The sequence below is a fragment of the Draconibacterium halophilum genome (genome assembly GCF_010448835.1).
Lineage (GTDB): Bacteria > Bacteroidota > Bacteroidia > Bacteroidales > Prolixibacteraceae > Draconibacterium > Draconibacterium halophilum.
On sequence record NZ_CP048409.1, the window covers coordinates 3443847 to 3501517 of the forward strand.

The following is a 57671-nucleotide window of genomic DNA, read 5'->3' on the forward strand; positions in this document are numbered from 1 at the left end:
TTATTGGTGGTATCATTCTGGTTGGTCATGCCGACCTTTCAAAATTCTCACTCAACCTGGTACTGGGTATTCTGGCCCTGATTTTTGGTACTTTGAACGTGGTGGGTGGTTTTGCCGTTACCGACAGGATGCTTGAAATGTTTAAAAAGAAAAAAAAGTAGGCAGTTATGGATAAAGTATTAGGAACACTAAACGGAACAGCTTTTACAGTTGGCGATACTTTGCTCGAACTGAGCTATCTGATTGCCGCACTTTTATTTGTATTTGGTCTGAAACTGCTTTCGCACCCCGAAACAGCCCGCCGAGGTAACCTTTGGGCTGCAGGAGGTATGGGACTGGCCATGGTAACCACCTTGCTTTTGCACAAAAACAATGCAGGAGAAGGTATCTCGCTCACCAACATCTGGATCATTTTATGCGCCATTGGCGTTGGTGCTGCCATTGGATGGATGGTTGCCCGCAAAGTAAAAATGACAGCCATGCCACAGTTGGTATCATTGTATAACGCAACGGGTGGTGGTGCATCAATGTTGGTGGCATTGCTGGAATATCCGGCTGCTATGGCCGGCGATGTACAATCAATTGTAGTAACCGTACTTGGTTTAATTATTGGTGCAGTAGCTTTCAGTGGAAGTTTAATTGCATTTGGTAAACTTGATGGTCGCGTTGGCGATGTCATGAAACCATTTATGACTTATATAAACCTGGTTTTAATGCTGACAACCATTGCCTTGGCTGTTTTCATCATCATCTCACCAACTCAACCTTCAGAAATGATGTGGGCTATTTATGTCCTTACCATTTTATCGTTGGTTTATGGAGTAATGTTCGTATTGCCAATTGGTGGTGCCGATATGCCGGTAGTAATTTCGCTGTTAAACTCGTTTACAGGTATTGCTGCTGCTATGGCCGGATTCATCTATAACAACCAGGCAATGATTCTTGGAGGTATTTTGGTAGGTGCTGCCGGAATGATTCTTACCCTGTTGATGTGTAAAGCAATGAACCGCTCGCTGATTAATGTAATTATTGGTGCCTTTGGTGGAGGTGGCGCTGCTGCCAACCGCGAACAGGGAACCATTAAAGAAATTACCCTGAGCGATGCCGCTGTTCTTTTAAGCTACTCGCAAAAAGTAGTTGTGATTCCGGGTTATGGTTTGGCCGTGGCACAGGCGCAGCATATTGCACACGAATTGGATACGCTGCTTGAAAGCAAAGGTGTAGACGTAAAATATGCCATTCATCCGGTAGCGGGTCGTATGCCGGGCCACATGAATGTATTACTGGCCGAAGCCGATGTACCTTATGAACAACTGGTTGAGATGGATGAAATTAATCCGGATATGCCCAATGTTGATGTAGCTATTGTAGTGGGAGCCAACGATGTGGTTAACCCTGCAGCTTACGACGATCCGAGCAGCCCGATTTACGGCATGCCAATCATTGATGCGCATCTGGCCAAAAACATTATTATCATGAAACGTGGTATGGGTAAAGGTTATGCAGGCATTGAGAACTTCCTGTTCTTTAACGACAAAACACGAATGTTGTTTGGCGATGCTAAAAAATCAATTACCAGTTTGGTAAGCGAAATTAAGAGTATGTAGAAACAACAAATACAATACTTAAAAATGCTATCTTTTTAAAGGGGTGGCATTTTTTTTTATTCTATCGAGTAATCTATTTCCGATTAGCAAAATCAATAAAACATTAAACCCTCCCTATTATTGGATGGAACAGATAGTTCTTATGCTTGAACTCCTATTTTCGCAGGCTCAAAAATTCAACTATTTAAACATTCAAGAATGAGTACTCAAAAATTGGGAATCCGGCGGTTGTAGGGCTGGCCGGATTCGGATTAACTACCCTTTTACTGCAAATTCATAACATCGGGCTTTTGGGCATTGGGCCGGTACTGTCGATGGGCCTGGTATTTGGTGGATTGGCACAAATGATCGCCGGTTTTATGGAACAAAAAGTAGGCAATAATTTCGGATTCAGTGCCTTTGTTGCTTACGGTTCGTTTTGGATTGGCCTGGGAATTATATGGTTACTAAACCATTTTAACATTTACTCCGCTTCTCATACCGATGTGGGTTGGTATTTGGTTGCATGGGCTTTATACACCTGTATAATGCTGGCTGCCTCATTTTATGTGCACAAAGCCATGGCTATTACATTTATTTTGCTTGAAATCGGTTTTATATTTCTTATTGTGGGTCATTTTGGTTTCCCAAAAATGAATGTGGTTGCCGGTTACGAACTTATTTTCTGTGCGCTGTCAGCCTGGTATATGATGGCGGCTATTATTATTAACGACCTTGCCGGCAAAACTGTTTTGCCACTTGGCACAGCGTGGGCAAAGACTGCAAACTAGCATTTTATTGTCAATAATATTCAAAGGGCTGATCGTTTACCGATTCAGCCCTTTCTCTTTTTAACATGAGTTTTGGAAGATGCCTTTTGAGAGACCTTGATAACAAAACAGCAATAGTTAACTAATAATCAGCGGCAAAACTTTCATTTATTCAGTACATTTGATATATTTGTTGAGCAAACCATTTATCGAAAGGACGTAATTATGTTTGAAGAGCAAACCTTAACAAGCCATGCCCCGGCTTTACGCTATACAAACGGGCAGCTTGAAAGCCAATTCAAAACAATTCTTGAAAATAAGCAACTGGTAAATTTTGTTGAATCAATTTCACAAATGGTACTTATTTTAAATAAGCACCGCCAGGTAGTTTATGCCAACAAAAGTTACAAAGATTTTTGCCGGCAGTTAAATCATGATCCACTGATTGGAAAACGCCCCGGAGAAACGTTTAATTGCGCCAATGCATTTAAATCGGGTGCAGGATGCGGAACAACCAATGCATGTAAATCATGTGGTGCGGTAAACGCCATTCTGGATTCGCAAAAAGGAAAACGTTCAACAAAAGAATGTCAGATACTCACAACAGAAAACAATGCGCTTGACTTAGAAGTTACAGCAAGTCCTTTAGATATTGAAAGTGAAAAATTAACCATCTTTTCGGTAAATGATATCAGCGCCGAAAAAAGAAGAAAATCACTGGAACGTGTTTTTATTCACGATATATTAAATAGCGCAGGAGCCATTTCCGGTTTATCCTCCATCCTTAAAGAGATTGACGATGCTGAGCAATTAAAAGACATCGCCCAAACGATTGAAGGCGCTTCACAAAGTCTTATTGAGGAAATACAATCACAGCGCGAGTTTGGTGCTGCTGAAAGAGGCGAACTTCAATTACAGGCGAAGCAGGTAAACAGCAAGGATGTTCTTTCTGAGTTACAAAGAACGTATGCCAAACATGAACTAAATGCTGGTAAACCCATTCTCATCAGTACCGAATCAATTGACTGCACAGTTAATACCGACCTTGTTTTGCTAAGGCGTATTCTTGGAAATATGATTAAAAATGCCATTGAGATGAATGTACCACACGATACAATTACTCTTTTGAGCAAAGAAAAACAAGACGTTGTAGAATTTTCAGTTCACAACAATAGCGTAGTTCCGGAAAAAGTTAAATATCAACTCTTTAAACGTTTCTTTTCGACCAAAGGACAAGGCCGGGGTTTGGGTACCTACAGCATGAAATTATTTGGTGAGAAGTACCTGAATGGCAAGGTTGGCTTTACCAGTTCCGAAGAAACCGGAACAACATTTTATATTCAACTTCCTAAATAGTTATTACCACCGCATAACATTACTGCGAAGCTTTTTTATCTTTGGTTGTTTTAAACGAAATGACCAAAGAAAAGCTTTACACAAAAATTATAGCGCTGATTGATGAACGAATCGAATTGGCGCATTTAGCTATTGCCTCAGCCAAAGAGTCGCGCGACAACGAAACCAAAAGCAGCGTGGGCGACAAATACGAAACCAGCCGCACGTTAATGCAACAAGAGGTGGAAAAAAACCGCATTCAGTTGCACAAAGCCGAACGACTGAAAACAGAACTGGGAAATATCAATCTGAAGCAGAAATCATCAACGGTTGAATTTGGCAGCCTGGTAAGCTGTACTACCAACACCTATTTTATTTCAACAGCATTGGGTAAGATTGTAGTGGACGGAGAAAGCTGTTATTGTATTTCGCTGGCCTCTCCCATTGGCAAAGTACTTCACAACAAACGTGCAGGCGACAAGGTAAGTTTTATGGGAAAACGTATTGAAATAGTTGCAATTGATTAAAACAATTAGCCAACAAAACAATATTCAACAATCCAAAATTTCCTTTACCTTTAAACTTCCAAAATCATAAAAACCAATTGCCATGCAAACAAATAAATCAAATCGGTTTCAAGCCATATTTTTTTTGGCTCTATTCCTTATTTTTAGTTCATTTTCCGGAAAATCGCAGGACTACGCGGTTGGAGCCGATCTTTCGTTTTTGAAACAGGCTGAAGACAATGGTTTCGAATTTAAAGAAAACGGAGCCGTAAAACCTGGCATTGAAATATTTAAAAATCACGGCTACAATTGGGTAAGGTTGCGATTATTCCATACCCCTACCCGTTTGCCTAACAACCTACAATACACCATTGCCACGGCGCAAATGGCAAAAGAAAATGGCTTTAAGTTTCTGCTCGACTACCATTATTCCGATACCTGGGCCGACCCTGCCAAACAATACCTCCCTAAAGCATGGGAAGGACTCTCGCACGAAGTGCTGGTTGACTCGGTCTACGAATACACCAAAAATACAATGATTGCTTTTCGCAAAGCCGGTGTTTTCCCCGATATGGTGCAGGTGGGTAACGAAATTAGTAACGGCATGCTTTGGCCCGATGGCAAACTGCCCGACAACTGGGACAACCTGGCCGAATTGATTCAGGCAGGAATTAATGGTGTTTACGCCAGTTGTGGCAATAATCCGTGTCCGCAAGTTATGATCCACATTGATAAAGGCGGAGACAAAGAATTTACAAAATACTGGTTTGACAAGCTGCTTTCTTACGAAGTGGATTTTGATATAATGGGACAGTCGTTTTATCCGTGGTGGCACGGTTCAATTCTCGATTTGCGTGAAACCCTCAACTTTATGGCACGCGAATACAAAAAATTCATTATGGTGGTGGAAGCTGCCTACAACTTTGCTCCGGCCGAATACATCGACAAACCGGCACCTTTCCCTGAATCACCGGAAGGACAACGTCAATTTTTAGAGGAAGTGAACCGCGTGGTATTGGATGTTCCCAATGGTTTGGGCGTTGGCATTTTTTGGTGGGAACCAGCTGTTGAAAACAAAGGATTTGGTTATCGCACTTACTTTGATGCCGAGGGAAATGTACAACCCGTAATTGAAGTATTCGACCGATTTACACGACACTAAAATGAAGCCAAGCAGAAAAGAACACGAACTGCCAGAGGCACTTGTTGAGTGGGGTTGGAAATATCACCATCTGGGCATTCCAACCAACGAGAAAATGCCCGGTGAAAAATATCTGCCGCAGTTTAAGTTTTATCACTCAGGATTTCCAACAAGCCCATTTGGTGTGGAATGGATGCGTTTTGAAAAAGACAGCCCCATTCATTCGCTTATTCAAAAAGTTCCTCACCTGGCTTTTGAAGTGGAAGACTTGGATCACGAGCTCAACACCCGAAACTTAAAAGTTATTACTCCACCTAATCCGCCAACGAAAGGAATACGTGTAGCCATGATTGAACACAATGGAGCACCAATTGAATTAATTGAATTTGAAAAATAAAATGAACTACATTACCGATAAGAAATTTAAAAGTAAAGACTTTTCAAGTAAGGGCTTGGAACAGGGCGAATATGAAAATTGTATTTTTACCGACTGTATTTTCGCCGGCGCCAACCTAAGCAATTATACTTTTGAAGACTGTAAATTTGAAAACTGCGATTTCAGCAACTCCAAAATTACCAATGCCGCTTTTAAAAATGCGAGTTTTAAAAACTGCAAACTAATAGGCCTTCAATTTGATGAATGCAATCCTTTTTTGCTCGAATTTGGTTTTAATGGCTGTATGCTGAATTACGCTTCGTTTTACCAATTAAAGATCAAAGGAACTCAGTTTACCCGCTGCTCCATGCATGAAGTTGATTTTAACCAGACCGACCTTACAAAAGCCATAGTTGCAGAATGCGACCTGGCCGGAGCCGTATTTAGCCAAACCAAATTACAAAAAGCCGACCTGCGTAACTCCATCAACCTGACATTAGATCCAGAGCAAAACCAACTGACCGGAGCTCACTTTTCTCTCGATATGTTACCCGGTTTACTTGGTAAGTATAAAATCAAGGTCGATTAATCTTTTTTTTGTTGTTTTGCAAAATGGATCTTTTACTTTGGTTTGAGTACATCGGTACATTTGTTTTTGCCATAAGCGGTACGCTGACAGCGGCCGACAAGCGCCTCGACTTTTTTGGCGCCACAGTAGCCGGTTTTGTTACAGCCATTGGTGGCGGTACCATGCGCGACCTTTTGCTGGGCGACACCCCCGTTGCCTGGATGCGCACTAACAATTATTTTTGGGTAATTATAGCAGCCGTTGTGGTAACCATCATTTTCCGCAAGCATGTAATGAAACTAAAACGCACCCTCTTTCTTTTCGATACCATTGGAATTGCCACTTTTACCCTGCTTGGGTTAAAAAAAGCGTTGCTTTTTAATATCGATCCGGCCATGGCGGTACTTATGGGAATGTCGTCGGCAGTAGTTGGAGGCGTTATCCGCGATATACTCTGTAACGAAGTACCGTTGATCTTCCACCGCGAGATTTATGCCACCGCCTGTATTGCCGGAGCACTGATTTATCTCGTATTAAACCGACTGGGTGTCTCCGAGTTAATTTGCGAAACAGCCACAGTATTATCTATTGTGGCCATTCGTATTGTGGCCATTCGTTTTAACATTGCCCTGCCACGGCTGATTAATCAGAAAGAATAGTCCGCAATTACCTCCCTGTACTTTTCCATTTTTGAGAGACCAAAAGATTGATTTGAGGCTGAGGGAAGACCGAAGTATGGTGTTCGTTGCTTGTAGCTTTTCCAGCTTTTGCTCCCGACGCTTCGGGCGAGATTTCGATCAGCTGTGCTGATCGAAACTTTTGCCTTCATAATCCATTGTATTTAAGTAAACAAATACTACTTTTATGTTTCCCTACCCGGTCACAGAGAGAAGATTCATTGCGTTGGTTGAGCCCCCGGGAAGTTTTATTAACAGAAATGAAAATTCAAGTAATACTGAATAAAAATTTATAAAATAGAAAGACACCGCTGACACGCGAATCTTTTCGCGTGGTTGATTACGTGGCATAATTAAACAACAGCAAAAATTAAATAACTTTTAAAAACTCATAAGATGAGAACAAACATTACTATTTACATTTTAAGCCTTGCATTGCTAATTGCAGGCATAAGTATAGTAGCTGTAAATCCTTCTTCAGAAAGAATGCAGGTAATAGCTGGCGGGTTAGCCTTTCTGGGATTGGCACTGAATATTTTAAGTTTTGTAAAAACGTACTTGCAAACAAATACCCAACTCAACAAAAAACAGTAACTCGCAACCTATCAAATCGTGGAAATAATAATCACCGTATTTTTAATGGCTAAACCCTTTTTTAGTTATTGAAATTTTAATCACCGGGCTAAAGCCGGGATGCAAACCTATTCGTAGTCCAACTCCTATTCAATATTCCATCATGGAAATACGACGAAGAAGGCAAAACATTCTCTACCCCAAATCATCACTACTAGTAGTTACCCATTCAAAAAATCACCACTTTTTGGGATTTCACACCTCATGCCTTCATGTTAGTTTTGCAAAGTGAATTTGTAACAACTTTAATCAAAAATAATGAAGAAACTATTGATCTTTTTAATGCTGGTAAGCGGAAGCTTGTTTACTTTCGCTCAGGATACCGAAAACAATCCCAATCAATACACAAACTCTGCTGATAATCTTTTATCAAATAACAGCAAATTGCTAGTGGGAGGTTATGGCGAGGTACATTACAATCAACCGTTATCGGGTTCAACATACAACAACGGCAAACTCGATGTTCACCGTGTGGTAATGTTATTGGGTTATAATTTCAACGAAAAAACACAGTTTATCAGCGAAATTGAGTACGAACATGTAAAAGAAGTTTATGTAGAGCAGGCTTTTCTGCAATACAAGCTGAATAACTCCATTAATTTCAGAGGTGGTTTAATGTTGGTTCCAATGGGAATTATTAACGAGTACCACGAGCCCACAACTTTTCATGGTGTTGAACGTCCCTTGATAGACAACACCATTACGCCAACCACCTGGCGCGAAATTGGTTTTGGAGTTACCGGAACTATTCTGCCGGCTTCGTTGAAATACCAAGCCTACGTAATGAACGGTTTTAACGGTTACGACGGCTCGGCTAAATTGAACGGCGCAAAGGGACTGCGCAGCGGACGCCAAAAAGGAGCTGAAGCGTTTTCAAGTTCGCCAAACTTTGCAGGAAAGATTGAATATTTTGGGATACGTGGATTAAACCTGGGCTTATCGACCTACCTCGGAAAAACGCAAAGCAGATTATACAACGGAATTGACAAGGATGATGACGCCGCCATTGCAATGGCCGATTCTTCGGTAGTAGGTATTTCAATGCTGGGGCTTGATGCCCGTTACTCCATAAGTGGACTTCAACTGCGTGGGCAACTTTATTATGCCAGTTTATCGAATACCGATAATTACAACGTATTTACGGGCACCGATGGCGACCTTAACGATGTGGGAAGCGCGATGATTGGTTATTATGCTGAGGCTGCTTACAATGTATTTCGTACGATTGATACCGAATTGCAACTGACACCGTTTGTGCGTTACGAGTTTCTGAATACACACAGTTCGGTAGAAAACAACATTACAAAAAATACAGCTTACGAAAAAACAGCCATTACCACAGGTCTTACGCTGGCTTTAACCAAAGGTGCCGTTGTAAAAACCGATATCCAGTTTGTTAAAAATGCAGCTACCGATACTTACGCAAAAACGTTTAGCGCCGGAATTGGTGTAATGTTTTAAACCAACAGGAAATGAAGATTAAATCAGGAATAATATTGCTTGCCCTATTATTTATTGCGTGTTTGGTTTTTGCCCAAAACGAAGTGGATTTTCAACCAAGAGCCCTTGAAAAAACCCTCAAAAAATCGGGTATTGAAGAGCTAACGGGCATTAAAGAAATGAAGATGACCGAACAAACTTCAACCGGAATAAACGGCAAATACTTCCTGGTAACAGAAAATAACGACAACCAGTACCGGTACATTTATATCGGACGCGTGAACAGCTGCCGCGCCGGAGGCTGCTCTCTCTCCAATGAACCAATGATTGGAGGAGAATCGGAATATTTTGATTATTATATTTTATTCGACAAGCACAAAACTGTTCAGACTGTAAAGGTTTTTAACTACCAGGCGACCCACGGATACGAAATTACGGCTAAAGGTTGGTTAAAGCAGTTTATCGGCTTTAACGGCTCCAACGCGTTAAAAGTGGATAAAAACATTGATGCGATTTCAGGGGCAACCATTTCGGTGTATGCAATTACCGCAGATGTGCAAAACAAAACAGCATTGCTGAAAAAACTGCATCTGTAAAAAAGAAAAAGTTAAACATTACATACATTTTTTAAGTCCCGGTTGGTATGCAACAATACTTTCCGGGACTTTTTGTTATTATCCCAAAATACTCATACCTCCGACTCCTGCGCAGCCACCTCCTTGAAGTGGCGTCCATCTTGGCCAAGGGAGAACAAAAAAAGGCACGGAAAACTCCATGCCTCATATAAATGGTTTTAATTGAAATCTATTTTTTAACCGAATGTAGACCACACTCTTTTCCTGAGCCCTGCTCCCACCACCAGCGGCCGGCACGGAAATCTTCGCCCGGTTGGATGGCTCGTGTACATGGTTGGCATCCAATGCTAACAAATCCTTTGTCGTGAAGCACGTTGTATGGCACATTGTATTTTTTCACCCAGTCGATGGTTTCTTCCAGGCTCCATTTCATTAGCGGATTGAATTTTATGATGTCGTTTCCGGCATCGTATTCAAAAAACTTCATATCGCTGCGGTTATCCGACTGCGAAGCACGCAGCCCGGTAATCCAGATATCGTTTCCCTCCAGTGCACGTTTTAAAGGAATCACCTTGCGGATGTAACAACACTCTTTGCGATTTTCCAGCGACTCGTAAAAACTAAAAGGTCCTTTTTTATCCAATAGTTTCTCCACTTCTTCGGTTGGCGGGAAATACGCTTTTATAGGTTTGTTGTATTTTTCAAGTGTACTGCGATACACTTTATACGTTTCAGGAAACAAACGGCCCGTATCCAAAGTAACCACTTTTATGGGCAGGTCGTTCTTAAAAATGATATCGGTGATCACCTGATCCTCGTAACCAAAACTGGTGGTAAAAACTACTTTGTCGGGATGCTGTTCTACCAGGTATTGCAATTTTTCTACAATCGATTTTTCTTGTAATTGGGTGTTATACTTGTCTGTTAGTTCTTGCATATTTCTAGCTACTTTTAAAATGTTATTTCCACGAATAGGTGAGGAGAAATCTCTTTCTCGAAGCTACAGATTTAACTTCGTTGATTTTCAATTCTCGTTCATCCTTCACTCGAAATGACAGCTTTTTTTATTTGAACTTTTACCTTTTGCCTTTCCTCACTCCTACTCCACATACAATACCAGTCCCTTCAAATATTCACCTTCGGGGTGGTAAATATTCACCGGATGATCTACCGGCTGGCTCATTTGGTGCAAAATACGCACCTTACGTCCGGCAATAGCTGCTGCCGAAAAAACGGCCTCCCGAAACTTTTCTTTCGACACCACCTGAGAACATGAAAATGTAAACAGAATTCCGCCTTTACGAATCTGCTCGAAAGCACGGGTGTTTATTCGTTTATAGCCTTTTAACGCCTGCGGCAGTGTTTTGCGGTGTTTGGCAAAAGCGGGCGGATCAAGGATGATCAGGTCATATTTATCCTGTATATCTTTCAGGTACTCAAACCCGTCAACAACAGTCGATTTATGGCGCTCATCGCCGGGAAAATTTAGTTCCACGTTCTCATCAGTCAGGTCGATGGCTTTTGCTGATGCATCAACCGAGTGTACTGATTTGGCACCGCCCTGCATGGCATAAAACGAAAATCCACCGGTGTAACAAAACATGTTCAGCACATCGCGGTCTTTTGAATAATCCTGTACCAGCTTACGGTTTTCGCGCTGATCGACAAAAAAACCGGTTTTCTGACCTTTTTCCCAGTCGACTTTAAAACGCAGGCCATATTCCAGCACTTCGTTTCCCGAAGTCTCGGGACTTCCAAAAAGGTAACCGTCTTCCGATTTTACGTCGGCTTTAAACGGCAATGTTTTTTCACTTTTATTGTACACGGCTTTTAGTTGGTCGCCCATCACTTCCTGCATCGCTTTCACCAGCTCTTCGCGAATGAGGTACATGCCAATAGAATGCATTTGCATTACCGCTGTTCCATTGTAGAAATCCACTACTAATCCCGGCATTCCGTCGCCCTCGGCGTGTATCAAACGAAAAACATTGGTTTCGGCATTGTTCTCGAAACCCAGTTTTTTACGCAAGTTCCAGGCGCTTTCTATTTTGCTTTTCCAGAAATCGTAATCCGGTTCAATTTCTTCAAACGATACGATACGAATGGCAATCGATCCTACCTGGAAGTGTCCAATTCCCAGAAATTGGTCTTTGTTGGAATACACTTTTACCAGGTCGCCCTCAGCCGGCGTACCGTACATTTTTTTTATGGCTCCGGAGAATACCCATGGGTGAAAACGCAGTAATGACTGATCTTTACCCGACTTTAATACAACTTTGACAAACTCTTTTGTCATCTTTAATTTTTAGAAAAGTTTTCGAAAATTTCAAGTGCAGCCCACGCATCCGTAGCTGCATAATATTGTTGCGCTTCTGTTAATTCATCAGCTTCCCAATTGGTAAGCTGCTGTCCTTTTGAGATGCGAAACCCACAGGCAATAGCGGCTAATTTTTTCAGGCTGAAATTTTGAATGCCCATTTCCTTTGCTTCATCCTGCAGTTCTATAAATCCTTTTGGATTAAAAGGTACCAGTTCCTGTAAGCCTTTAATATCGTCGCGAATTGCCACCCCCGGTTTTATTACTTTTTCGTCGGCCAGCAATTCCACTATTTCGCGTGGTAAACCAATGCGGTTGATCCGAAACAAAAATGCCTTGTTTTTGGTTGACAACTGCAGCAATGCCACTTTGTTTATCACCCCTTTTTTAAACGATGGTTTTGTTTCCGTATCAAAGCCAATGATCGATGCACCATTAAGCTCCTCAATCGCATATTTTACCTTTTGCAATGAATCAACCAAAAAGATCTTACCATTAAAACGTTTTAATGGCAACCCGGTTAATTCTTCATTTGATATACTTTCTTTAAACATCTATTCTTCTTCTTGATCGGTTCCCCAAAACTTATCCAGCCACTGCGGATTTCCTTTCCCGGGAACCACTTCTTCATTATTACTTTTTACCGAAAAATCGGCGCTACTGTATACAAGCATGTGCACAGCACGCATTACATTTACCAGCTGCTGCCCCCAGAATTCCTCAAAATGATAAATACATTCTGAAAGTGCATCATTCATTACTTCTTCGTTACCAATGCTGTAATTGGTGATACAATTCTTTAGATCCTGGTAAATATCCATCAGGTTTTCAGCAACACTTGCACGTACAGTTTCTTCTCCAAACTGAATACTGGGATCGAAAACCTCGTAAAAACCATCGTGCTCACCCAATAGCTGCAACCATTTCTGATGCAACATATTATAGTCGAGCTCGCTAATAAATTTCTCCAGCTCCTCGTCCATTACCATTTCGATCTTCTCAACAACCGAAGCCTTCAAATAAAGCAATGGCAGCAACTTTTGCAACTTTGCAAGACTCTCTTCTGCAGTGAGATGCGAAACATTTTCGATGGTAGAACAATACTCGTTAGCCACCGTTACAAATTCAACTATATTTTTTGAATATATGATCTGATCCATACTCACATCTCAATTTCCACAATAAAAAAACTGCTGCAAAAGTAGTAAAGATTTTTAAGACAGGAGTATTGAGTTGAAAGTAGGAGAACCGAATACCTAATCCGGCCGAATACTTTGGTTGAGAACTTAGCAATTTTAGGAAAGACTGATAAGATTGAATGCTGAGACGATGCACACTGAGATTAAAGAGAATTGCCAGATCGACAAATTGTGAAATTGTGAAAATTACTTTGCGGCTTTGCAAGAAATAAGACATGTAACAGATCTCTCAACTGCGTTCGAGATGACAGCCACTTTGAAATTTTTCACTTTTGCCTTTTTACTTTTAACTTTTGCCTTAACACTCTCTACTCCTTCCACTCCAGTAAATTATCTACGCGGTAGATTATTTTTTTGTTATCGAGCAACCACTTTACTATTTCGCGCATTTTTTGTTGCTCGCCTTCCAGCTTTAACAAGAGGTTTTCGTAAGTACAAGGATCTTCCAGCAGCTTTTTTACGCGTTTGCTTACTGCACCAAATTCGTAGTCGCTTAATGCCAAAGCCTGTTTTTCTTTACAGATATCGCAGGTGCCACAGGGTGCCGCATCGGTTTCACCAAAGTAGTTCAACAGTATCTGGCTGCGACACGTGGCCGAATCGGTAGCATAATGAATAACTGACTCAATTTTTTTGGTGTAGCCCTTTTTGCGCAAATCGTAGTTTTCTTTCGATATTTTCAGGCGGTTGATATGAACCCGCTCTCTGGTAAAATAAATAAACGGCGTTTGGCTGCTCGGAACATAATCAATCACTTTCGACTGCCGGAGGTGTTTCAGGTAATTATAGACCTGGTCGCGATCGAGCCCCGAACGTTTTGAAAGTAACTCTTCATCAACCGCCACATAACCAGTAAACAACCCCGTGTACGAACGTAACAGCAACTTAACAAACTCATCAAGCCGTGCATTAGCCACCTGAAAACGGTATAACTCGTCACGGGAAATCGGAAAGTAAATTCGGGAAGGGCTGTCCACCTGCTCGGTAAACTCAAGGTATTCCTGGCGTTGCAAAATCTTTAGGCTACTATAAACCATCGCCCGCTGAAATTTGTATGATTGCGCAAATCCCTGCAAACTGAATTCGCGTACCTGCCCTTTTCCGTGGCCAACAGCCAGCTGAAAATAGTTACATAACGAATCGTAAATGCGCTTTATATTATCGATATCCGGAAAAGAGACCGAGATATGCTTTTTAAGTTTTGTGGTATCGGTATTATTATAAAGGAGTACGGCAGCCGATTTTTTCCCATCGCGGCCTGCCCTGCCCGCCTCCTGGTAATAAGCTTCTAATGAATCGGGCGAATCAATATGAACAACAAAACGAACGTTGGCTTTGTCGATTCCCATTCCAAAAGCATTGGTAGCAACAATCACACGTGTTCTTCCGGCCAGCCAGTCGTCTTGCCTTGCACTTCGCACTATATTACCCAAACCCGCATGGTAATAACTGGCAGAAATTCCATTTTGCTTTAGCTCTTCTGCTATTTCGCGAGTAGCTTTTCGGCTACGCACATAAACCACTCCCGAGCCTTTAACCTTTTTGAGTGTATTCAGCAGATAACCGGTTTTATTCTCGACATGACGCACCAGATAGCTCAGGTTTTCGCGATGGAAAGACATTTTTAACAAATTCTTGTCTTTGAAACCGAGTTTGTCCTGAATATCGTCAGCCACCTTAGCAGTTGCTGTTGCTGTTAAGGCCAATATTTTCACTTTTGGCAGCAACTCCCGCGCCTTTACAATGCTTAAATAACTGGGTCTGAAATCGTAGCCCCACTGCGAAATACAGTGTGCCTCGTCAACAGTTAACAGGTTCACATTCATTTGCTCCAAACGCTCCAAAAAACGTTGTGAATTCAGACGCTCCGGCGATACATACAAAAACTTGTAATTGCCCCAAACCGCATTATCAAGGGTAAGTTTTATTTCTCGTGCCGACATGCCACTGTGCACGGCCAATGCTTTTATCCCTTTCTGGTTCAGGTTTTCCACCTGGTCTTTCATCAAAGCAATTAACGGTGTAACCACAACACAAATACCTTCGTGTGCCAACGAATAAACCTGGAAAGTAATGGATTTCCCACCACCGGTTGGCATTAGTCCAAGCGTATCTTTCCCAGCTGCCACAGATTCGATAATTTCGAGCTGCAGCGGTCTGAAATCGGGGTAGCCCCAATAGCGGGTCAGTATCTGCCTGAAGTCTTCCATTAATACAAATTAACCTAATTAATTCAAAAAAATAAACTAATTATTTACTGAGCTGACGAAATAATTGATATACAATTATTTGTCAGGGTTAACCTTGACATTGAAAATCATAAAACAACCTCTAAACAGAGCACGTATCGTGCAGATTTTCAATCGTCAACACTTCGTGTGAAAAATTTTATGAATTTTTCAGGTTAAGAAATCATTTTAACCTTTAACAATTTTTATTCTTCAAAAGTATGTACAGCGTAAATAAATCAGTTCTTGTCTGTTATTTTTTTGTAGTTTTGCGCTTTAATAAAAACATTAAAACAGTTAGGCATGTCGTTTCTAGAAGACAAAATACAGTTTGAAGGTTTCACCTTCGATGATGTTCTTTTAATTCCCTCATATTCAGAGTTATTACCTCGCGAAGTTGATCTGTCGTCAAGGTTCACCAGAAACATTGTAATTAACACGCCAATTTTATCGGCTGCAATGGATACGGTTACCGATAGTAAAATGGCCATTGCCATTGCTCGCGAAGGAGGTATTGGTGTTATCCATAAAAATATGGGGATTGAAGAGCAGGCGCACCAGGTAACAACTGTAAAACGTGCCGAAAATGGTATGATCTACGACCCGATTACCATTACTCCTGAGAAAAAAGTGAAAGATGCACTGGATTTTATGGCAAAATATAAAATCGGTGGTATTCCTGTTGTCGACGGACACGGTCACCTGGTAGGTATTGTTACCAACCGCGACCTCCGTTTTGAACTTAATATGAGTCGTCCGATTTCAGAAGTAATGACCAGCGAAAACCTGGTTTCCACAACCGAATCAACCGACCTTCATAAAGCTGCTGCAATTCTTCAGGAACATAAAATTGAAAAACTACCTGTTGTTGATAAGAACAACAAACTTATTGGCCTGGTAACCTACAAAGATATTACCAAAGCAAAAGATAAACCACTGGCTTGTAAAGATGAAAAAGGCCGTTTACGTGTTGCTGCCGGTGTTGGTATTGCCGGCGATACAATGGATCGTGTAGATGCATTGGTAAAAGCACAGGTTGATGCGCTTGTTATTGATACTGCACACGGACATACCAAAGGGGTAGTTGAAATGCTGAAACGGGTAAAAGCAAAATACCCGGATAAAGACGTTGTTGCCGGAAATATTGGTACTGCCGAAGCTGCAAAACTGCTTGTTAGTGCAGGTGCCGATGCGGTTAAAGTTGGAATTGGCCCGGGCTCGATTTGTACAACACGTGTAATTGCCGGTGTTGGTGTACCACAGCTTTCTGCTATTTATAATGTTGCAAAAGCTATTCAAGGATCAGGTGTTCCGGTAATTGGAGATGGTGGTATTCGCTACTCAGGCGACATTGTGAAAGGTTTGGCAGCAGGTGCCGATTCAATTATGGCAGGTGGACTGTTTGCCGGTGTTGAAGAATCGCCGGGTGAAACCATCCTTTACCAGGGACGAAAATTTAAAGCATACCGTGGAATGGGATCGGTTGAAGCCATGCAAAAAGGTTCGAAAGACCGCTATTTCCAGGATATGGAAGAAGATATTAAGAAACTGGTGCCGGAAGGAATTGCTGCCCGTGTACCTTTTAAAGGATCGCTGTACGAAGTGCTTTACCAGCTACTCGGAGGTATACGTGCCGGGATGGGATATTGTGGAGCTCAAAATATAAAAATTTTGCAACAGTCGAAGTTTACCCGAATTTCAAATGCCGGGGTTCAGGAAAGCCACCCACACGATGTAAGCATTACGCGTGAAGCACCGAATTACAGCAGCCGCCAGTAAGCGCGGCCTGCTTTTACCGAATGCGTGTAAAAACAATCGCAATTTGCACAAACATAGTTGTTCAACTATTAAACAGATGGTGTAAAATGAACAGGATTTTCTTTTCATTGCTTCTTTTTGTTGTCATTACTTTACAAACTGTGGCACAACCTTCCGAGGTGTTGTTAACGGTAGGACACCACGAGATTAGCAAGGATGAATTTGAACACATTTATCGCAAGAATAACAGTAATCTGTATTCTGATTCTGACAGAAAAACGCCCAAAGAATACATGGAACTGTTCATTAATTTTAAGTTGAAAGTTGTTGAAGCCGAAACCTTAAAAATGGACACCAGTCAGGCTTTTATTAATGAACTTGCCGGCTACCGAAAAGAAATTGCAGCACCTTATCTTACCGATATTGAATTTAAAGAGCACCAGATTGAAGAATTTTACCGCCGGATGAAACTGGAGGTAGATGCCAGCCATATTTTATTGCGTGTTGACGAAAATGCTTCCGAAAAACAAGAACAACAAGTACTTGACAAAATAACAAACATTCGCAAGGAAATAATCGCCGGAAAACCTTTTGAGGAGGCCGCGATGGAATATTCTGAAGATCCTTCGGCACAATCAAACAAAGGCCGACTGGGATATTTTTCAGCTTTTACAATGGTGGCAGCCTTTGAAGATGCTGCATTTAATACGCCCGTTGGAGAAGTTTCCGATCCGGTGCGAACAGACTTTGGTTATCACCTGATACAAGTGCACGATACCCGCCCGAACAAAGGAGAAATGCAAGTAGCGCACATCATGAAAAATGTGGCAAAAAATGCTACTGTCCAGGAAAAAGCGAAAGCAAAATCAGCTATCGACTCCATTTACCAGTTATTGATTGATGGAGCTGACTTTGCAACTTTGGCAAAAAACGAATCGCAAGACAGACGCTCGGCCGTTCGTGGTGGAGAAATGCCCTGGTTCTCAGCAGGACGGATTACAAAGGAGTTTTCCGACCCGGCATTTGCACTGAAAAACGATGGCGATATTTCAAAACCTGTTGAAACGCCTTTTGGTTACCACATCATTAAAAGATTAAATGCACGCCCGGTTCCTCCTTTTGAAGAGGCTCGGGCTTCGATTGAAAGCCAGATAAAAAAAGATGCCACACGATTGGCTTTAGGGAAAAAAGTGTTTGTTGAGAAACTAAAAAAAGAATACAATTTTTCGGAAGATGAGGCTGCCAAAGCAAATCTAAACGGATTAATTATTTCTGAAAATCCCGGGTTACCTGAGGATACACTCTTTAGCATCGACAATAAAACTTTTACGACAAAGGAACTTACAGCTTTCATTGAGCGAAGAAATATAAAGACAGGTTCCTATCTTTCGGTTTACAACGATTGGGTGATGGATGAGATCACAAATCTTGAAGATTCAAAACTGGAAGAGAAATACCCGCAGTTCCGCTACCTGATGAACGAATACCACGATGGTATTTTGCTTTTCAATATTTCGCAGGAAAAAATCTGGAACTTCGCAGCACAAGACACTGCCGGGCTGGAAATTTTCTACGAAAAAGACAAGGACAAACACATGTGGGGCGACCGCTTTAAAGGTCAGATTATTACTTGCAAAAATGTTTCGGTTCGCGAAGAGGCTGAGAATCTTTTTGGTGCCGGAATGAATGCCGAAGAAGTATTGGCACATATTAATGCCAACGGCGAAGAACTTATTTCCATTGAGACAGGAGCCTGGGAAGAAGCACAAAATCCGATAGTGGATTACTACGTTTGGAATGGCAAAGACCCGGAAGATTTTGATAGTGCTACCACTTTTATACGTGGCGATAAAATTGAACCGCAACCCAAAACGCTGGATGAAGCCCGCGGACTGTTTATATCAGACTACCAGGATTACCTGGAAGAACAATGGATAAAAGAACTGCGTAGAAAGCACAAGGTTAAGGTGAATAAAAAACTACTAAAAACCATCGAGGGTGTTTAAACGGCAAATTACATATGGTATTATCGTTGCGTTGGTAATTGTTGTTGCCGGATGTTCGTCGGATAATACAGATGAACCGGTTGCCAGCGTTGGGGAGAAAGTACTTTACCGCTCAAATGTGAAAGAAATTTTGCCCAAAGGAATTAGTGCAGAAGATAGTATTTCAATGAGCAACAACTACATCGACAAATGGATTAAGCAGGAGTTACTGATACAAAAAGCGGATGAAAACCTGAATGCTGAGCAAAAAGACCTTCATAAAGAACTGGAAGAATACCGCAATTCGCTTATTATTTACAAATACAAAAATGAGTTGATAAAACAACGCATGGATACCGTTGTTACCAACAGGCAAATCGAAGAATTTTACAACAACAACCCATCAAATTTCAACCTGAATCATAGTATTGTAAAAGCAACTTTTATAATGATACCTGACGACCTGGCCGATCCCACTCTTGTAAAAGAATTGATCGATGACACCTCGCCCGAAGGTATTGATGAGCTGCGCGAATATTGCGGACAATACGCCAAAAAAGTGAACATATCAGCCGATGAATGGATAAGTTTCCAAATGCTGAAAAAAAACTTTCCCAACGAAATGGAGGAAGAGGAAGCCTTCCTGAAGCAGAACAAGCTGTATGAAATGAATGATTCAAATTATTACTATATTGTCAGCATTCATGATTACAAGCTAAGTAACGACCTGGCACCGATTGAATTTGTACGAAACAACATAAAGAACCTGATCCTGAATAAACGAAAGATTGAGTTCTTAAAAGAAATTGAGGAAAATATTTACACCGAAGGTGTAAGAAAAAAGAAATTCAGAAAATATGACACGAAAACAAATTAGCGAAAATAAGATGACTAGAATTTTTGTAACAATGATGCTTATGCTTGCGGTAATTACCGGAGCCAATGCGCAGGATAAAGTTATCGACCAGATAGTAGCCGTGGTTGGTGGTAACGTTATTTTGAAATCAGACATCGAGAACATGAATATCAACCAGCAGGCGCAGGGAATTACCACTGAAGGAGATATGAAATGCGAGATACTGGAAGATTTTTTAATTAACAAACTGCTGGTTGCCGAAGCTGAACTGGATACATTAATTAGTGTAACACCAAGTCAGGTAAATCAACAAATGGATGCGCAATTACAAATGTACATGCAACATTTTGGTACAGAAAGCGCCGTTGAAACTTACTTCAACAAACCAATTGCATCAATTAAATCCGACATGCAGGAAGCTATTCGCGAGCAGTTGTTAAGTCAGCAAATGCGCTCAAAAATTGTTGAGAATGTAACCGTAACACCATCAGAAGTACGTTACCACTACCGCAACCTGAGCAACGAGGAAATACCTACTATTCCTACGCAATACGAATATGCACAGATAACCGTTCAGCCAAAGGTTGAGCTTGACGAAGAAAACCGTGTAAAAGCAAAATTGCGCGAGATAAAAAAACGTATTGAAAATGGTTCGAGCTTTGCCGCAATGGCAGTTATTTACTCTGAAGGTCCATCGGCAAAAGATGGAGGTGTAATTGGCTATTCGGGACGTGCACAGCTTGATCCCGCTTATGCTTCAGCAGCTTTTAACCTGAAAGGCGACAAAGTTTCGAATGTAGTAAAAAGTGCTTTTGGATTTCATATTATTCAAATGGTTGACAAGCAAGGCAATAAAATACAAACCCGCCATATTTTGATGAAGCCAAAAGTTTCTGTTGAAGCACAGGAAGAAGCCTACAACCGCCTCGACAGTTTGGCCAACCTTATTCGCACCGATGAAATTGCTTTCGACCAGGCAGCACAAATGTTCTCGTTCGACAAAAACACCCGTAATAACGGCGGTATTGCCATTAATGCAAATACTATGTCGTCTAAATTTTCGATTGAAGAGGTTGATGCCGACGTAAGTAAGATAATCACCAAAATGAATATCAACGAGATTTCAGAACCATTTGAAACCATTGATATGGAAAGCCAGCAACAGGTGTACAAAATCATCAAGCTGTTGAAGCAAATAGACTCGCATAAGGCCAACCTGCAAAACGATTACCAGACACTTGCGGAGATGTATCTGGCAAAAAAGAAAGAACAGGTTTTACAGGAATGGATTGCCGAGCGTCAGTCGCAAACTTACATCCGCATTGACCCAACTTATGCAAACTGCAACTTTAATTTCGACAACTGGATTAAATAACCCACGAAATATTGTTTATGAATTTTAAAAACGACGTTGAAGCCTTAGATGCACTTCAGGCCAAATTTAAAGACCTGAAAGAAGAAATTACAACCGTAATTTTTGGTCAGGACGAAGTTATCGAACAGGTACTGATCTCGCTGTTTAGCCGGGGGCATGTTTTACTGATCGGTGTTCCCGGACTGGCAAAAACCTTACTGGTTACTACCATCGCAAAAATCCTTGGGCTAAACTATAACCGAATACAGTTTACGCCCGATCTGATGCCATCGGATATTATCGGTACCGAAATTCTAGACAACGAACGTAATTTTAAATTCATTCGCGGGCCGTTGTTTGCCAACATTATTCTGGCCGACGAGATTAACCGTACGCCGCCAAAAACACAATCGGCGCTGTTGGAAGCCATGCAGGAACAATCGGTTACTGCCGCCGGGCAACACTTCGATCTCGACCAGCCGTTTTTTGTGCTGGCAACGCAAAACCCAATCGAGCAGGAAGGAACCTATCCCCTGCCCGAGGCGCAGCTCGACCGTTTTATGTTTTCGGTGTGGCTCGACTATCCAAAGCTGGAAGACGAAATCACCATCGTAAAGAACACAACTACCATACAAAACACGGAGTTGAAGCCCGTTATTTCAGGAAAAGAAATTCTTTATTACCAGAATCTTATTCGGAAAATTCCGGTAAACGACAACGTGTTACGTTATGCAGTTACACTGGCGGCAAAAACCCGTCCGGAGAATGAAAATGCAGCAGAGATATCAAACCAATACCTGAAATGGGGTGCCGGACCACGTGCATCACAGTATTTGGTACTGGGAGCAAAAACTCACGCTGCACTGCGCGGAAAATATTCGCCCGACATTGAAGACGTGAAAGCTGTTGCTCCATCAATACTGAGGCACCGGATTATCAAAAACTACAAAGCCGAAGCTGAAAATATTTCAATCGACGAAATCATCGACAAATTGCTTTAATGCCTTTTTATCGTTTTTATAAAAGCGCCAAAGTGCGCAATTTAATCCCTACCATTCTGTTTTTTGCCCTTTCCCTGGCAAGTGTTACCGGGTTTTCGCAAGAGAAAAAAAGGGTAGAAATAATACAGGCTGAATCGCTGGAACAAAGTGACAACATTTCCAATGCCCAGCGCCTGATCAACAATGTCATTATCCGGCACGAAGGAGTAATGATGTACTGCGACAGTGCCTACACCTACCAAGGCACAAACCGTGTTGATGCTTTTGGAAATGTGCATATCAACGAAGGCGACACACTACACCTGTATGCACGAAAAGTTTATTATGATGGCGACCGAAGTTTTGCACAGGCCATAGACAATGTAAAACTGGTAAATACCGAAATGACACTCTATACCGACACATTGGATTACGACATGAATTTGAATGTTGGCTACTACGATTGTTTCGGGAAAATTGTTGACAGCACCAACACACTTACCAGTAAAGAGGGGAAATACTTCCTTGATGATAATGAGGCACATTTTACCGACAGCGTTGTAGGCTATTCTGACAAGTACACCATTGACAGTGAAGATCTGCGCTATAATACGCAAACAGAAGTGATCTATTTTAAGGGGCCAACTACCATTCGCGATTCGGTGAATACACTTTATGCCGAAGACGGGTGGTATAATACGCAAACCGGAGAGGCCGACCTCAATCTGCATCCAATGGTGTATAACGACACCCAGTCGATACAAGCCAGACAAATTAGCTACAACCAGGAAAATGGCGATGGCTACGCCGAAGGAAATGTAACGATTGAGGATTTTGAAAACCAAAGCATTATTAAGGGAAACAAAGTCACTTATAACGAAGAAAAGGAAACAGCCATTGCCACCGACTCGGCAGTATTTATTTCTTACAATGAAACGGATAGCCTTTTCCTGCATGCCGATACCTTAAAAAGTATTCCCGATACCATTGATGGCGAAAACCTGGTAATGGCATACTACGGCGTACGTTTTTTCCGCAACGATGTGCAGGGCATTTGCGACTCGCTGATGTATTTTACCAAAGACTCACTGGTTCAGCTGCACCGAAATCCGGTGATTTGGAGCGAACAACACCAGCTTAGTGCCGACTACATCGAAATGATCCAACATACCAATGCTCCCAACGAAATGCACCTGACAAAAAATAGTTTTATCATTTCGAAGCAGGACACGGGGCGTTACGACCAAATTAAGGGCAAGGACATGCTTGGCTACATTATTAACGGTAAACTCAATAATATTGATGTTGATGGTAATGGGCAAACACTGTATTACGCCCGCGACAAAGAAGCAGTTATCGGTTTAAACAGAGCCGAAAGTAGCAATATATCCATCCGGTTTAAAGATGGAAAAATCCACGCCATTGCTTTCCAGAAGCAACCTGAAGGACAGTTAAAACCAATTCTAAATCTGGAAGAAAGCGAAAAAACATTGCCCGGATTTGAGTGGAAAATAAAACTTCGCCCGCTATCGAAAGACGATATTTTCTGGCGACCGGAAAAGAAAGAGGTGGTTGAGGAAGAAGAATTAACTGGTCAATAGTGATTGGTTACTGGGCATTGGTCATTAGTTATTCTATATTTGATCATTGGATATTTGATGCTGTAGTAATGCTGTCATTCTGAGCGCAGCGAAGAATCTCTTACAATGAAGCACTGCCTGCCACAAAATTGCGTAAATCTTTATTCGTGTAAAAGTTGTTTGTCGCAGGTTTGCGCGGGGCACTCCTACACAAAAAATTACAAGCCGCAAAGTTGCGGGGGCTTATCCAACCGAAAAAGTTGTTAGCCGCAGAGTTGCAGGAGCCAATCTTTTGCAAAAGTTTAGCTCTCGCTGAGTTGCAAGAGCATTTCTGACGGAAAAAGTTAGCTCTCGCTGAGTTGCGAGAGTAAATCCTACGCGTCGGGTTGGCTCTCGCAGAATTGCGGCTGGCAATCCGACGGAAAAAGTTGTTAGCCGCAGATTTACTAGAGCTTATATTTCAGCGTTTTACGTTTTTTTTCAAAAGAAAGACCTTCAAGGTTTTTGAAACCTTGAAGGTCTGAAAAAAGTAACGATCAAGTCGCCATTATACCGTGCGGTCGATCAGTTCTTTTATTTTTGGAAGAACCACGCCAAGCGTTTCGTTGTTGGTCATTCGGTAAAATCCCGGAAGGATTTCGAGCAGGTCTTTTATGGTTTGTTCCAAATCGCCACGTACGGCTGTCATCGAACTTACTTGTTCCATTTCGGTATTATGGTCGAGCTGCTCCTGGCGCAAAACGTCAAATTCGGTTTGCGAAGTGTTTAGCAAATCAACATATTCAGTCATTCCCAGCAAGGCCACGTGTGCAGCCTGTTTTCCGGTAAGTTCCTTTAAGAGGGTTTTCATCAATGCCGACTGTTCATCATAGCCCTCGCGGTTAAGGTGCCAGCCTACTTTGGCAATTACTTTTTCTACCTCCTGTGCAGCCTCTTGTTTTTTGGCATCGGGGTGTAACAAATAGGCCTGTGTAATGTATTTTACTCCACGAAACACGTTATCGCGTTTCAGGTCGGCAGCCCCCAGGGCTTCGGTTTGTTGCTGCGCCACCTGCTTGGCAATGGCACTGGCCGAAGTTTCGACACATACTACCAGGGCATGTTTAAACGGATCGTAAATAACAGAAATGGTTTCGCCCAGCGGTTCGAGCAGGGCATCGAGGCTTTGTGCAAACGACAGCAATTCGGCATTCGTTAGCCCCGAGAGATTAAAAGTTAAAATCATAATTTATTGTTTTATGTGAGTATTTGTGGGCGTGCTTTGGGCAGCCCGGTTAATTGTTTTTTGTGTTTTGTGTTTTTTGGATAATCCAGACCTTCAAGGTTTTAAAAACCTTGAAGGTCTGAAAACTGTTAACTGAGACTGTAAACTGAATCTTATTTCTTCCACGCTCCCGCGCGATTGTATCGCGTGGTTATTATTATTTTACAACTATTACGTCTTCTAAAATTCCAATCTCTCCTGCATAATCGGCTGCACTGCTGTATAAATAATCTTCCGGTCTGAAAACCAATCCTTCTTCAACAGGATTGTGATGGATATAGTGAATCTTCTCGTCGATTACTTTTGTACTCCATAATTCAACAGGATTATTATCATGCCTCCAAAACTGGTAGTTCTTTACATTGGATGATTTGCTTCCGGCTTTCTGAAAATGTTTCAATAAAAATTCCTGTCTACTTTCTTTAGGGTTATCTACTATCGCCTGAACAATTGTTTTACTTGTATATCGCTTGAAGTCTCCCAGAAGCATCAGGCTTCTGCTCTCCTGAACTCCTAAAAACCAGATGAACATGACTTGACATTATGCACCATGCAAATATTTCCATCCCTTTCTCTTTCTGACAATAATGTAAACTATCGAGAATGATTTTTTTGTATTCATTTCGAGTAAATACATCTAACCATTCAATTATTGCAAAACTCACAAAGTATACACCGTCAGGATTATGAAACTTATAATTACGGCTCATTATGATGTTTAAAATTAATTCAATATCCTCTTTTTAATTGTTCTTAACCACGCGATACAATCGCGCGGGAGCGGGGAAGCATCGTAAGTCGTCGCCGACTTAATTCCATCTTCTTTCTTTGTAAAATTAAATAGTTTTCCAGGCCCTGGCATAGGCTGCATAACCTTTACTTTCAATTCTTCAAGATCAGGCGGCAACGTACCTTCTATCTTTATATATTCACCCGTATTAGAGTTTACAAAAGCATAATAGCAAGGATGTTCCCAACTTTGATTAGGGAATTCATCCACAAAAAAGAACCATGAAATAAAATCTGGGGATTTCAAATTTTAGTATTTATTAATTCTTTTTTTGGACTTAAAGGACTAGGATAGTATAATACATTCTTTTGAGCATGTATATTCTTATCATTATTTAATATTATCTGAAATGCTTGATCTTCACTTATTTTTTGAGCGAATAACATATTCGAGAACAAAAGAAAGATCAAAAAAAGGAAATATTTCTTCATATCATTGCTTTTAATTAGGTGAGATTTCTATTGTGGAATCTAGATTTTTGGAATAATGGAAAGTAAATGTTGTAACCTCACCACTAGCCGAAACTTTCGAAGTATATTTTCGTTGCTCCATTGAATCGATTACACATTCAAGATCAAAATTGCATATACAATTTGCCCATTCATAATCAATAAATGTTACTCTTAATATACCATCATTGATCATAGCATAAGTTGTATCTAATCCAGCACAATTAAGAGTAGCATTAATAAACTTAACCCGAAGTTGGTTTTCTCCTTCGGCCTTAAGTTCAATATACCTTTCAGTATCAGTTGATTTTAGGTGGTCTTTACAGCCCTGCGATTTTATTTCGCTTACTGTGAGCTGTTTGTCTTTTAATGGAGGTAATTCTTCTTCATCCTGACAGCTTGCCCCAATTAAGGCAAACAGTAAGAATACTAAACTTAGTTTTAAAATTTCAAGTTTCATTTTTTTTATTTTAGTAATGAGTAAAAAGTAGAGAGTACTTAAACAGGTTCTTTAGAATTAAGAACCTAAAAATAGCGCATTAAAAAGGTCGGTTTCTGTTGCTTTGGCAACCTGGGGTTTGCGGCAGTGTGGGTGGTTTACTGTACAAACGGTTTGTTTTGTTTTTTTGAGTTTTACGAGGTATTCATTATTGGTTTTATTTTTATGTTTATGGATTAAGATGCTTGAAGGTAAAAAAAGGTTGCGTTACAACAAGTTTTTGGGCTTATGTTTGGTAACAGATTCTATTGTCTTTTGTTATTGAATATTGGAAGCTGGATACAATATACTCGTGGCTCAATGCTCCTAACTCGAAACTTCGGTAAAATAAAAGTTACTCTAATGTTAACACAAAACGGACATTACGGTATTATTCTTCTTTTTTCAACAAAAAAGGGCCGTTTCATTTTCATTTTAAAATAATATTTTCATATTTGCATGAAATCATAAGCAAATGACAAAAAATATCAACATCTCTATTTTTAACCTCATTATTGGTATTCTTCTTCTAGCAAGACGAAAATGAGAATGGTATGTAGATAAAACAATATTGAATATAAGAAAGCCATTCTCAAAATAGAGGATGGCTTTTTTAGTACAAGAAAGCACGAAGCTTGAAGTAAGAAGACAGAAGTAGAAAAATTCTTCCGACTCCGGTCTTCGGACTTCTGACCAAAAGGTTTTGATTTGAAAAAGAGATATTAGTTTAGACAGCAAAATAAGAATTGAAAAACAATAAATCATGAGCGACAGACTTTACATTTTCGACACAACTTTGAGAGACGGAGAACAGGTTCCGGGTTGCCAGTTGAACACAGTAGAAAAGATTGAAGTTGCCAAAGCATTGCAAGAATTGGGAGTTGATGTAATTGAAGCAGGATTCCCCATTTCGAGCCCCGGCGATTTTGAATCGGTAGTAGAGATTTCAAAAGCGGTTACATGGCCAACAATTACAGCTTTAACCCGCGCAGTACAAAAAGACATTGATGTTGCAGCCGAATCACTCAAATACGCCAAAAAAGGTCGTATTCACACCGGAATCGGAACATCCGATTTTCACATTTACCACAAACTCAACTCCAACCCCGATGCTATTATCGAACGTGGTGTTGAGGCAGTAAAATACGCAAAAAAATACGTTGAAGATGTGGAGTTTTACGCCGAAGATGCCGGCCGTACCGAAAACGAGTACCTGGCACGCGTAATTGAGGCAGTGATTAAAGCCGGTGCTACGGTAGTAAATATTCCTGACACCACGGGTTACACCTTACCACACGAATTTGGTGCAAAAATTAAATACCTGATGGATAATGTGCCAAATATTCACAAGGCCATTATTTCAACCCACTGTCATAACGATTTGGGGATGGCTACTGCCAACACTATTTCGGGAATTTTGAATGGTGCCCGTCAGGCCGAGGTTACCATTAACGGTATAGGCGAACGCGCTGGTAACACTTCATTAGAGGAAATTGTAATGACATTAAAAACGCATTACAAAACACTGGGAATTGAAACCGGTGTAAATACTAAGAAGATATATGGAACCAGCCGTTTGGTTTCAACCTTGATGAACATGCCTGTTCAACCTAACAAAGCAATTGTTGGACGTAATGCTTTCGCGCACTCGTCGGGTATCCACCAGGATGGCGTATTGAAAAACCGCGAGAACTACGAGATTATGGATCCTGTTGAGGTAGGAATCAACGAATCGGCAATTTTATTGACTGCCCGCAGTGGCCGCGCCGCGTTAAAACACCGTTTGGAATTGTTAGGCTTCGAGCTGGACAAAGAAAAGCTTGACGAGGTTTACGAAGAATTCCTGAACCTGGCCGATAAGAAAAAAGACATCCGCGACGACGATATCGCTTTGTTGGTTGGCGATGCAACGCGTAAAGAGCACCGCATTAAACTGGAATACCTACAAGTGGTTACCGGCAAAAGCTTAAAACCAATGGCTACCGTTATTTTGAATATTTCGGGAGAGAAATTCGATGCCACTTCTGATGGAAACGGTCCGGTTGACGCAGCAATCAAAGCGGTTAAAAAGATCATTCATCGCCAGATCGTTATCGAAGAATTCCTGGTACAGGCAATCACCCGCGGAAGCGACGATATTGGGAAGGTACACATGCAGGTAGAATACGATGATTCGATCTACCACGGTTTTGGTGCACATACCGACATTATAACCGCTTCGGTTGAAGCCTTTTTGGATGCCATAAACAAATTGCCTGCGGCATTGTAAATTTAGAGTATAACGCTGTTATTTCGACGATGCAGGAGGAGAAATCTGATTCCTTTAAGTGATAGATTTCTCTCCGTCAGCTGACGGATCGAAATGACATCAAAATAAAATCATGACAGCAAAAACATTATTTGATAAGATTTGGGATGCACACGTGGTAAAAAAGGTCGAAGGTGGCCCCAATGTATTGTATATCGACCGTCACTTTATTCATGAAGTAACGAGTCCGGTTGCCTTTTTAGGTTTGAAGAACCGCGGACTGAAAGTGTATCGTCCGGATCAGACCACAGCTACTCCCGACCATAACGTTCCAACCATCAACCAGCACATGTCGATAAAAGACGAGCTTTCGCGCAACCAGGTTGATATGTTGAAAAACAATTGCGATGAGCACGGAATTACTCATCACGGTTTAGGTACTGAAGGACACGGTGTGGTTCACATTATTGGTCCTGAAATGGGTTTAACCCAACCGGGAATGACCATTGTTTGTGGCGACAGCCACACATCTACACACGGTGCTTTTGGAGCCATTGCTTTTGGTATTGGCACCAGCGAGGTGGAAATGGTTTTGGCAAGCCAGTGTATTATGCAGCCCAAACCGAAAAAAATGCGAATCACCATCAATGGAAACCTCGATAAAGGAGTTACAGCAAAAGATATTGCGCTGTACATTATCTCGAAAATATCAACCAGTGGTGGAACCGGTCACTTTATCGAGTATGCAGGCTCGGCAATTACCAGCCTGTCGATGGAAGGACGAATGACTCTTTGTAACCTAAGTATTGAAAGTGGTGCCCGCGGTGGTATGATCGCGCCGGATGAAACAACATTTAACTACATAAAAGGTCGTGAGTTTGCTCCAAAAGGCGAAGATTGGGAAAAGGCCATGACAAAATGGGCGGAATTAAAAACCGACGAAGGTGCAGTTTACGATACTGATTTCACGTTTGATGCTGCGGATATTGAGCCGATGATTACTTACGGTACAAATCCGGGAATGGGAATAGGTGTTTCGCAAACCATCCCTACAACTGGAGGTTTGGAGGGAAGTGATAAAACCACTTATCTAAAATCGCTGCAATACATGGGATACCACGAGGGTGAGGCCATGAAAGGCAAACCGGTTGACTTTGTATTTCTTGGCAGTTGTACCAACGGACGTATCGAAGACTTCCGCGAATTTGCCGCTTTTGTGAAAGGCAAGAAAAAAGCAGATAACATTACTGCCTGGTTGGTGCCGGGATCAAAACAGGTGCAAAACCAGATTGAAGCAGAAGGACTTGTTCCAATTTTAGAGGAAGCAGGTTTTAAATTACGTCAACCCGGATGTTCAGCATGTTTGGCAATGAACGACGATAAAATACCAATGGGTAAATATTCTGTTTCAACTTCAAACCGAAACTTTGAAGGCCGCCAGGGACCGGGTGCTCGCACTTTGCTTGCCAGTCCGCTTACTGCAGCTGCCGCGGCAGTGTCTGGTGTAATTGCTGATCCAAGAGACTTGATGGAATAGGGAATATTGGAATAGGGAATAAAGAATCATATAATTTAACGAAGATGTCGACAAGTAACCTGGCATTATTTAAAGAAAACATGAAGCTTCGAACAAAAATCTTTGCTCACGACTGTGTGAAGTTTTCTTTGGATTTGCCTAAAAATACGCTTGGTAATCATATTCATGGACAATTGATTCGATGTTCTACTTCTGTAGCAGCAAATTACAGAGCATCCTGTGTTGCGCAATCTATTCCAATGATCATTTCTAAACTGAGTATATCAATTGAAGAAGCCGATGAGAGTGAATTCTGGTTAGAATTTGCAGTTGATGAAAAATTAGCGATAAAAGAGCGAACTGAGAAAATGTTTCAGGAAGCTCATGAAATAGCGTCAATACTCATCAAATCACGTCAAACACTTCAAAAAAGATAAACTCCAATATTCAAAATTCGAACATTCTAATATTCGAGATTCTAATATTCAAATATTCAATAAAATGGCATACGATAAATTTTCAGTAATAAATACTTCGGCAGTACCACTGCCCTTTGAAAATGTAGATACCGACCAGATCATTCCTGCTCGTTTCCTGAAAGCTGTGGAACGTAAAGGATTTGGCGATAACCTTTTCCGCGACTGGCGGTACGAAAACGATGGAAGTCCGAAAGCTGATTTCCCGTTGAATAACAGCAAGTATTCAGGGAAAATACTGGTTGGTGGAAAAAACTTTGGTAGCGGATCGAGCCGCGAGCATGCTGCCTGGGCCATCTACGATTATGGATTCCGTGTGGTAGTTTCAAGCTTTTTCGCCGACATCTTTAAAGGAAACGCACTGAACAACGGCCTGTTACCGGTTGTTGTTTCTCCGGAGTTCCTTGAGAAAATCTTTGTTCAGATAGAAAAAGATCCTGATTCAACCTTTGAAGTCGATCTTCCAAATCAAAAATTCACCATCACAGCTACAGGTGAATCATCTGATTTCGAGATCAATCCGTACAAAAAACACTGTTTGCAAAACGGGTTAGATGATATCGACTACCTTGTTGATATGAAAGAACAAATAGCTGAATTTGAACAGGCTTAATCTTCAATTCTGATGTCATTTCGAAGGAGGAACGACTGAGAAATCTCTTACATTGGAAACAGATTTCTCACCTTCATTCTTCAGGTTCGAAATGACAAGTATTTTTGAAACAGAAAGATAAAAAAATGACAGGCAAAGCAATAGAAATTTCAGGTAAACGCCTGACCATAATGGATACAACCCTTCGCGATGGTGAACAAACCTCAGGGGTTTCGTTTAGCGAAGGTGAAAAGCTCAGTGTTGCCAAGGTTTTACTTGAAGACGTAAGAGTCGACCGCATTGAAATTGCCTCAGCACGGGTGTCGGAAGGCGAATTCAAAGGCACGCAGAAGGTAATGCAGTGGGCCGCACAGAAAGGACATCTTGATAAAATTGAGGTGCTTGGATTTGTTGATGGAAAAATTTCGCTTGAATGGATTGCCAAAGCCGGAGGGAAAGTGATCAATCTGTTGTGCAAGGGATCATATAAACACGTTACCGAACAGTTACGAAAAACGCCGGAACAACACGTGGCCGACATCAAACAAGTACTATACTATGCCGACGAAATGGGAATTAAGGTAAACATTTACCTTGAAGACTGGTCGAATGGTATGCGTAGTTCGAAAGACTACGTTCACTTTATGATAGCGAGCCTGAAAGATGAAAAGGTGGAGCGTTTTATGCTCCCCGATACTCTGGGAATACTTGATCCGGATGAAACCTATGATTTCTGCCTGGAAATGATTGAAAACTTTCCAGATGTCGAATTTGATTTTCATGCCCATAACGATTACGATCTGGCCATTGCCAATGTCTTCCATGCACTGAAAGCCGGAATGCGATGCGTTCACACTACAGTAAACGGACTGGGAGAACGGGCAGGTAATGCACCACTATCGAGTGTTATTGCCACCATCAAAGATCACCTGAAAATGAAAACCGGCGTAAACGAAGCTCAGTTGAATAAGGTTTCAAGACTGGTCGAATCATTTTCCGGCATTCGCATTCCAACCAATAAACCGTTAATTGGCGAATATGTATTTACCCAATGTAGCGGAATTCATGCTGATGGCGACAGCAAAAACAACTTGTATTTCAACGACTTGCTCCCTGAACGTTTTGGCCGTACGAGGCAGTATGCTTTGGGAAAAACATCGGGCAAAGCCAATATCAAAAAGAATTTGAAAGATCTTGGTATTGAGTTGGATAAAGAGTCGCTTAAAAAAGTTACGGACAAGGTTATTGAACTGGCCGACCAAAAGGAAACGATTACCAGCGATGAACTTCCATATATTGTTGCCGATGTTCTTGAAAATGAACTCTTTGAGCAGCGTGTAAAAGTGGTAAACTATTCAATAAGTTATACCATGGGATTGCGCCCAATGGCCAATGTTTCGCTTGAAATTGATGGTAAAATTTATGAGGAATACAGCGATGGCGATGGACAGTACGACGCTTTTGTTAAAGCATTACACAAAATCTACAAACGCCTTGATAAGATATTCCCAAAATTGGTGGACTATGTCGTAACCATTCCTCCGGGCGGTAATACCAATGCTCTGGTAGAGACAGTTATTACCTGGCGCAACGATCACGAATTCAAAACAAAAGGCCTGCATCCCGATCAGAATGCGGCTGCAATTCTGGCAACTACCCGGATGTTGAACGTAATCGAGAACGAATTTAACCCCACAAGACTGGAAGAATTAAAAAACGAAAAATAAAAATAACCTCGGACATGCAAATGTGCATATCCGAAATTTCTAAAAAAAATGAAACGACCATGACAAAACTGTTGCCACGTAAGCCAGAATGTGATATCATGGGAGTTCTATTTTATACCTTGAAAAATAAACAACTATAATAAAATGAAACTGAACATTGCATTATTGCCCGGCGACGGGATCGGACCTGAAATAGTTGATCAGGCCATGAAAGCAGTGAAAGCTGTTGCACAAAAATTTAATCACGAATTAGAATACAACGAAGCATTAACGGGTGCAGCTGCCATCGATGCAGTTGGTGACCCATATCCGGAAGAAACGCACGAATTGTGCATGAAATCGGACGCTGTGCTTTTTGGCGCCATTGGTGATCCCAAATTCGACAACAACCCAAAAGCTACGGTTCGTCCTGAGCAGGGTTTGCTTGCCATGCGTAAAAAACTGGGATTGTATGCCAACATTCGTCCGGTTGAAACTTTTGAATCGTTATTGCACAAATCGCCACTTCGACGCGAACTGGTTGAAGGTGCCGATTTTGTTTGCATTCGCGAATTAACCGGGGGTATGTACTTTGGAGAGAAAGGCCGCAAAGATAATGGAAATACAGCATTCGATACCTGTATTTATACCCGCGATGAAGTAGAGCGCATTTTAAAATTGGGTTACGAATTTGCTGCCAAACGCAATAAAAAATTGACGGTGGTTGACAAAGCCAACGTACTGGAGAGCTCGCGTTTGTGGCGCGAAGTGGCACAGGAAATGGCGCCAAATTATCCGGAGATAAAAACAGAATACATGTTTGTGGATAACGCTGCCATGCAAATTATTCAGTGGCCAAAGAATTTTGATGTAATGGTTACTGAAAATATGTTTGGCGATATCCTTACCGACGAGGCCAGTGTAATCACCGGATCGCTTGGATTGTTGCCTTCTGCATCAGTTGGTATTCACACTTCGGTATTCGAACCAATTCACGGTTCATACCCACAGGCTGCAGGTAAAAACATTGCCAACCCAATTGCTACAATCCTTTCGGCTGCAATGTTATTTGAATATGCTTTCGATTTGAAAGAAGAAGGAAAATTGATCCGCGATGCTGTTGCGGCTTCAATGATTGAAGGTTTTGTTACCGAAGACATTGCCGAAGGACCAGCACAAAGTACATCGGCAGTTGGCGACTGGATCGCTCACTGGATTGAAAAGAACTAAGCAGATATACATCTCGATAAAAAACCCTCAGGAGTTTCCTGAGGGTTTTTTATTTTATTATGCCTCATCAGCAATAGTGGGTGGTTCTATCTTTTTCCAAATAACCGAAAAATCCCAATTTAAAATCTGTTTTAAAATTACCAGCAAGACTACCGAAGAAACGACCAAAACCAGCGATTCTTTCACCGGATCTGTTTCCTGCTGAAAAAACAATGAAGGAACTTGTATCGCTGATTCTTTACTGGTAACCAATAGTGCGCCGAGCGTATTATTAATGGCATGTATGCCAATGGCCAATTCAATTCCGTCATCAAGAACTGCTGTAACTGCGAATGCCACACCAAAAACAAAATACGATGGCATCATCACCCACAATCCGTGTTCTTTCACCTCCGGATTAGCCGCATGCATTAACGCAAACAATATCGAAGGAATGAGAATAGCCGCCCACACACGTTTTGTCCATCCGGCAACACCCTGTGCCAGGTAACCCCGGAATATAAATTCTTCGGTACCTGATTGGATTGGAATAAGCAAAACAGCTACAAAAACCAGCGGAATAAAAGAAGCCGGATCAAAACGAAATTCCAGCTCTTCCGGACTGATAATTAACTGCACAAAAAACAGGATCAGCATAATTGCACCCCATACGCCAGTTCCAAGCCAGAAGCGATTCCATCTAAAAGGGGCACCCCCATTAACAACATCTTTGGATGTTCGCTGATGGAAAGACTTTATCAGAACAATGGCCAAAACCAGTGTTACAATAAACGGGATAACCATAAGTGCCAACCCAAGGCTTGGGTTTATTCCATACGCAGCTAAATCCATCGGATTCTCCGGAGTCGCCACCTGCCCACCATTCATAGCTATTGATACTCCCATTACAACAATGAGCGGTATAGCGCCAATTATTTGCCCGACAATGACTGCCACAACCATTACGACTAAAAATTTCCACCATTGATTTTGGCCATCGAACGCGCGCGATAAATGTTTCATTTCTTAAATTACTTTGAAGGTTCTAAGTACCAGCTAAGATAAAACATTTTGTTAAACGAACAAGCAAAAGTTCTCATTCAAAATTTACAGTTCATTGTCAGCCAACACTTCACTCCACGGTAAAAAAATAGTATTAAAATTTCTCGAGCTCTTTTATTTCTGAGAAATAATACTTTACTTTGTATTTCAAAGTACTTTTAAAATGAATGAATCAGAAAAGCTGTTAAGCGAATTAAAAGACATCCGCAACATTATGGAACGCTCAAGTCGTTTCCTGTCACTCAGTGGACTATCAGGAATTTTAGTGGGTTTGTATGCACTTATCGGTGCTTTTTTTGCCCATCGCATTGTAAGTCAGTTTCCCTACTCCATACCAAAGGAAAGTATAAACGATGTCCTCACCTCGATATTTATTATCGGTATTACAGTTTTAATTCTGTCGCTTTTCTCCATTTACATTTTAACAGTCAGGCAGGCTAAAAAAGAGGAAAAACCGATTTGGGGACCGGGTTCAAAACTGTTACTGATCAATCTGCTGATTCCATTGGCAACTGGAGGAATATTAACTGCGGTGCTTGCCTTACGCGGTTACTACGGGGTTGTTAGCCCCTGTTTTCTTATTTTTTATGGACTAGCACTGGTAAATGCTGCCAAATATACACGCCCCGAAATTCTTAGTCTTGGTTTGGTTGAGATCGTACTAGGATTACTGGCGGCAATATTTCCGGGTTTCGGTCTTTATTTCTGGGCCATTGGATTTGGTATCGTTCACATTATTTATGGGTTGATGTTCTTAAATCGTGAAAACAAAAATTCAGAAGCGTGAAGAATCCGATTCAAAATCTGAATAAGGCCTTTGAGAATAAAGTAAGGCTGGGCGTTATGGCTGCTTTAATGGTGAATTCGCGCTTGAGTTTTAACGAACTGAAAGAATTGCTTGAATTGACTGATGGTAACCTGGCCAGCCACATAAAAGCATTGGAAAAGGAGAAATTCATTTCGGTGAATAAAACCTTTGTTGGCAAAAAGCCAAACACAACTTATGCAGTTACAACGAACGGCAGTAACGCTTTTGAGTTGCATTTAAAAGCATTGGAGGATTTAATAAACAATCAAAATATAACAAACAAATAATTTTTTTATTCATTTACTTTGTATTTCAAAGTACTTTTAAATCAATCAAATCATGGAAAAACAAGAAAACATTTTAGATCGCCTCGGAATCAGTTTCCACAGAACATTGTCGTTCAAACTTTTAGTAATCGGTATGCTTATTATCATTTTGCTGATTCCGAAAGTAATGATCCAGGAGTTGGTTGGCGAACGCCAGAACAACTCGGTGCACGTAGTGCACGAAGTGATGAGCAAGTGGTCAAACGAGCAGCTCATCAGTGGTCCTGTACTTTACATTCCCTTCAAAAAGGGAATCTATAACGAAGAGGAAGGCCAGTATAACGAAGTAACCCGGTACGCTACGTTCCTGCCCAAAGAGTTGTCCATTAACGGGAAACTACTGCCCAAACAACTGAAAAGGAGCATTTATAATGTGGATGTGTACGAAGCGGAACTATCGATAGCCGGTTATTTTGAGGATATTGATCTGGAGAAACTGAACATTGAATCTTCAGATATAATTTGGGACGATGCTCACCTGCAATTATCCATAAGCGACTTGAGAGGAATAAACCAAGGACTGACGCTTAAATGGAACGATGTACAATATACGTTCTCGCCCGGAAAAGCAGCCTCGCCGATTGGGCACAGCGGCGTTGCCATGCCTCTTAAACAGCTGTTTGACGAAGACTTGAACGGAACTTTCAACATCAAGCTGCAGTTAAAAGGCAGTCAAAACCTGATGTTCACTCCACTGGGAGAGACTACTACCGTTCATTTAAAATCGGCATGGAACGATCCCGGATTTACTGGCAATTTTCTTCCTACTGACCGCGTTGTGGATGACAAAGGTTTTAAAGCCGACTGGAGCGTTTTACATTTTAACCGAAACTACCCCCAACAATGGATAAGTACCAACAATACCCTTAACCAAAATGATATTGAAAACTCAAAATTCGGTGTTGAAATGGTTAGCCTTGCCGACCATTACCAGAAAAATACGCGCAGTGCCAAATACGCCATCCTCATCATTATTATAACCTTTGTGGTTTTCTTTCTATTTGAAGTGCTTTCGAAACAGCGTATCCATCCGTTTCAGTACATTATGGTTGGTTCGGCAATCACTATTTTCTATTTACTGTTGTTGTCAATATCTGAACACCTCGGTTTTAATATGGCGTATCTGCTTGCAGCATTGGCCGTAATATTACTGGTATTCTTTTACACACGTAGTTTTATGCCCAAGCTAAAAACTCAACTGGGAACCAGTTTCGGATTAGCGGGTTGCTACCTGTTTATTTTTATCCTGTTACAACTTGAATCGTTTGCACTGCTGGCCGGGAGTATTGGATTGTTTGTACTCTTAGCAGCATTAATGTTTTTTACCCGAAAGGTGAATTGGTATAAAGAATAAGCTCAACGCCTCCTTTCGTATCCTTCGGAAGGAGGTTATATAAACAGAAAATATGAAACGAACATGAATTTTCCTCATTCTAGATTCACAAATAAGAATGATTAAAATTTATGTGAGTTCCTGAATGTATTCAAATTTTTTGAACATTCAGAAATCAAAAAATTTTTAACAGATGAAAACGTCCTTAGTACATTCGGTAAATCAAAGACTCAAAAGCTTTCAACATGCATTTCATGGAATTATATCGCTCTGGAAAACAGAAATACATTTTCGAATCCATTTGGTGATTGCCTGTTTCGTACTAATTCTGGGATGGGTTGTAAAGTTGGAACTCACTGAATGGATCTTCATCATTTTTGCCATTGGTTTTGTGTTAGGTGCAGAAGCTTTTAATTCAGGAATTGAACGCATTTGTAACTTTATGTGTGCGCAACAAAATATCAATATCAAGGTTATAAAAGATATTTCAGCAGCTGCTGTTGTAATTGCCACGGTTATGGCAGCAGTAGCAGGGATCTTGATCTTCCTGCCAAAGCTATAAAATAGCACTGCTTAGTTTGCTTTTGGCAGCTTCCAACTTATCTTTGCACAAAAATTGCAAAATGAGCGACTCAAAATATTTTCCCCAATTGCAGGATATTACAACGGCAAAACACAACCTTAGCGAAATAGTGCTTCACACGCCACTTCAGAAAAACCTGAATTTATCGGAAGAATACAAGGCCAACGTATATTTAAAACGCGAAGATCTGCAGATTGTCCGTTCCTATAAAATTCGTGGCGCTTACAATAAAATTGCGCATCTTTCCGATGCCGAACGCAAAAAAGGAGTGGTGTGTGCCAGTGCGGGAAACCATGCCCAGGGAGTTGCCTATTCGTGCCGACTTTTAGGAATTGATGGTAAAATATACATGCCATCAACAACACCTAAACAAAAAATTAAGCAGGTAAAAATGTTTGGCAAAACCCATGTGGAGGTGATTATTACCGGCGACACTTACGACGATGCCCACCGTGCAGCACTTGAAGATTGCCAGAAAACGGGCATGTCGTTCATCCATCCATTCGACGATCCTCAAATTATTGAAGGGCAGGCAACAGTTGGATTGGAAATTTTGCAGGATGCGAAAGAAACGATCGACTATCTGTTTATTCCAATTGGTGGTGGTGGTTTGGCAGCAGGTGTTGGCGCTTGTTTTAAACAAATTAGTCCGAACACAAAAATTGTTGGAGTAGAACCTGCCGGGGCACCATCGATGCAAAAATCGCTGGAGGCAAATAAAGTAATCAAGCTGGAAAAAATAGACAAGTTTGTTGATGGTGCCGCCGTTCAGCGTGTTGGCAATGTTACTTTCGAAATATGCAAACAGGTTATTGACGAATATCGCCCCGTACCTGAAGGGAAAATATGTACGAAGATTCTGGAATTGTACAACCGCGATGCCATTGTTATTGAACCGGCAGGGGCACTGTCGATTGCCGCGCTTGATTTTTATCGCGATCAAATTAAAGGAAAAAACGTAGTTTGTATTGTTAGTGGCAGTAATAACGACATCACCCGCACCGAAGAGATAAAAGAACGATCGTTGCTATACGAAGGCCTAAAACATTATTTTATTGTTCGTTTTCCGCAACGTGCCGGTGCCCTGCGTACTTTTGTTGATGTGGTACTTGGCCCCACCGACGATGTTACCCATTTTGAATACTCGAAAAAAACAAATCGTGAAAAAGGTCCTGCAGTAATCGGAATAGAAATTCAGAAAAAAGAAGATTTTGAAGGGCTTATAAAACGCATGGAAGAAAATGGGTTTATTTACGAGTACCTAAACGAAAAACCTGATCTTTTTCAGTTTTTGATATAATGAATATTTACAAAACCATTTAAAATTTTGGAGTAGTCAAAACAACCATTATAGCTAAAAAGATAAGTATTATTTCAATAATTACATGATTCAGTTTCACAATTGGCAAGCGCAGATAGAAATAGCTTTGCCAGGTCTCTAAAAAAAGATAAATTAGCGACTCTTTATTTGAAATCGAAAAAACCTGTTCATGAAAATCCGAAATATTCCTCTCTACCTCCAAATAGTAATTGCTTTATTTTTAGGTATAATATGGGCTTTGTTATCGAGTTATCTCGGATGGAGTAATTTTACCAACAACTGGATTGCCCCATTTGGAGATATTTTTATTGCCCTGCTTAAACTTATTGCCATTCCTCTTATTTTATTCTCAATTATTGGAGGAATTGTAGGTTTAGGCAATCCTAAAGATTTGGGTAAAATGGGATTAAAAACACTCTCCTTTTACATCGGTACTACTTTTATGGCAGTTGCTTTAGGACTATTGCTGGTCAATACAATCTCTCCCGGAAAAAAATTATCAGAAGAGGTACGTGTTGAAAGTAGAATTGCCTATGAAATTTGGGCAGAGGATAACAATATTGAAAGCATTGCAAATCCTGCATTAAACAATAACAAACTCTACAAGGAAGCATTAAAAAACAGAGATAATATAGCAAGTAGCTCAGAAGTAAATCCTGAAGATATTGTACAACCTCCGCAAAAAGAAAAAGGCCCGTTACAAGCTCTGGTGGATATAATCCCCGAGAATATATTTAATGCTTTATCGGGTAACGGTTCCATGCTTCAAATTATATTCTTTGCTATATTTTTCGGGATAGCACTGTTGTACATTAAGCCCAAAAAGGCTGATCCCATAATTCAGCTCGTAAATGGGATGTCTGATGCTTTCATTAAAATGATAGATATAATAATGATAGCTTCGCCCTATTTTGTTTTTGCTTTAATGGCTGGTGTGGTAAACGACATTGCAGGCGACGACATTCGAAAAGTGCTTGAACTCTTTATGGGATTAACGTGGTATTCGGTTATCGTATTTGGAGGATTGCTGATTATGGCATTTGTTTTATACCCGCTCTTACTTAAAGCATTTGGTGTAAATATTAAATACCGCGACTTTTTCAGAGGGATTAGCCCTGCCCAGGTGCTGGCATTTTCATCCAGTTCGAGTGCTGCAACCCTTCCGGTAACAATGGAATGCGTTGAAGAGAACCTAAAGATTGATAAAAAGACAGTGAGTTTTGTTTTACCAATTGGCGCCACAATAAATATGGACGGAACAAGCTTATATCAAGCGGTGGCTGTTATATTTCTGGCCCAAATGCACATGATTGATTTAAGTTTGGGGCAACAACTTACCGTAGTGCTCACAGCTACTTTAGCAAGCATTGGCTCGGCGGCAATTCCCAGTGCCGGACTGGTAATGCTGATGGTTGTATTGCAATCGGTTGGCTTAAACCCGGCATGGATTGCGATTATTTTACCCGTTGATAGAATTTTAGATATGATGCGTACTGTGGTAAATGTAACAGGCGACGCAACAGTGTGTACTTTGGTAGATAAAACGTCAACAGGAATAAACAAAAAATAGGTTCACTCCATACATTTTTTTCAATTAATCTAAAGAGCTACACTTGTGGAGCTGTTTACCGTAGCTCAGTCGGAAAACGAAGAAACAAGCGTGGCCGTGCAAAAAGATTATACTTTTGCTTTTATTCTTTGGAACGATGCTTTTATTTTGCCAGGCAATAAGTGAATAACACTAAATCATCTGCAAAATGCAATTTCTAATCTGCAAAATTCTGATTCTTTCGAAACACACAGACTAGACGAAATTATCGGCTTATTGGCAGAATATCAGTTATTTATTCAAATAAATCGCGTACCATTGTATTGGAAAAGCATTTAACATTACAATGAAATTTTTTAAGTACCGGGTTCTTAACCACATCCTGTTTTGGATATTTATATTTACTTTTTATACCGTTCCGTACCTTTTGTCGTATGGATTTGAAATAAAAGCATTTATAAACATCATCTATATCCCTATCGACATTGTTGGTGTTTACATTGTTATTGAATACCTCATTCCCCGCTTTGTATTTAAAAAGCGACGTTTTGAGATTTTCATATTAGGCACTGCTATAATCATTGCACTCAACATTGCAATATCGTATTATATAAAGCTGAATATCCAACCCATGCTCGGGTTTAGGGTGGTGCGTCGCCCGTTTAGTGCAGAACTGTTTTCAGCCTTGCTGAATAATTTTATGATCATTGGCACGGCCACGGCTTTTAAGCTGTTCAGCTATTCCTACAATATTCAATTAACCCAGTCGGAACTGGAGCGTAAGACCATTCAATCGGAATTAGGAATTTTACGCTCACAGGTAAATCCTCATTTTCTTTTTAATGTTTTGAATAACATTGATGCACTAATTTTTGAAGACAAAGAAAAAGCTTCAAATGCCATCGTTCTGCTCTCAAAAATCATGCGTTACATGCTGCAGGAATCAACGCACGAAATGGTAAAACTGGATAAAGAACTTAGTTATATTCAAGACTATCTGGAGCTGGCAAAACTAAGCTTTGCTGATCCTGATTTTTTAAAATTTGAACAGAAAGGAGCACTTAACTCGCAATATGTGCCGCCACTTTTGTTTATCCCCATTATCGAAAACGCCGTAAAACATTGTAATAAACAATCAGAATCGCCCGGTATAGTCATCAACTTTTATATAGATGCAAATTGGATTGAACTACGTACCTCGAATTTCGTAAAACGCAACACCTTCAAATTACCAGACAGTGGCACCGGAACAGGATTAATAAATGTTGAAAAGCGATTAAAACTCCTTTATGGCAGCAATTTTACTTTTGATATTAAAAAGGATATGGATAAATTTGATGTGCATATAAAAGTACCGGTTTAATCGAAAATAGGTTTCCTATGAAAATGAATTGTATAGCTGTTGATGACGAACTTCTGGCCTTAAAAAAGATAGAACGTTTTGCCGAAAAAATTGATTATCTGAACCTTATGGGCACCTTCGATAACGCTCTGTCAACCTTTTCATTTCTGCGCGAAAACAAAGTCGACCTTATTTTTCTCGATATTCAGATGGACGAATTCACCGGCATCCAGTTGCTTGAGACTTTAAAAGATCCGCCATACGTTATTTTAACAACAGCTTTTGATGAATATGCCCTGAAAGCTTACGAGTTAGACGTTGTTGATTACCTGCTGAAACCCATACCTTTTGAGCGTTTTGTAAAAGCCACCGAAAAAGTTTATGTACGCTTTTTAAAAGACCAGAATAATCAGGCTCCGATGCCAACCCGGCAACAACCAGTTGAAAATAATGAGCACCCTGAATTTACTTTTATAAAATCGGGGAATAAAACGGTTAAAGTTTATTACGATAAGATTTTATACATTGAAGGACAGCGCGATTACCTGCAAATTCACACCGAGGACAGTCGGATTATGACCCTCCTGAATTTCAAAAAAATGCAGGAATTGCTGGATGATCAGAAATTTATTCGCGTACATAAATCGTATATCATTTCAATTGATAAAATAGACTACATCGAAAACAATACAATCAAAATAAAAGACAAACTTATTCCGGTGAGCAGCACGTATAAAATCGCTTTTCAAAACCTGCTTCAGAAAAAGAATTTTCTTTAAGTAACGAGGACTAATAGACGCCTTTTTAACAAAATTTCACGCACAAACATTTTCATTTTTTTTATTTTTGCAGCTGCTTTTAAAACTAAAACCTGAGTAAAAATGAAGCGAGGAATTCAAGTTTTTATTTTGTTTTTTATTGTTGTAACGCTAACAAACTGTAAAAAAGCAGACACCAGTATTTTGTACGACAAAAAGTACGTTGAAGAAATAAAACAAGTTAGAAAAGAACTTTCTTTTTACATGCGGAATAATTTTATTCCGGGGGCACAAATCGCCATCTCCAAAAACGGAAAAATTATCTATTCGGAAGGTATTGGTCTGGCCTCGAAAGATCTTGAGGTATCAACCACCCGCGATACAAAATTCCGTATCGGCTCCTTATCCGAACTTTATACCACGCTTATTTACCTAAAAATGGTGGAAGATGGCACGCTCATTCCTGACTCTACAATTCAGCATTATCTCCCTGAATTTCCGAAAAAAAGACTTCCCATCACCTTGGATAACCTAAAGAATCATACTTCAGGAATAAGGCAGTTAAATAGCCGCGAAAGCAAGTGGCGGGGCATAAATGTTTCGCTACAAAAAGGACTGGAAATTTTTCAGGATGATGAATTGATGGCACCACCGGGAAACTTTCAACAAGAAAGCCGCTTAAACTTTAACCTACTTGGTGCCATTATGGAAGAAGCATCAGGGAAAAAGTTTAACACTTTACTTAAAGAGTATGTAACCGACACGCTGCATTTTGAAAATACCGCTCCTGATAATCCTTTTGCTACAATAAAAGGACGTACCGATTTTTACGATCACAATATGATTGCACAGGTGACAAATGCATTAACCATTGACATGCGCTGGCGAGCTCCATCCGACGGGCTTTTATCAAGTGCCGAAGATTTGGTAAAACTCACAAATATTTACCTCTCCTCGGATTACCTCAACGACAGCACCCGCGCTCATCTTTTTGAGCCCGTAATGCTGAACAACAATCAGCAATCGCAATTTGCCAACGGGTGGATTATTCTTCACGACCGCGAGGGAAATATTGCCTACGGACGCGAAGGTTTTGTGCATGGAGGTAGTTCTGCAGTGCTTATTTACCCTGATGAAGAACTGATTATTGCGCTTACAACAAACCTAACTCAGGAACGAGCCAATTCTCCGGTATTCAAACTGGCCCATATTTTTCTGCCAAAAACGGAAGAAGCCGAAGAATAGAATCGTCTTTTCCACGAACAATACAGGGGTTTTTATATTAACTGCTTATACAGAAATAAGAAGTGAATAACTAATTGAAATACTGGGCAAAATCTTCCGGCATTTTGTCCAGTTCTTTTATCTCAATATCCTTATAAAACACCTCGGCAGCCTCGCTTTGTAGCTGTATTTTTCCTTTATCTAACGGCAAAGTTTCACCATCTTTAATGTAGCGCGAATTACGCAGTATCATTACCACCTGCCCATTCACAATATGAATGCTATTCCCGTCGTAACAAATCAGTTCCAGGGTATTCCACTCCCCCGGCGCTTTTTCATAATTTCCACTTCGCAGGCAAAATCCTTGTATTTCTTCACTCTGGCCCATCGGCAGGAAGGGTTGACTTTCATCGGCAACCGGATTCATAATATACTCGGGCAGGTATGCTCGGATGTCGATTGCTGAAGTGATTTGGCTCCAGTAATCTCCCAGGTGGCCTTCCATTACCTGAAATTCCTGCGACAACATCCAGGTGCGCCAATACTCGGCTCCCAGCGACCCAATGGAATGATATAAAATACCTGAATCTTTCAGCAGACTTTTACGCGGATCAAACTTTTTATCGCCCCATTTCATTTTCATTCGCAAGTGATAATTAGCGTATTCTTTTTTGCTTATGAGGCAGCCATAAATTTCACCGCTGATCTTAATAACTTCTTCACCATTATCTTCTGTTACCGTAAATACATCGTAGCCCTTTTTATTTAATCCAATGGGTGAAATAAGGTTCCCGTCGGCATCCTTTGGTTGTTCTCCATTGTAGCCCAACTTATGTTTGTAACTTAAATAGGTATCCCATTTTGAAAGATCATTATCCATTAACAGTTCCCATTCGTCAGCCGTATTACAGGATAAGAATAGAAAAGTAAAAAGGAATATTATGATTGAATTTCTCAGCTCCATAGTTTCATTATTATTTGGTTAACGAATTGTCGATTTTTGATTTGAACTCGTTTGCATACCCATAATTACTTGGCAATATCTGTGTTGCCGTAATAATTATTAGCTGGTTGGTAGGATTGATCCAAAAGTTTGTAGAAGCCATCCCTGCCCAACTGTATTCTCCGCTTTCAAAATCAACAGCTCCGGCCAGTCCAAATCCCATGTTGCCATTTTCGTAGCTTGCAGTTTCAGGAAGTTGGTTACTCATAATCATTTTTACGGTTTCCGGTTTCAAAATTCTGGCTCCATTCAGTTCACCACCGTTAAGCAACATCTTACAAAAACGGGCATAATCATCAACAGTTGAAACAAGGCCTCCACCCCCCGAAAATAGTGTTACCGGTTCTTTAAATGCGTCTGCAAAGCCTTTTTGTGCTGGTTGAAGCCTGTTATCATCTCCCTGGTTATATAAATTGCATAAGCGATCGTGTTTTTCTTCCGGCACATAAAATCCGGTATCGTCCATTTTTAGCGGTCCAAAAACGTGCTCCTGAAGGTATTCATCGAAAGGCTGTCCTGAAATTACTTCCACGAGGTAACCGGCTACATCAATCGAAAGTCCGTACATCCATTGGGTGCCGGGTTGAAAGTTTAGCGGCATATCAGCCAATAAAAGCATTTTATCCTCCAGTTTTCCGTCCCAGCCACTAACATTATTTACGCGGTAAAGCGAATCAACATAGGTCGGATTCCAGCCGTAAGAAATTCCGGAAGTGTGAGTAAGTAAATGGCGAATCGTCATTTCGGGTTGCTGTTCCTCCAAGCTAAAACCATTATCGTTGGGCGTGTATACTTTTATACCGGCGTATTTTGGAATGTAATCCGATACTTTATCATCTAAATCAAATCGCCCTTCATCGTACAAAGTCATCAAAGCAACTGCCGTAATCGGTTTACTCATGGAAAAAATTCGAAAAATGGTATTGGGTTCAATAGAAATTTCATTTTCTCTGTCGGCATAGCCTTTGTTCATTCTTAAAACCTCTTCACCGTCTTTAATTACCAGCGCAGAAAAACCTGCTAACTCACCCTCATCAATATACTGCTGAATAAGATTCTCTGCTGATGCCAGTGAATCAGCAAGCATACCTGTATTTGTTTTCTGCTCTTCTTTGGTTGAAGTACACCCTGTAAAACCCAAAACAAGCACTAATAAAAGCGGGAAATAAGCTTTAATTGATTTCATATAATTTTTATTTATTGTTAGTTTATTCCTTAGTACGGTAGATTGAAGCACCCCGGATATCTTCAAAAATATAAAATGCTGCCCGTAATTTGTCATCACTGGCTAAATTTACTTAAATAGTGTTACAAGCAAAGCTTTTTGTTACAGGTTTGCCATGCGCATCGTCTTCCGTTTTAACTCTGGCTTAACAAGCATCAACTATTCACAACAAAGATGTTGCGGAACATAAAAAAGGCAGTACTTTTGCGGCGTCAAAAAATAATGGCATCATGGGATACACAAGCAACACACTGATTATCAGAAGAGATTTATTAAAACAAATCGTCAAACTCTTTGCCGATGGTAAGCTGGTTGAAGAAATCGACCGAATTCCTATCCTGATGGCTCCAAAACGAAGCGAAGCAAAGCACCGCTGCTGCATTCATAAAGAGCGGGCAGTGATAAAATACAAACTATTTCCCTTGCTTGGCTTTACCGTTGACGACGAAAAAGACGAACTAACGCCTTTGAGCCAATATGCCGAAAATGCCCAAAACCGGAACCAATTAAAGAAAGAAACAATGACTGTGGTTGACGAAGCCTGTACCAGCTGTGTAAAAGCGCAGTACGTGGTGAGTAACCTTTGTCGTGGCTGTGTTGCACGGCCGTGTATGATGAACTGCCCAAAAGACGCCGTAAGAATGGTTAATGGGCAGGCTCAAATCGACTCGGGAAAATGTATTAATTGTGGTATTTGCCAGAAACAATGCCAGTACCACGCCATTATCCATGTTCCCATTCCGTGCGAAGCGGCATGTCCTGTTGCCGCGATTTCAAAAGATGAATACGGTGTTGAACGCATTGACGATGATAAATGTATTTACTGCGGAAAATGTATGGTCGCTTGTCCGTTTGGCAGTATTTTCGAGGTTAGTCAGCTTATTGATATTCTGATGTGCATCCGCAAGGAAGAACACACCACAGCGATTTTTGCACCGGCTATTCATGGTCAGTTCAACCTTTCAACCGGACAAATTGAAAGTCTGCTAAAAGAAATTGGTTTTAACGAAGTGGTGGAAGTTGCCGACGGCGCACGCTTAACGGTGGAACACGAATCGGCAGAATTTCTGGAACGCATGGACGAAGGTGCAGCGTTTATGACTACCAGTTGTTGCCCAAGTTATGTGGAGACAGTTGACAAGCACGTGAAAGGCTTAAAACCTTTTGTCTCTGACACACCATCGCCAATGATGTATGCCGCAGATATGGCACGCGAAAAAAACCCGGAAACGAAAGTGGTTTTCATCGGGCCATGTATCGGTAAACGCAAAGAAGCCCGACGCAACGAAAAGGTAGATCATGTAATGTCGTTTGAAGAGTTGAATGCACTTATCGTTGGACTGGATATTGATCTGGGTGGACTGCCCGATAACGAAAACCGCCACAATAAAAAAACACTTGATCGTGGTTTTGCACTCTCGGGAGGTGTGGCAGCAGCCGTTAAAGCTGAACGCCCCGAAGCAAATATTAAAGAACTGATGATAAACGGTGTTGATAAAAAAGCCGTTGGTATGATGAAAGCTTATGCGCGTGGAAAAGCACCGGCAAACTTTATAGAAGTAATGGTTTGTGAGGGTGGTTGTATTAACGGACCGGCATCGCTGGGTGAAATGGCAGGTAACCGCAAATTGTTTAATTCGAACCTTAAATAGCTGTCATTTCGAATCCCGAAGAATGAGGGTGAGAAATCTGCTGTCAATCGAAACAGATTTCTCAGTCGTTCCTCCTTCGAAATGACAAAGAAAGGAAAACATGGATAAACATTTTCAAAATACAATTTTACGATCAACAGGAGCCGAAAGCCTATACGAAATTGAAGTCATTCAAAGTTTGTGGAGTGGCTACGGCGAGATCGTACGTTTTGGATTGCAAGGTTGTGAACTTGAAAGTGTGGTGGTAAAACATGTAAACCTGCCTGAAGGAGGATCACATCCACGCGGTTGGAACACCGATCTTTCGCATCAGCGGAAATTAAAATCGTACAAGGTGGAAACGCAGTGGTACAAGTCGTTTAATGCGAAGTGCGACGATGACTGCAAAACACCACAATGTTTTGCATTGGAAACAAAGGGCAACGAAGTTTTAATGGTTTTTGAAGACCTCGACAGCTCCGGATTCGCTGAACGATTAAGTTCCTCTGTTAACTGGGATAATATTGGAGCCTGTCTGCATTGGCTGGCCAATTTTCATGCAACTTTTATGGAAACAAAGCCACAGGGTTTGTGGGAAACCGGCACCTACTGGCACCTGGAAACCCGCCCCGAAGAGCTGGAAGCAATGGACGACCAGCCCTTAAAAAATGCCGCTTTAACTATTGATGAAAAACTGAGCGCAAGTCCTTTTCAAACGCTGGTGCATGGCGATGCCAAACTGGCCAACTTCTGTTTTTCAAACGATGGAAAGAATGTGGCAGCTGTCGATTTTCAATATGTTGGCGGTGGTTGCGGAATGAAAGACCTGGCTTATTTTATTGGCAGCTGCATGAGCGAAAACGACTGTGAGAAATACGAAGGGAAATTGCTCGACATCTATTTTTCTCATCTGCGTGAAGCACTTCGAAAGAAGAATACCACTATTGATGGCGATGCGCTAGAAGCCGACTGGCGTAATTTATATCATTTCGCCTGGGCCGATTTTCACCGATTTTTAAAAGGCTGGCATCCCGGGCACTGGAAAATCAATTCGTACAGTGAACGTGTTTCGCGCGAAGTAATTGAACAGCTTTCGATATAGTTTTGTGCTTGCTTTGTTTAACTTTAAGGCTCAATAATTAGAGTAAACATTTCAATCAAACTATGCAATTATCAATCACCGACTTAAACACACTTTGTCTACTTGCCATTAAGGCGGCCCAAAAAGCAGGTTTGCTAATCAGCGAGTTTTCCACAAAAGAAGTAAGCGTAAAGAATAAAGAAGCTGCCGACAGCCTGGCCTCGCAAGTGGTTACCGAAGTAGATGTAAAAGCACAAAATATAATACTGGAAGTGCTATCTCCTACCCTTTCGAAGTACGATCTGGCACTACTAACCGAAGAAAGCGTTGACGATAAAAGCCGTCTTCAAAAAGACTATTTCTGGTGTATCGATCCAATGGACGGCACATTGGCTTTTACCGAAAAAACACCCGGTTATGCCGTTTCCATCGCATTGGTTTCAAAATCGGGGAAGCCGGTAATTGGAGTCGTGTTCGATCCTACAACACAAAATCTGTATCATGCAATAAATGGCCAGGGAGCTTTTAAAAACGATGTGGCCTGGCAACCCAACCTTGACCTGGAAGGGAAAAATTCGTTCACCCTTCACATAGATCGGACTTTTCTAGAATTCGATTATTTCAATGAATTTATTTTGGGCCTGGAGGAGAGACTGACTGAGCTAAATATTAACCAACTGAAAATACAAAAACAGGCCGGTGCAGTTTTAAACGCCATTTGGACACTCGAGCAGGCACCGGGTTGTTATTTCAAAATCCCAAAACCAACCGCAGGAGGTGGTAGCCTTTGGGATTTTGCAGCAACAGCTTGTATTTTTAACGAGCTTGGTGCTCCGGCAACAAGTTTCAATGGCAGCGCTCTCGATCTGAATCGGAGCGATTCTACCTTTATGAACCACCGCGGAGTTTTGTACGCCTCAAACCAATTGATTGCTAAAATAATCATGGGAAATCCAATACTAGCTAAAAATACTTAATTGTCTTCTTTTTTGCTTCCGACTTGCCTTACATTGATTTATTGAGTAACTTGTAGCTACCATTAAATCACCATGGACATTGATCTGTACATACAAAAGATTATTTCGACCTATAAATCGTCCATACGCTTTCGGGTTGGTTTTGCTGTTGTTATCATAGCTACAGGTCTGTTAATCATACTGCTAAACGCTCTCAATATCCTCTTCTTTCCCGACGAACTAAAAAGCCTTGTAAGCATCTCCGGCACTTTGGTTTCATCGGTATGTGCTTTTCCGATAAAAGAAATTATCGACAGACGCAACCAGATTAAACTGATTAATGAATTATCTGATCAGTACAATCATTCGAGTGGCAAAGACAAAAAGAAACTTGAAGATCTGATCTGGAAGTTTATCGAAAAAAACGTAGTTGGCTGATCATGGAAAATCAAAGCGACAAAATATTAAATAAATTCCAGGCCGAGGAAAAAAAGGCACGAAAGCGCATGTTTGCTTATTCGTCTATTCCGCTTGCTCTTACAGTAATTCTAATCCTGGTTTCGTATTTGGCCATTCAAAATGCCGGCAAAGAAGTTACAATTCTCAAACAAGAAAAAAGCGCGTTGGAGGAAAATATAACTAATCTTAATACAATTATCAGCGAGAAAGCCGACAGCATTGCTGAAATGCGAAAAGTTATGGAACTGGCTGTTAATTATAAAAATAAGCGTTACGAGTTTAATTTTGCAGTTGACAAAGAACTCTACTCAAGACATCCTAAGCAAGCAGAAATGTTATCTGCAATTCGTCGTATGATTGAGGAAGAGCAGGTAAATTGGAAACTGGGGGGCAATTCGCCGGAAACCGGTTTCGATTCGCCAAGTTTTGCGTCGTTTATGATCAACCGACATTCGAAAACAAAAGTTCAGGCACAAAACCGTTACCAGTTGCGAAACGAACTTCCCACAAGCGCATCGCCTGAAGTGGGAGATGTTGTTTTTTACGAACACGGTTATGCCATGTTTTATTTTGAATACCGCGGCAAACCATTTGTTGTAGGCATGACCCCACTCGGACTTTCATCGCTTCAGTATGATTTTGGTCCCAAACGTTTGGGCTTCGGAAAAGTAAATTATTAATATTAGTTAATTACAGAAACAGCTGCTGCCCAATCGGGAAATACAGACACATCAATATCAAACACCAACACACCCCAGAAATACATTACCAGAGTAGCTACAATTATTCCGGCCAGGTTCAGCAATATCCCGGTTTTAACCATGTCTTTCACCCGGATACGATTGGTGCCAAAAATGATGGCATTGGGAGGTGTCGCAACCGGTAACATAAAAGCCAGTGAAGCCGCTAATGTTGCCGGAATCATTAACAACAACGGATTTACTTCAATGGCAGTTGAAAGCCCTGAAAGAATGGGTAAGATCATTTCGGCAGTTGCCGTGTTTGATGTTAGTTCAGTTAAAAACGACATCATGGTAACATTGGCAAAAGTAAGCACAATGGGTGGTACATTGGCAAGGCCTGCCATTTGCTCACCAAACCATACCGAAAGCCCCGATTCAACAAATCCTTGTGCCAGGGCAAAACCGCCGCCAAATAAAAGTACAATGTTCCAGGGAATTTTACGGGCTGTTTCCCAATTCATTATCCGCTCTCCTTTTTCGGATTTTGAAGGAATGATAAAAAGCAAAAGCGCAATAAATATAGCCACAGTTCCATCGTTAATGTAGGAAGGATTTTCAAACAATTTCGACCACCCGGGAACCACCAGCGATTGGATAGAAAACCCGGAACGGAAGATCCATAAAAAAGCCAGAATAGTAAATAATATCAGCACGATCTTCTCCTCGGGTTTTGCTTTTCCGAGTGCATTGTATTCTTCGCGAAACTGGTTGATGTGAATTTTTTCCAGTCTTTTTTGGGTTTGTACATCACAAAAAGTAAAAGCCAGGCCAATAGAAATAACAGCACCGTAACCGGAAGTGCAAAAATAAACCAGTCGGCAAAAGAAATTTCTGTCATTTCGGGGAAAATGATATTTACAATTCGGGCAAACGACAAGTTGGGAGGCGTGCCCACCAATGTTGCAACACCACCAATCGATGCGGAATAAGCGATTCCCAAAAGCAGCCCAATGGAATACTTTTCTATTTTCTTTTCTCCCAGGCTTTCCTCCAGTTTAAATATTATAGAAAGTGCAATAGGTACCATCATCATTGCAGTAGCGGTATTCGACATCCACATCGATAAAAAAGATGTAGCCAGCATAAATCCCAGTAAAATTCGCCCGGGACTAATACCAACAACAATCAAAATCCGCAATGCTATTCTCCGGTGCAAATTCCAACGCTCCATGGCAAAGGCCATTAAAAACCCACCAATAAACAGGAAAATCAGGTGATTAAAGTACATGGCAGAAATGGTTTTCCCATCAACCACTCCAAACAAAGGGAAAAGCGCCACCGGCAACAAAGCGGTCGCTGCCAGCGGGATAGCCTCTGTAATCCACCAAATCGCCATTAACAAGGCAATGGCAAAACAGTAGGTTACATTTCGGTTCTGAGGATCGAGATCGGTAAAAAGAATAACAAACAAGCTGATCAACGGGGCCAGAACCAAAGCCCACTGCTGTATTCCGGTAGTTTTCGATCTGATTAACTTAGGCATTTTAGCTGAATTAGTTCTCCGAATTTAGTATAACACAACGACTTAAACAAAAAGCATATTTCAGAATCAACTGACTGAATGCTAAGCAAAACAAGCAGCTTTTCCTATTTCAGTAACGAAAATGTATAGAAGAAACTACTTTATTAACTTCCTAATCCGTATCTTGAATGGAACAAAACACATAGATATGTACACATACAAAGCAACAGTTGAACGAGTGGTTGATGGCGACACCATCGACCTGGTAATCGATCTTGGGTTTAAAATCACCACTTTTCAGCGCATTCGCCTTCGTGGCATAAACACCCCGGAAACCTATAATGTAAAAAGGGAATCGGAAGAATACAAAAAGGGCATGAAAGCCAAAGCATTTGTTATTGAACGCATTTCGAACAATAACAACGAAATAATTGTTGAAACCGATAAAGATGTGGGCAAATTTGGCCGTTATATCGGTGTTATCCGGCTGCCAGACAAAGAACAAGCCCTTAACGATGAGCTGGTGGAAAAAGGTTATGCCAAATATGTAGAATACTGATTCAAGTATACACAAATAACAAAAAAACATTCTATCTTTTCAACGCAGATTTGTAAACAATATTTATGACGACACAGAGTAACAAATTTGGAACGGCTCCGGTATTTCTAACGGCCATTTCTACAATTCTAGGTGCTATTTTATTCCTGCGTTTTGGATATGCATTGGGCACTCTGGGCTTTTGGGGAGTTATCCTCATCATCCTTTTGGGACATTTGGTAACCATTCCCACAGCGCTCGCCATTTCAGAAATTGCCACCAACAAACGTGTTGAAGGCGGTGGAGAATATTTTATCATCTCGCGCTCGTTCGGCTTGAATATTGGCGCCACAATCGGCATTGCACTATTCTTTTCGCAGGCCATAAGTGTTGCCTTTTATGTAATTGCTTTTACCGAGGCCTTTGAGTTCTTTTTTAATCTACTGGCGGAAAAATATGACTTCATTTTGCCGCGGCAGGTAATTAGCTTGCCGGTAATGGCGGGATTGGCTGCTCTTATTATTAAAAAAGGAGCAAACCTGGGAGTTAAAGCGCTCTATTTTGTGGTGGCCATTTTGTTTGTTTCCATCATAATGTTCTTTCTTGGATCGACCGAATTTTCACAATCGGCAAGTCAACCTTTTTCCAGAGATCAGTTCAGGAATTTCGAAAGCTTCTTTGTTGTTTTTGCCATTATTTTCCCGGCATTTACGGGGATGACTGCCGGAGTTGGGTTATCAGGCGACCTGAAAAATCCGTCTAAATCAATTCCCCTTGGAACACTTCTGGCAACGGTGTCCGGCATGATTATTTACGTGTTTATTGTTTATAAACTTACCATGTCGGCCTCCATACAAGATTTAACGGAACAACAGCTGATAATGGGCAAAATTGCTATTGCCGGCGCCGTAATCGTACCGCTCGGACTTGCAGCGTCAACAATTTCATCTGCACTTGGCTCGGTAATGGTAGCCCCGCGTACGTTACAGGCACTGGCCCTCGATCATGCTTTTCCTTCGACAAGAGTTAACCGTTGGCTCGCTAAAGGAAATACATCCGATAACGAACCCCGAAATGCATCCATAATTACGGTGGCCATTGCTTTTGTTTTTGTGGCTCTTGGCGATGTAAATGCCGTAGCCTCTATCATCTCCATGTTTTTTATGGTTACCTATGGATCGTTGTGCCTTATCTCTTTTCTGAATCATTTTGGCGCATCGCCATCATATCGGCCCACTTTCCGCTCACGCTGGTACCTTTCGCTGGTTGGCTTCCTGGTTTCTATTTGGGTGATGTTTAAAATAAGTACTTCATACGCCTTGCTATCTGCCGCCGCCATGACATTGATCTATTTGTACATTAACCATTACCACAAACACCGAAAAGACTTTGCATCGCTGTTTGCCAACTCGCTTTTTCAATTAAACCGCAAGCTTCAGGTGCATTTACAAAAGCGTAAAAAAATGGTAAAACAAAACGAGTGGCGCCCCAGTGCCATTTGTATTTCTGATAAAACTACGCATAACAACTTCTCTTTTAAGCTGCTTAGCTGGATTTCGCACAAATACGGGTTTGGCACTTTTCTACACCTCATCGAAGGTTATTATTCTTCCAAAACCGTTGACCGTGCCGAGCAGGTGCTCAACCAAATGATTGAAGAAATTGACGACGACGAGAACTACGTTTACATCGATACTATTATTTCGCCATCGTACACTTCGGCAATTGCACAGGCCATACAAATTCCGGGGATTGCGGGAATGGAAAACAACATGGTTATTTTTGAATACAACAAAGAAAAACCCGATAACCTGGGTAGAATTATAGAGAATTTCCCGCTGGTAAACAGTGGCGATTTTGATATTTGCGTGTTGGCGTCCTCTCCAAAAAAGATGAAAATTCAGAATGGCATCCACATCTGGATTAATTCCTTCGACACAGAGAATGCCAACCTGATGATTCTGCTCAGTTTTATTTTGCTGGGACACCCCGATTTAAAGAAGACGAGCATCGAAATTTTTGTGGTTTGTCATGAAAATGAAGTAAAACAATCAAAAGACGAAATGAAAAAACTGGTGCTGTCGGGAAGAATGCCAATTACCGAAAAAAATATAAAGATCATTCAGCGCACCGACGAGGTGTCTACCCGATCAATTATAAACAAAGGATCGAAAGATGCCGGCTTGATTCTGATTGGACTGCGGGAAGAAATGGTAAAACACGAGAAAGAAAACACTTTTGCCGGTTACGATGATCTGGGAACTATTTTGTTCGTTCACTCGAAAGAGCAGAAAGCGATTGAGTAACACGAACCGAACCGTATAGTTGAACAAAACAAAATATTTTGTAACTTCCGCTAAATGCTAATTTGATTCTTGATGAGGGAAATAAACGAATTTATTACTAACCAAACAGGCTTGAGTGTTAACATTCAGCACAAAATACTCATCTCTCTATTAATCGTGATCCTTCTTTCTGTCATCCGCCTGGTGATATTACGCATTGTTTGGCGGCAAACACGAACCGTTAAAATCCGCTACCAGTGGAGACGCAATCTTTCTTTTATTATTCCTTTTACGGGAATAGTCTTAATCAGTGCGGTTTGGATTCATGCGTTTGAAGAATTCGGAACGTTTCTTGGATTATTCACCGCTGGTATTGCTATTGCATTAAAAGACCCGCTTACGAATCTGGCCGGTTGGTTTTTTATTTTGGTACGAAAACCTTTTACTGTTGGCGACCGCATACAAGTTGGGCCGCATACCGGCGACGTTATCGACATTCGTTCCTTCCAGTTTACCATTCTTGAAATTGGCAACTGGGTAGACGCCGACCAAAGCACCGGCCGGATTATCCACCTACCCAACGGCAAGGTCTTTCTAGAACCGCAGGCCAATTTCAGCACCGGTTTTGAGTACATCTGGAATGAAACAAAAGTGGTTGTTACTTTCGAAAGCAACTGGGAAAAGGCAAAATCATTTTTGGAAAAGATCATTCAGGATTATTCAAAAGATGTTCATTTAAAAGCGAAAAAAGAAATCCACGAGGCCAGCAAAAATTACCTGATCTACTACAAACACCTCACTCCCATTGTGTACATTAAGGTGATTGATTTTGGCGTTTGTTTAACCATTCGTTACCTCTGCAATCCAAGGCAACGGCGGGGATCGGAAAATATAATCTGGCAAGAAATTCTCAAAGCATTTAATAAAGAAGCCGATATACAATTCGCTTATCCTACTACACGATTTTATAAAGCCAGCGAAGAAATGGAAACGCCGCCAAGCAACCATTAACCCGGCAAAACCGTCCTATTATAAAATTGCTGTTATGATCCGGATTATCTTTTCTTTTTTGCTACTCATTTTTGTTACTACTGCCTGCGATAACGATGAAAAAGGCATTGAATTGGATATTGTTGAAACAGGCTGTGCTAATGGCTGGGACGATTTTTACGAAAGCACCGGCGAATATAAACACGCTGTAACAGCATATCTTGAAGACCACAACATTGCTGTGTATTCAGTAAACAGAGTTACTTACGACACAGGCCCGTTTTGCCTGGCCTGCTTTTGTTCTACCGGTAACTTAATTGTTGTTCAAATAAATAATAATGATGTGGATAAAGCAGAACAACTGGGCTTTAATCTTGTGGTGAACGACCAGTTTAACATT

At 41.0% G+C, this 57671-nt stretch carries 57 protein-coding genes (2 of these 57 cut by a window edge); 42 read left to right on the top strand and 15 right to left on the bottom strand.

Going from position 1 to position 57671, the window contains the following annotated elements; all coding sequences use genetic code 11:
• From G0Q07_RS13805 to G0Q07_RS13860, 12 genes are all read left to right on the top strand, one after another.
• Positions 1-161: the 3' portion of an NAD(P) transhydrogenase subunit alpha gene (locus G0Q07_RS13805; protein WP_163347071.1), read on the top strand. 154 nt of this gene lie to the left of the window's left edge; only the last 161 of its 315 coding nucleotides appear in the window; its start codon lies off the left edge, out of view; it ends in the stop codon at positions 159-161.
• A gap of 6 nt (positions 162-167) precedes the next feature.
• Complete coding sequence (locus G0Q07_RS13810; protein ID WP_163347073.1) at positions 168-1607, top strand: NAD(P)(+) transhydrogenase (Re/Si-specific) subunit beta; 1440 nt, start codon at positions 168-170, stop codon at positions 1605-1607.
• A gap of 212 nt (positions 1608-1819) precedes the next feature.
• The gene (locus tag G0Q07_RS13815) at positions 1820-2377 is read left to right on the top strand and encodes an acetate uptake transporter (protein WP_163348964.1); all 558 of its coding nucleotides are present in this window, start codon (positions 1820-1822) and stop codon (positions 2375-2377) included.
• Between the two features lie 204 nt (positions 2378-2581).
• Positions 2582-3712 carry a sensor histidine kinase gene (locus G0Q07_RS13820; protein ID WP_163347075.1) on the top strand — a complete coding sequence of 377 codons (1131 nt, stop codon included), beginning with the start codon at positions 2582-2584 and terminating at the stop codon, positions 3710-3712.
• A 59-nt stretch (positions 3713-3771) separates the two neighbouring features.
• Positions 3772-4218: a GreA/GreB family elongation factor gene (locus tag G0Q07_RS13825; RefSeq protein ID WP_163347078.1), complete on the top strand. Its 447-nt coding sequence runs from the start codon at positions 3772-3774 to the stop codon at positions 4216-4218.
• A gap of 82 nt (positions 4219-4300) precedes the next feature.
• Positions 4301-5359, top strand: coding sequence for a glycoside hydrolase family 53 protein (locus tag G0Q07_RS13830; protein ID WP_163347080.1), 1059 nt, complete (start codon positions 4301-4303; stop codon positions 5357-5359).
• Between the two features lies 1 nt (position 5360).
• Entirely contained in the window at positions 5361-5735 is a 375-nt protein-coding gene (locus tag G0Q07_RS13835) for a VOC family protein (protein ID WP_163347082.1), read from the top strand.
• Position 5736: 1 nt separating this feature from the next.
• The gene (locus G0Q07_RS13840) at positions 5737-6303 is read left to right on the top strand and encodes a pentapeptide repeat-containing protein (RefSeq protein WP_163347084.1); all 567 of its coding nucleotides are present in this window, start codon (positions 5737-5739) and stop codon (positions 6301-6303) included.
• A gap of 23 nt (positions 6304-6326) precedes the next feature.
• On the top strand, positions 6327-6941 hold the full coding sequence (locus tag G0Q07_RS13845) for a trimeric intracellular cation channel family protein (RefSeq protein WP_163347087.1): 615 nt from the start codon (positions 6327-6329) through the stop codon (positions 6939-6941).
• A gap of 414 nt (positions 6942-7355) precedes the next feature.
• On the top strand, positions 7356-7553 hold the full coding sequence (locus G0Q07_RS13850; RefSeq protein ID WP_163347089.1) for a hypothetical protein: 198 nt from the start codon (positions 7356-7358) through the stop codon (positions 7551-7553).
• Positions 7554-7850: 297 nt separating this feature from the next.
• Positions 7851-9053: a hypothetical protein gene (locus tag G0Q07_RS13855; protein ID WP_163347091.1), complete on the top strand. Its 1203-nt coding sequence runs from the start codon at positions 7851-7853 to the stop codon at positions 9051-9053.
• Between the two features lie 11 nt (positions 9054-9064).
• Entirely contained in the window at positions 9065-9628 is a 564-nt protein-coding gene (locus G0Q07_RS13860) for an FMN-binding protein (protein WP_163347094.1), read from the top strand.
• A gap of 208 nt (positions 9629-9836) precedes the next feature.
• Here the strand turns inward: G0Q07_RS13860 and G0Q07_RS13865 are convergent, their stop codons facing one another.
• The 5 genes from G0Q07_RS13865 to G0Q07_RS13885 form a co-directional block, all read right to left on the bottom strand.
• Complete coding sequence (locus tag G0Q07_RS13865) at positions 9837-10544, bottom strand: phosphoadenylyl-sulfate reductase (RefSeq protein WP_163347096.1); 708 nt, start codon at positions 10542-10544, stop codon at positions 9837-9839.
• 162 nt (positions 10545-10706) lie between these two features.
• Complete coding sequence (locus G0Q07_RS13870; RefSeq protein WP_163347099.1) at positions 10707-11903, bottom strand: class I SAM-dependent rRNA methyltransferase; 1197 nt, start codon at positions 11901-11903, stop codon at positions 10707-10709.
• A 2-nt stretch (positions 11904-11905) separates the two neighbouring features.
• Entirely contained in the window at positions 11906-12478 is a 573-nt protein-coding gene (locus tag G0Q07_RS13875) for a 3'-5' exonuclease (protein WP_163347101.1), read from the bottom strand.
• Positions 12479-13084 carry a DUF5063 domain-containing protein gene (locus G0Q07_RS13880; protein WP_163347103.1) on the bottom strand — a complete coding sequence of 202 codons (606 nt, stop codon included), beginning with the start codon at positions 13082-13084 and terminating at the stop codon, positions 12479-12481.
• 347 nt (positions 13085-13431) lie between these two features.
• On the bottom strand, positions 13432-15333 hold the full coding sequence (locus G0Q07_RS13885) for a RecQ family ATP-dependent DNA helicase (RefSeq protein ID WP_163347105.1): 1902 nt from the start codon (positions 15331-15333) through the stop codon (positions 13432-13434).
• A 321-nt stretch (positions 15334-15654) separates the two neighbouring features.
• Between G0Q07_RS13885 and guaB the strand changes: the two genes are divergently transcribed.
• The 6 genes from guaB to G0Q07_RS13915 all read left to right on the top strand — a co-directional run bounded on the left by guaB (position 15655) and on the right by G0Q07_RS13915 (position 23885).
• Positions 15655-17130: an IMP dehydrogenase gene (gene guaB / locus G0Q07_RS13890; protein WP_163347114.1), complete on the top strand. Its 1476-nt coding sequence runs from the start codon at positions 15655-15657 to the stop codon at positions 17128-17130.
• Between the two features lie 86 nt (positions 17131-17216).
• Positions 17217-19115 (top strand): peptidylprolyl isomerase, encoded by a 1899-nt coding sequence (locus tag G0Q07_RS13895; protein WP_163347116.1) that lies wholly within the window; start codon positions 17217-17219, stop codon positions 19113-19115.
• The gene (locus tag G0Q07_RS13900) at positions 19108-19971 is read left to right on the top strand and encodes a hypothetical protein (RefSeq protein ID WP_163347118.1); all 864 of its coding nucleotides are present in this window, start codon (positions 19108-19110) and stop codon (positions 19969-19971) included. Before G0Q07_RS13895 ends, G0Q07_RS13900 begins: the two co-directional genes overlap by 8 nt.
• 10 nt (positions 19972-19981) lie before the next feature.
• Positions 19982-21325, top strand: a complete 1344-nt coding sequence (locus G0Q07_RS13905; RefSeq protein WP_163347120.1) for a peptidylprolyl isomerase — start codon at positions 19982-19984, stop codon at positions 21323-21325.
• A 17-nt stretch (positions 21326-21342) separates the two neighbouring features.
• Positions 21343-22305: an AAA family ATPase gene (locus G0Q07_RS13910; RefSeq protein WP_163347122.1), complete on the top strand. Its 963-nt coding sequence runs from the start codon at positions 21343-21345 to the stop codon at positions 22303-22305.
• Between the two features lie 32 nt (positions 22306-22337).
• Complete coding sequence (locus G0Q07_RS13915; protein ID WP_163347125.1) at positions 22338-23885, top strand: OstA-like protein; 1548 nt, start codon at positions 22338-22340, stop codon at positions 23883-23885.
• 526 nt (positions 23886-24411) lie between these two features.
• Here the strand turns inward: G0Q07_RS13915 and G0Q07_RS13920 are convergent.
• From G0Q07_RS13920 to G0Q07_RS13935, 5 genes are all read right to left on the bottom strand, one after another.
• Positions 24412-25089: a DUF6261 family protein gene (locus G0Q07_RS13920; protein ID WP_163347128.1), complete on the bottom strand. Its 678-nt coding sequence runs from the start codon at positions 25087-25089 to the stop codon at positions 24412-24414.
• 196 nt (positions 25090-25285) lie between these two features.
• Positions 25286-25660: a hypothetical protein gene (locus G0Q07_RS13925; protein WP_203532771.1), complete on the bottom strand. Its 375-nt coding sequence runs from the start codon at positions 25658-25660 to the stop codon at positions 25286-25288.
• A complete protein-coding gene (locus G0Q07_RS21330; RefSeq protein ID WP_203532547.1) occupies positions 25584-25838 on the bottom strand; it encodes a transposase in 255 nt (84 codons plus the stop codon). Before G0Q07_RS21330 ends, G0Q07_RS13925 begins: the two co-directional genes overlap by 77 nt.
• Before the next feature lie 14 nt (positions 25839-25852).
• Complete coding sequence (locus tag G0Q07_RS13930) at positions 25853-26164, bottom strand: hypothetical protein (protein WP_163347130.1); 312 nt, start codon at positions 26162-26164, stop codon at positions 25853-25855.
• A 195-nt stretch (positions 26165-26359) separates the two neighbouring features.
• A complete protein-coding gene (locus tag G0Q07_RS13935; RefSeq protein ID WP_163347132.1) occupies positions 26360-26827 on the bottom strand; it encodes a hypothetical protein in 468 nt (155 codons plus the stop codon).
• 781 nt (positions 26828-27608) lie between these two features.
• Between G0Q07_RS13935 and G0Q07_RS13940 the strand changes: the two genes are divergently transcribed.
• The 6 genes from G0Q07_RS13940 (at position 27609) to leuB (ending at position 34613) form a co-directional block, all read left to right on the top strand.
• Positions 27609-29114 (top strand): 2-isopropylmalate synthase, encoded by a 1506-nt coding sequence (locus G0Q07_RS13940; RefSeq protein WP_163347141.1) that lies wholly within the window; start codon positions 27609-27611, stop codon positions 29112-29114.
• Positions 29115-29226: 112 nt separating this feature from the next.
• Entirely contained in the window at positions 29227-30630 is a 1404-nt protein-coding gene (leuC, locus tag G0Q07_RS13945) for a 3-isopropylmalate dehydratase large subunit (RefSeq protein ID WP_163347148.1), read from the top strand.
• A 44-nt stretch (positions 30631-30674) separates the two neighbouring features.
• Entirely contained in the window at positions 30675-31046 is a 372-nt protein-coding gene (locus tag G0Q07_RS13950; RefSeq protein ID WP_163347150.1) for a four helix bundle protein, read from the top strand.
• A 64-nt stretch (positions 31047-31110) separates the two neighbouring features.
• On the top strand, positions 31111-31698 hold the full coding sequence (leuD, locus tag G0Q07_RS13955; protein WP_163347152.1) for a 3-isopropylmalate dehydratase small subunit: 588 nt from the start codon (positions 31111-31113) through the stop codon (positions 31696-31698).
• Positions 31699-31823: 125 nt separating this feature from the next.
• Positions 31824-33404 (top strand): alpha-isopropylmalate synthase regulatory domain-containing protein, encoded by a 1581-nt coding sequence (locus tag G0Q07_RS13960; protein ID WP_203532548.1) that lies wholly within the window; start codon positions 31824-31826, stop codon positions 33402-33404.
• A gap of 144 nt (positions 33405-33548) precedes the next feature.
• The gene (gene leuB, locus G0Q07_RS13965) at positions 33549-34613 is read left to right on the top strand and encodes a 3-isopropylmalate dehydrogenase (protein WP_163347155.1); all 1065 of its coding nucleotides are present in this window, start codon (positions 33549-33551) and stop codon (positions 34611-34613) included.
• A gap of 57 nt (positions 34614-34670) precedes the next feature.
• On the opposite strand, the gene G0Q07_RS13970 is transcribed toward leuB, so the two are convergent.
• The gene (locus tag G0Q07_RS13970; RefSeq protein WP_163347157.1) at positions 34671-35615 is read right to left on the bottom strand and encodes a CPBP family intramembrane glutamic endopeptidase; all 945 of its coding nucleotides are present in this window, start codon (positions 35613-35615) and stop codon (positions 34671-34673) included.
• A 202-nt stretch (positions 35616-35817) separates the two neighbouring features.
• Between G0Q07_RS13970 and G0Q07_RS13975 the strand changes: the two genes are divergently transcribed.
• The 9 genes from G0Q07_RS13975 (at position 35818) to G0Q07_RS14015 (ending at position 44919) form a co-directional block, all read left to right on the top strand.
• Complete coding sequence (locus G0Q07_RS13975) at positions 35818-36441, top strand: hypothetical protein (protein ID WP_163347159.1); 624 nt, start codon at positions 35818-35820, stop codon at positions 36439-36441.
• Complete coding sequence (locus tag G0Q07_RS13980) at positions 36438-36749, top strand: winged helix-turn-helix domain-containing protein (protein ID WP_163347161.1); 312 nt, start codon at positions 36438-36440, stop codon at positions 36747-36749. The genes G0Q07_RS13975 and G0Q07_RS13980 overlap by 4 nt, the downstream gene beginning before the upstream one ends.
• Before the next feature lie 52 nt (positions 36750-36801).
• A complete protein-coding gene (gene creD / locus G0Q07_RS13985; protein ID WP_163347163.1) occupies positions 36802-38142 on the top strand; it encodes a cell envelope integrity protein CreD in 1341 nt (446 codons plus the stop codon).
• 172 nt (positions 38143-38314) lie between these two features.
• Positions 38315-38683, top strand: a complete 369-nt coding sequence (locus tag G0Q07_RS13990) for a diacylglycerol kinase family protein (RefSeq protein WP_163347165.1) — start codon at positions 38315-38317, stop codon at positions 38681-38683.
• A 61-nt stretch (positions 38684-38744) separates the two neighbouring features.
• Positions 38745-40004, top strand: a complete 1260-nt coding sequence (gene ilvA / locus G0Q07_RS13995; protein ID WP_163347173.1) for a threonine ammonia-lyase — start codon at positions 38745-38747, stop codon at positions 40002-40004.
• A 190-nt stretch (positions 40005-40194) separates the two neighbouring features.
• Positions 40195-41595: a dicarboxylate/amino acid:cation symporter gene (locus G0Q07_RS14000; RefSeq protein ID WP_203532549.1), complete on the top strand. Its 1401-nt coding sequence runs from the start codon at positions 40195-40197 to the stop codon at positions 41593-41595.
• A 325-nt stretch (positions 41596-41920) separates the two neighbouring features.
• Positions 41921-42937, top strand: coding sequence for a sensor histidine kinase (locus G0Q07_RS14005; RefSeq protein WP_163347175.1), 1017 nt, complete (start codon positions 41921-41923; stop codon positions 42935-42937).
• A gap of 17 nt (positions 42938-42954) precedes the next feature.
• Positions 42955-43695 (top strand): LytR/AlgR family response regulator transcription factor, encoded by a 741-nt coding sequence (locus G0Q07_RS14010; RefSeq protein WP_163347177.1) that lies wholly within the window; start codon positions 42955-42957, stop codon positions 43693-43695.
• Between the two features lie 102 nt (positions 43696-43797).
• Positions 43798-44919: a serine hydrolase domain-containing protein gene (locus tag G0Q07_RS14015; protein ID WP_163347179.1), complete on the top strand. Its 1122-nt coding sequence runs from the start codon at positions 43798-43800 to the stop codon at positions 44917-44919.
• Positions 44920-44989: 70 nt separating this feature from the next.
• On the opposite strand, the gene G0Q07_RS14020 is transcribed toward G0Q07_RS14015, so the two are convergent.
• The gene (locus G0Q07_RS14020) at positions 44990-45862 is read right to left on the bottom strand and encodes a 3-keto-disaccharide hydrolase (protein ID WP_163347181.1); all 873 of its coding nucleotides are present in this window, start codon (positions 45860-45862) and stop codon (positions 44990-44992) included.
• Positions 45863-45872: 10 nt separating this feature from the next.
• Entirely contained in the window at positions 45873-47087 is a 1215-nt protein-coding gene (locus G0Q07_RS14025; protein WP_163347183.1) for a serine hydrolase domain-containing protein, read from the bottom strand.
• Positions 47088-47356: 269 nt separating this feature from the next.
• On the opposite strand from G0Q07_RS14025, the gene G0Q07_RS14030 reads away from it, so the two are divergent.
• The 5 genes from G0Q07_RS14030 to G0Q07_RS14050 all read left to right on the top strand — a co-directional run bounded on the left by G0Q07_RS14030 (position 47357) and on the right by G0Q07_RS14050 (position 51933).
• Positions 47357-48778 (top strand): monomeric [FeFe] hydrogenase, encoded by a 1422-nt coding sequence (locus G0Q07_RS14030; protein WP_163347185.1) that lies wholly within the window; start codon positions 47357-47359, stop codon positions 48776-48778.
• Between the two features lie 100 nt (positions 48779-48878).
• Positions 48879-49859, top strand: coding sequence for an oxidoreductase family protein (locus G0Q07_RS14035; protein WP_163347187.1), 981 nt, complete (start codon positions 48879-48881; stop codon positions 49857-49859).
• A gap of 62 nt (positions 49860-49921) precedes the next feature.
• Entirely contained in the window at positions 49922-50815 is an 894-nt protein-coding gene (locus G0Q07_RS14040; RefSeq protein ID WP_163347189.1) for a 3'(2'),5'-bisphosphate nucleotidase CysQ family protein, read from the top strand.
• 72 nt (positions 50816-50887) lie between these two features.
• Positions 50888-51232 carry a hypothetical protein gene (locus G0Q07_RS14045; RefSeq protein WP_163347191.1) on the top strand — a complete coding sequence of 115 codons (345 nt, stop codon included), beginning with the start codon at positions 50888-50890 and terminating at the stop codon, positions 51230-51232.
• 2 nt (positions 51233-51234) lie between these two features.
• The gene (locus G0Q07_RS14050) at positions 51235-51933 is read left to right on the top strand and encodes a hypothetical protein (protein ID WP_163347193.1); all 699 of its coding nucleotides are present in this window, start codon (positions 51235-51237) and stop codon (positions 51931-51933) included.
• Positions 51934-51935: 2 nt separating this feature from the next.
• Here the strand turns inward: G0Q07_RS14050 and G0Q07_RS20380 are convergent, their stop codons facing one another.
• Together G0Q07_RS20380 and G0Q07_RS20815 are read right to left on the bottom strand one after the other, a co-directional pair.
• Entirely contained in the window at positions 51936-52649 is a 714-nt protein-coding gene (locus G0Q07_RS20380) for an SLC13 family permease (RefSeq protein ID WP_203532550.1), read from the bottom strand.
• Positions 52643-53479, bottom strand: a complete 837-nt coding sequence (locus tag G0Q07_RS20815) for an SLC13 family permease (RefSeq protein ID WP_203532551.1) — start codon at positions 53477-53479, stop codon at positions 52643-52645. The genes G0Q07_RS20380 and G0Q07_RS20815 overlap by 7 nt, the downstream gene beginning before the upstream one ends.
• 187 nt (positions 53480-53666) lie before the next feature.
• On the opposite strand from G0Q07_RS20815, the gene G0Q07_RS14060 reads away from it, so the two are divergent.
• The 4 genes from G0Q07_RS14060 to G0Q07_RS14075 all read left to right on the top strand — a co-directional run.
• Positions 53667-54017 carry a thermonuclease family protein gene (locus tag G0Q07_RS14060; protein WP_163347195.1) on the top strand — a complete coding sequence of 117 codons (351 nt, stop codon included), beginning with the start codon at positions 53667-53669 and terminating at the stop codon, positions 54015-54017.
• 65 nt (positions 54018-54082) lie between these two features.
• Entirely contained in the window at positions 54083-56302 is a 2220-nt protein-coding gene (locus tag G0Q07_RS14065) for an amino acid permease (RefSeq protein WP_163347203.1), read from the top strand.
• A 72-nt stretch (positions 56303-56374) separates the two neighbouring features.
• Positions 56375-57292, top strand: a complete 918-nt coding sequence (locus G0Q07_RS14070; RefSeq protein ID WP_163347205.1) for a mechanosensitive ion channel family protein — start codon at positions 56375-56377, stop codon at positions 57290-57292.
• 34 nt (positions 57293-57326) lie between these two features.
• Positions 57327-57671: the 5' portion of a hypothetical protein gene (locus G0Q07_RS14075; RefSeq protein ID WP_163347207.1), read on the top strand. Its footprint extends 15 nt past the window's final position; only the first 345 of its 360 coding nucleotides appear in the window; its start codon is at positions 57327-57329; its stop codon lies off the right edge, out of view.

Bases quoted from the DNA above. Each gene is read 5' to 3' on its own strand.
- G0Q07_RS13810 (WP_163347073.1), top strand. From the start codon at position 168: ATGGATAAAGTATTAGGAACACTAAACGGAACAGCTTTTACAGTTGGC.
- G0Q07_RS13820 (WP_163347075.1), top strand. From the start codon at position 2,582: ATGTTTGAAGAGCAAACCTTAACAAGCCATGCCCCGGCTTTACGCTAT.
- G0Q07_RS13825 (WP_163347078.1), top strand. From the start codon at position 3,772: ATGACCAAAGAAAAGCTTTACACAAAAATTATAGCGCTGATTGATGAA.
- G0Q07_RS13830 (WP_163347080.1), top strand. From the start codon at position 4,301: ATGCAAACAAATAAATCAAATCGGTTTCAAGCCATATTTTTTTTGGCT.
- G0Q07_RS13835 (WP_163347082.1), top strand. From the start codon at position 5,361: ATGAAGCCAAGCAGAAAAGAACACGAACTGCCAGAGGCACTTGTTGAG.
- G0Q07_RS13840 (WP_163347084.1), top strand. From the start codon at position 5,737: ATGAACTACATTACCGATAAGAAATTTAAAAGTAAAGACTTTTCAAGT.
- G0Q07_RS13845 (WP_163347087.1), top strand. From the start codon at position 6,327: ATGGATCTTTTACTTTGGTTTGAGTACATCGGTACATTTGTTTTTGCC.
- G0Q07_RS13850 (WP_163347089.1), top strand. From the start codon at position 7,356: ATGAGAACAAACATTACTATTTACATTTTAAGCCTTGCATTGCTAATT.
- G0Q07_RS13855 (WP_163347091.1), top strand. From the start codon at position 7,851: ATGAAGAAACTATTGATCTTTTTAATGCTGGTAAGCGGAAGCTTGTTT.
- G0Q07_RS13860 (WP_163347094.1), top strand. From the start codon at position 9,065: ATGAAGATTAAATCAGGAATAATATTGCTTGCCCTATTATTTATTGCG.
- G0Q07_RS13865 (WP_163347096.1), bottom strand. From the start codon at position 10,544: ATGCAAGAACTAACAGACAAGTATAACACCCAATTACAAGAAAAATCG.
- G0Q07_RS13870 (WP_163347099.1), bottom strand. From the start codon at position 11,903: ATGACAAAAGAGTTTGTCAAAGTTGTATTAAAGTCGGGTAAAGATCAG.
- G0Q07_RS13875 (WP_163347101.1), bottom strand. From the start codon at position 12,478: ATGTTTAAAGAAAGTATATCAAATGAAGAATTAACCGGGTTGCCATTA.
- G0Q07_RS13880 (WP_163347103.1), bottom strand. From the start codon at position 13,084: ATGGATCAGATCATATATTCAAAAAATATAGTTGAATTTGTAACGGTG.
- G0Q07_RS13885 (WP_163347105.1), bottom strand. From the start codon at position 15,333: ATGGAAGACTTCAGGCAGATACTGACCCGCTATTGGGGCTACCCCGAT.
- guaB (WP_163347114.1), top strand. From the start codon at position 15,655: ATGTCGTTTCTAGAAGACAAAATACAGTTTGAAGGTTTCACCTTCGAT.
- G0Q07_RS13895 (WP_163347116.1), top strand. From the start codon at position 17,217: ATGAACAGGATTTTCTTTTCATTGCTTCTTTTTGTTGTCATTACTTTA.
- G0Q07_RS13905 (WP_163347120.1), top strand. From the start codon at position 19,982: ATGACTAGAATTTTTGTAACAATGATGCTTATGCTTGCGGTAATTACC.
- G0Q07_RS13910 (WP_163347122.1), top strand. From the start codon at position 21,343: ATGAATTTTAAAAACGACGTTGAAGCCTTAGATGCACTTCAGGCCAAA.
- G0Q07_RS13920 (WP_163347128.1), bottom strand. From the start codon at position 25,089: ATGATTTTAACTTTTAATCTCTCGGGGCTAACGAATGCCGAATTGCTG.
- G0Q07_RS13925 (WP_203532771.1), bottom strand. From the start codon at position 25,660: ATGTTCATCTGGTTTTTAGGAGTTCAGGAGAGCAGAAGCCTGATGCTT.
- G0Q07_RS21330 (WP_203532547.1), bottom strand. From the start codon at position 25,838: ATGAGCCGTAATTATAAGTTTCATAATCCTGACGGTGTATACTTTGTG.
- G0Q07_RS13935 (WP_163347132.1), bottom strand. From the start codon at position 26,827: ATGAAACTTGAAATTTTAAAACTAAGTTTAGTATTCTTACTGTTTGCC.
- G0Q07_RS13940 (WP_163347141.1), top strand. From the start codon at position 27,609: ATGAGCGACAGACTTTACATTTTCGACACAACTTTGAGAGACGGAGAA.
- leuC (WP_163347148.1), top strand. From the start codon at position 29,227: ATGACAGCAAAAACATTATTTGATAAGATTTGGGATGCACACGTGGTA.
- G0Q07_RS13950 (WP_163347150.1), top strand. From the start codon at position 30,675: ATGTCGACAAGTAACCTGGCATTATTTAAAGAAAACATGAAGCTTCGA.
- leuD (WP_163347152.1), top strand. From the start codon at position 31,111: ATGGCATACGATAAATTTTCAGTAATAAATACTTCGGCAGTACCACTG.
- G0Q07_RS13960 (WP_203532548.1), top strand. From the start codon at position 31,824: ATGACAGGCAAAGCAATAGAAATTTCAGGTAAACGCCTGACCATAATG.
- leuB (WP_163347155.1), top strand. From the start codon at position 33,549: ATGAAACTGAACATTGCATTATTGCCCGGCGACGGGATCGGACCTGAA.
- G0Q07_RS13970 (WP_163347157.1), bottom strand. From the start codon at position 35,615: ATGAAACATTTATCGCGCGCGTTCGATGGCCAAAATCAATGGTGGAAA.
- G0Q07_RS13975 (WP_163347159.1), top strand. From the start codon at position 35,818: ATGAATGAATCAGAAAAGCTGTTAAGCGAATTAAAAGACATCCGCAAC.
- creD (WP_163347163.1), top strand. From the start codon at position 36,802: ATGGAAAAACAAGAAAACATTTTAGATCGCCTCGGAATCAGTTTCCAC.
- G0Q07_RS13990 (WP_163347165.1), top strand. From the start codon at position 38,315: ATGAAAACGTCCTTAGTACATTCGGTAAATCAAAGACTCAAAAGCTTT.
- ilvA (WP_163347173.1), top strand. From the start codon at position 38,745: ATGAGCGACTCAAAATATTTTCCCCAATTGCAGGATATTACAACGGCA.
- G0Q07_RS14000 (WP_203532549.1), top strand. From the start codon at position 40,195: ATGAAAATCCGAAATATTCCTCTCTACCTCCAAATAGTAATTGCTTTA.
- G0Q07_RS14005 (WP_163347175.1), top strand. From the start codon at position 41,921: ATGAAATTTTTTAAGTACCGGGTTCTTAACCACATCCTGTTTTGGATA.
- G0Q07_RS14010 (WP_163347177.1), top strand. From the start codon at position 42,955: ATGAAAATGAATTGTATAGCTGTTGATGACGAACTTCTGGCCTTAAAA.
- G0Q07_RS14015 (WP_163347179.1), top strand. From the start codon at position 43,798: ATGAAGCGAGGAATTCAAGTTTTTATTTTGTTTTTTATTGTTGTAACG.
- G0Q07_RS14020 (WP_163347181.1), bottom strand. From the start codon at position 45,862: ATGGAGCTGAGAAATTCAATCATAATATTCCTTTTTACTTTTCTATTC.
- G0Q07_RS14025 (WP_163347183.1), bottom strand. From the start codon at position 47,087: ATGAAATCAATTAAAGCTTATTTCCCGCTTTTATTAGTGCTTGTTTTG.
- G0Q07_RS14030 (WP_163347185.1), top strand. From the start codon at position 47,357: ATGGGATACACAAGCAACACACTGATTATCAGAAGAGATTTATTAAAA.
- G0Q07_RS14035 (WP_163347187.1), top strand. From the start codon at position 48,879: ATGGATAAACATTTTCAAAATACAATTTTACGATCAACAGGAGCCGAA.
- G0Q07_RS14040 (WP_163347189.1), top strand. From the start codon at position 49,922: ATGCAATTATCAATCACCGACTTAAACACACTTTGTCTACTTGCCATT.
- G0Q07_RS14045 (WP_163347191.1), top strand. From the start codon at position 50,888: ATGGACATTGATCTGTACATACAAAAGATTATTTCGACCTATAAATCG.
- G0Q07_RS14050 (WP_163347193.1), top strand. From the start codon at position 51,235: ATGGAAAATCAAAGCGACAAAATATTAAATAAATTCCAGGCCGAGGAA.
- G0Q07_RS20815 (WP_203532551.1), bottom strand. From the start codon at position 53,479: ATGCCTAAGTTAATCAGATCGAAAACTACCGGAATACAGCAGTGGGCT.
- G0Q07_RS14060 (WP_163347195.1), top strand. From the start codon at position 53,667: ATGTACACATACAAAGCAACAGTTGAACGAGTGGTTGATGGCGACACC.
- G0Q07_RS14065 (WP_163347203.1), top strand. From the start codon at position 54,083: ATGACGACACAGAGTAACAAATTTGGAACGGCTCCGGTATTTCTAACG.
- G0Q07_RS14070 (WP_163347205.1), top strand. From the start codon at position 56,375: ATGAGGGAAATAAACGAATTTATTACTAACCAAACAGGCTTGAGTGTT.